Annotated in this window: 56 protein-coding genes and 1 tRNA gene; 54 read left to right on the forward strand and 3 right to left on the reverse strand. The window is 44.3% G+C overall.

The window, feature by feature from the left end:
* Positions 1 to 759: 759 nt before the first annotated feature.
* Positions 760 to 1,074: a hypothetical protein gene (locus VM640_RS02885; protein WP_325389737.1), complete on the reverse strand. Its 315-nt coding sequence runs from the start codon at positions 1,072 to 1,074 to the stop codon at positions 760 to 762.
* 136 nt (positions 1,075 to 1,210) lie between these two features.
* Here VM640_RS02885 and VM640_RS02890 point away from each other — a divergent pair, with 136 nt between their 5' ends.
* The 8 genes from VM640_RS02890 to VM640_RS02925 all read left to right on the forward strand — a co-directional run bounded on the left by VM640_RS02890 (position 1,211) and on the right by VM640_RS02925 (position 9,576).
* Positions 1,211 to 2,470 (forward strand): BaiN/RdsA family NAD(P)/FAD-dependent oxidoreductase, encoded by a 1,260-nt coding sequence (locus tag VM640_RS02890; RefSeq protein ID WP_325389739.1) that lies wholly within the window; start codon positions 1,211 to 1,213, stop codon positions 2,468 to 2,470.
* A gap of 40 nt (positions 2,471 to 2,510) precedes the next feature.
* On the forward strand, positions 2,511 to 3,005 hold the full coding sequence (locus VM640_RS02895; RefSeq protein WP_325389741.1) for a hypothetical protein: 495 nt from the start codon (positions 2,511 to 2,513) through the stop codon (positions 3,003 to 3,005).
* A 200-nt stretch (positions 3,006 to 3,205) separates the two neighbouring features.
* Complete coding sequence (locus VM640_RS02900; protein WP_325389743.1) at positions 3,206 to 3,646, forward strand: HutP family protein; 441 nt, start codon at positions 3,206 to 3,208, stop codon at positions 3,644 to 3,646.
* Positions 3,639 to 4,016: a chorismate mutase gene (aroH, locus tag VM640_RS02905; RefSeq protein ID WP_325389745.1), complete on the forward strand. Its 378-nt coding sequence runs from the start codon at positions 3,639 to 3,641 to the stop codon at positions 4,014 to 4,016. The genes VM640_RS02900 and aroH overlap by 8 nt, the downstream gene beginning before the upstream one ends.
* 52 nt (positions 4,017 to 4,068) lie before the next feature.
* Positions 4,069 to 5,100 carry a 3-deoxy-7-phosphoheptulonate synthase gene (gene aroF, locus VM640_RS02910; protein ID WP_325389747.1) on the forward strand — a complete coding sequence of 344 codons (1,032 nt, stop codon included), beginning with the start codon at positions 4,069 to 4,071 and terminating at the stop codon, positions 5,098 to 5,100.
* Positions 5,100 to 5,981, forward strand: a complete 882-nt coding sequence (locus VM640_RS02915; RefSeq protein ID WP_325389749.1) for a prephenate dehydrogenase — start codon at positions 5,100 to 5,102, stop codon at positions 5,979 to 5,981. The genes aroF and VM640_RS02915 overlap by 1 nt, the downstream gene beginning before the upstream one ends.
* Before the next feature lie 6 nt (positions 5,982 to 5,987).
* Positions 5,988 to 7,286 (forward strand): 3-phosphoshikimate 1-carboxyvinyltransferase, encoded by a 1,299-nt coding sequence (aroA, locus tag VM640_RS02920; RefSeq protein WP_325389751.1) that lies wholly within the window; start codon positions 5,988 to 5,990, stop codon positions 7,284 to 7,286.
* A 550-nt stretch (positions 7,287 to 7,836) separates the two neighbouring features.
* Positions 7,837 to 9,576: an L-lactate permease gene (locus VM640_RS02925; protein WP_325389753.1), complete on the forward strand. Its 1,740-nt coding sequence runs from the start codon at positions 7,837 to 7,839 to the stop codon at positions 9,574 to 9,576.
* Between the two features lie 458 nt (positions 9,577 to 10,034).
* Here VM640_RS02925 and VM640_RS02930 read toward each other — a convergent pair whose 3' ends face one another.
* Positions 10,035 to 10,400, reverse strand: a complete 366-nt coding sequence (locus VM640_RS02930) for a hypothetical protein (protein WP_325389755.1) — start codon at positions 10,398 to 10,400, stop codon at positions 10,035 to 10,037.
* A gap of 91 nt (positions 10,401 to 10,491) precedes the next feature.
* On the opposite strand from VM640_RS02930, the gene VM640_RS02935 reads away from it, so the two are divergent.
* The 21 genes from VM640_RS02935 to VM640_RS03035 all read left to right on the forward strand — a co-directional run bounded on the left by VM640_RS02935 (position 10,492) and on the right by VM640_RS03035 (position 31,953).
* The gene (locus tag VM640_RS02935; RefSeq protein ID WP_325389757.1) at positions 10,492 to 11,202 is read left to right on the forward strand and encodes a CPBP family intramembrane glutamic endopeptidase; all 711 of its coding nucleotides are present in this window, start codon (positions 10,492 to 10,494) and stop codon (positions 11,200 to 11,202) included.
* Between the two features lie 159 nt (positions 11,203 to 11,361).
* Complete coding sequence (locus VM640_RS02940; protein ID WP_325389758.1) at positions 11,362 to 12,444, forward strand: hydrogenase small subunit; 1,083 nt, start codon at positions 11,362 to 11,364, stop codon at positions 12,442 to 12,444.
* Positions 12,445 to 12,447: 3 nt separating this feature from the next.
* On the forward strand, positions 12,448 to 14,160 hold the full coding sequence (locus VM640_RS02945; protein ID WP_325389759.1) for a nickel-dependent hydrogenase large subunit: 1,713 nt from the start codon (positions 12,448 to 12,450) through the stop codon (positions 14,158 to 14,160).
* A 15-nt stretch (positions 14,161 to 14,175) separates the two neighbouring features.
* A complete protein-coding gene (gene cybH, locus VM640_RS02950; RefSeq protein WP_325389760.1) occupies positions 14,176 to 14,949 on the forward strand; it encodes a Ni/Fe-hydrogenase, b-type cytochrome subunit in 774 nt (257 codons plus the stop codon).
* 205 nt (positions 14,950 to 15,154) lie between these two features.
* On the forward strand, positions 15,155 to 15,829 hold the full coding sequence (gene cmk / locus VM640_RS02955) for a (d)CMP kinase (protein ID WP_325389762.1): 675 nt from the start codon (positions 15,155 to 15,157) through the stop codon (positions 15,827 to 15,829).
* Position 15,830: 1 nt separating this feature from the next.
* A complete protein-coding gene (locus VM640_RS02960; protein WP_325389764.1) occupies positions 15,831 to 16,418 on the forward strand; it encodes a lysophospholipid acyltransferase family protein in 588 nt (195 codons plus the stop codon).
* 102 nt (positions 16,419 to 16,520) lie between these two features.
* Positions 16,521 to 18,533, forward strand: a complete 2,013-nt coding sequence (locus tag VM640_RS02965; RefSeq protein ID WP_325389766.1) for a bifunctional 4-hydroxy-3-methylbut-2-enyl diphosphate reductase/30S ribosomal protein S1 — start codon at positions 16,521 to 16,523, stop codon at positions 18,531 to 18,533.
* Between the two features lie 99 nt (positions 18,534 to 18,632).
* Complete coding sequence (gene ftsW, locus VM640_RS02970) at positions 18,633 to 19,805, forward strand: putative lipid II flippase FtsW (RefSeq protein WP_325389768.1); 1,173 nt, start codon at positions 18,633 to 18,635, stop codon at positions 19,803 to 19,805.
* A 13-nt stretch (positions 19,806 to 19,818) separates the two neighbouring features.
* Positions 19,819 to 20,388 (forward strand): hypothetical protein, encoded by a 570-nt coding sequence (locus VM640_RS02975; protein ID WP_325389770.1) that lies wholly within the window; start codon positions 19,819 to 19,821, stop codon positions 20,386 to 20,388.
* Positions 20,389 to 20,489: 101 nt separating this feature from the next.
* Complete coding sequence (locus tag VM640_RS02980; RefSeq protein WP_325389772.1) at positions 20,490 to 21,827, forward strand: DUF512 domain-containing protein; 1,338 nt, start codon at positions 20,490 to 20,492, stop codon at positions 21,825 to 21,827.
* Complete coding sequence (der, locus tag VM640_RS02985; RefSeq protein ID WP_325389774.1) at positions 21,820 to 23,145, forward strand: ribosome biogenesis GTPase Der; 1,326 nt, start codon at positions 21,820 to 21,822, stop codon at positions 23,143 to 23,145. Before VM640_RS02980 ends, der begins: the two co-directional genes overlap by 8 nt.
* Before the next feature lie 8 nt (positions 23,146 to 23,153).
* Positions 23,154 to 23,741: a glycerol-3-phosphate 1-O-acyltransferase PlsY gene (gene plsY, locus VM640_RS02990; RefSeq protein ID WP_325389776.1), complete on the forward strand. Its 588-nt coding sequence runs from the start codon at positions 23,154 to 23,156 to the stop codon at positions 23,739 to 23,741.
* A gap of 15 nt (positions 23,742 to 23,756) precedes the next feature.
* Positions 23,757 to 24,779, forward strand: a complete 1,023-nt coding sequence (locus VM640_RS02995) for an NAD(P)H-dependent glycerol-3-phosphate dehydrogenase (protein ID WP_325389778.1) — start codon at positions 23,757 to 23,759, stop codon at positions 24,777 to 24,779.
* 435 nt (positions 24,780 to 25,214) lie between these two features.
* Positions 25,215 to 26,699, forward strand: coding sequence for a stage IV sporulation protein A (gene spoIVA / locus VM640_RS03000; protein WP_325389780.1), 1,485 nt, complete (start codon positions 25,215 to 25,217; stop codon positions 26,697 to 26,699).
* 162 nt (positions 26,700 to 26,861) lie between these two features.
* A complete protein-coding gene (locus VM640_RS03005; protein ID WP_325389782.1) occupies positions 26,862 to 27,308 on the forward strand; it encodes an ACT domain-containing protein in 447 nt (148 codons plus the stop codon).
* A gap of 95 nt (positions 27,309 to 27,403) precedes the next feature.
* Positions 27,404 to 27,480: transfer RNA gene (locus VM640_RS03010), tRNA-Pro, on the forward strand.
* Positions 27,481 to 27,835: 355 nt separating this feature from the next.
* Entirely contained in the window at positions 27,836 to 28,147 is a 312-nt protein-coding gene (locus tag VM640_RS03015; protein WP_325389784.1) for a transposase, read from the forward strand.
* 236 nt (positions 28,148 to 28,383) lie between these two features.
* The gene (locus tag VM640_RS03020) at positions 28,384 to 29,364 is read left to right on the forward strand and encodes a TOTE conflict system archaeo-eukaryotic primase domain-containing protein (RefSeq protein WP_325389786.1); all 981 of its coding nucleotides are present in this window, start codon (positions 28,384 to 28,386) and stop codon (positions 29,362 to 29,364) included.
* Positions 29,348 to 31,306, forward strand: coding sequence for a DEAD/DEAH box helicase family protein (locus VM640_RS03025; RefSeq protein ID WP_325389788.1), 1,959 nt, complete (start codon positions 29,348 to 29,350; stop codon positions 31,304 to 31,306). The genes VM640_RS03020 and VM640_RS03025 overlap by 17 nt, the downstream gene beginning before the upstream one ends.
* 131 nt (positions 31,307 to 31,437) lie before the next feature.
* Positions 31,438 to 31,632, forward strand: coding sequence for a DUF2281 domain-containing protein (locus VM640_RS03030; RefSeq protein WP_325389790.1), 195 nt, complete (start codon positions 31,438 to 31,440; stop codon positions 31,630 to 31,632).
* Positions 31,633 to 31,671: 39 nt separating this feature from the next.
* The gene (locus VM640_RS03035) at positions 31,672 to 31,953 is read left to right on the forward strand and encodes a type II toxin-antitoxin system PemK/MazF family toxin (protein WP_325389792.1); all 282 of its coding nucleotides are present in this window, start codon (positions 31,672 to 31,674) and stop codon (positions 31,951 to 31,953) included.
* Between the two features lie 223 nt (positions 31,954 to 32,176).
* On the opposite strand, the gene VM640_RS03040 is transcribed toward VM640_RS03035, so the two are convergent.
* Entirely contained in the window at positions 32,177 to 32,782 is a 606-nt protein-coding gene (locus VM640_RS03040) for an ion channel (protein WP_325389794.1), read from the reverse strand.
* Positions 32,783 to 32,861: 79 nt separating this feature from the next.
* On the opposite strand from VM640_RS03040, the gene VM640_RS03045 reads away from it, so the two are divergent.
* The 25 genes from VM640_RS03045 (at position 32,862) to VM640_RS03165 (ending at position 57,021) form a co-directional block, all read left to right on the forward strand.
* Positions 32,862 to 33,608 (forward strand): Fic family protein, encoded by a 747-nt coding sequence (locus tag VM640_RS03045; RefSeq protein WP_325389796.1) that lies wholly within the window; start codon positions 32,862 to 32,864, stop codon positions 33,606 to 33,608.
* 581 nt (positions 33,609 to 34,189) lie between these two features.
* Complete coding sequence (gene speD, locus VM640_RS03050; protein WP_325389798.1) at positions 34,190 to 34,567, forward strand: adenosylmethionine decarboxylase; 378 nt, start codon at positions 34,190 to 34,192, stop codon at positions 34,565 to 34,567.
* A gap of 213 nt (positions 34,568 to 34,780) precedes the next feature.
* Positions 34,781 to 35,515, forward strand: coding sequence for a polyprenyl synthetase family protein (locus VM640_RS03055; RefSeq protein ID WP_414647887.1), 735 nt, complete (start codon positions 34,781 to 34,783; stop codon positions 35,513 to 35,515).
* Positions 35,512 to 36,366 carry a UbiA-like polyprenyltransferase gene (locus VM640_RS03060; RefSeq protein ID WP_325389802.1) on the forward strand — a complete coding sequence of 285 codons (855 nt, stop codon included), beginning with the start codon at positions 35,512 to 35,514 and terminating at the stop codon, positions 36,364 to 36,366. The genes VM640_RS03055 and VM640_RS03060 overlap by 4 nt, the downstream gene beginning before the upstream one ends.
* A gap of 214 nt (positions 36,367 to 36,580) precedes the next feature.
* Positions 36,581 to 37,291, forward strand: coding sequence for an FO synthase (locus tag VM640_RS03065; protein WP_325389804.1), 711 nt, complete (start codon positions 36,581 to 36,583; stop codon positions 37,289 to 37,291).
* Positions 37,291 to 38,379: a cyclic dehypoxanthinyl futalosine synthase gene (mqnC, locus tag VM640_RS03070; protein ID WP_325389806.1), complete on the forward strand. Its 1,089-nt coding sequence runs from the start codon at positions 37,291 to 37,293 to the stop codon at positions 38,377 to 38,379. The genes VM640_RS03065 and mqnC overlap by 1 nt, the downstream gene beginning before the upstream one ends.
* 2 nt (positions 38,380 to 38,381) lie before the next feature.
* Complete coding sequence (gene tatC / locus VM640_RS03075) at positions 38,382 to 39,140, forward strand: twin-arginine translocase subunit TatC (protein ID WP_325389808.1); 759 nt, start codon at positions 38,382 to 38,384, stop codon at positions 39,138 to 39,140.
* Positions 39,141 to 39,152: 12 nt separating this feature from the next.
* Positions 39,153 to 39,575 (forward strand): Sec-independent protein translocase subunit TatA/TatB, encoded by a 423-nt coding sequence (locus VM640_RS03080; RefSeq protein ID WP_325389810.1) that lies wholly within the window; start codon positions 39,153 to 39,155, stop codon positions 39,573 to 39,575.
* A 7-nt stretch (positions 39,576 to 39,582) separates the two neighbouring features.
* Positions 39,583 to 40,551 (forward strand): polyprenyl synthetase family protein, encoded by a 969-nt coding sequence (locus VM640_RS03085; protein ID WP_325389812.1) that lies wholly within the window; start codon positions 39,583 to 39,585, stop codon positions 40,549 to 40,551.
* Positions 40,552 to 40,984: 433 nt separating this feature from the next.
* Entirely contained in the window at positions 40,985 to 41,671 is a 687-nt protein-coding gene (locus VM640_RS03090; protein ID WP_325389814.1) for a 4Fe-4S dicluster domain-containing protein, read from the forward strand.
* A 65-nt stretch (positions 41,672 to 41,736) separates the two neighbouring features.
* Positions 41,737 to 42,696: an NrfD/PsrC family molybdoenzyme membrane anchor subunit gene (nrfD, locus tag VM640_RS03095; protein WP_325389816.1), complete on the forward strand. Its 960-nt coding sequence runs from the start codon at positions 41,737 to 41,739 to the stop codon at positions 42,694 to 42,696.
* A gap of 259 nt (positions 42,697 to 42,955) precedes the next feature.
* On the forward strand, positions 42,956 to 44,272 hold the full coding sequence (resB, locus tag VM640_RS03100) for a cytochrome c biogenesis protein ResB (RefSeq protein WP_325389818.1): 1,317 nt from the start codon (positions 42,956 to 42,958) through the stop codon (positions 44,270 to 44,272).
* A gap of 34 nt (positions 44,273 to 44,306) precedes the next feature.
* Positions 44,307 to 45,164, forward strand: coding sequence for a c-type cytochrome biogenesis protein CcsB (gene ccsB, locus VM640_RS03105; protein WP_325389820.1), 858 nt, complete (start codon positions 44,307 to 44,309; stop codon positions 45,162 to 45,164).
* 92 nt (positions 45,165 to 45,256) lie between these two features.
* On the forward strand, positions 45,257 to 45,895 hold the full coding sequence (locus VM640_RS03110) for a precorrin-2 dehydrogenase/sirohydrochlorin ferrochelatase family protein (protein ID WP_325389844.1): 639 nt from the start codon (positions 45,257 to 45,259) through the stop codon (positions 45,893 to 45,895).
* Positions 45,871 to 47,214 (forward strand): glutamyl-tRNA reductase, encoded by a 1,344-nt coding sequence (gene hemA, locus VM640_RS03115; protein ID WP_325389822.1) that lies wholly within the window; start codon positions 45,871 to 45,873, stop codon positions 47,212 to 47,214. Before VM640_RS03110 ends, hemA begins: the two co-directional genes overlap by 25 nt.
* Positions 47,211 to 48,131 carry a hydroxymethylbilane synthase gene (gene hemC, locus VM640_RS03120; protein ID WP_325389824.1) on the forward strand — a complete coding sequence of 307 codons (921 nt, stop codon included), beginning with the start codon at positions 47,211 to 47,213 and terminating at the stop codon, positions 48,129 to 48,131. Before hemA ends, hemC begins: the two co-directional genes overlap by 4 nt.
* A 27-nt stretch (positions 48,132 to 48,158) precedes the next feature.
* Complete coding sequence (cobA, locus tag VM640_RS03125) at positions 48,159 to 49,664, forward strand: uroporphyrinogen-III C-methyltransferase (RefSeq protein ID WP_325389826.1); 1,506 nt, start codon at positions 48,159 to 48,161, stop codon at positions 49,662 to 49,664.
* Between the two features lie 2 nt (positions 49,665 to 49,666).
* Positions 49,667 to 50,842 (forward strand): putative heme d1 biosynthesis radical SAM protein NirJ1, encoded by a 1,176-nt coding sequence (gene nirJ1 / locus VM640_RS03130; RefSeq protein WP_325389828.1) that lies wholly within the window; start codon positions 49,667 to 49,669, stop codon positions 50,840 to 50,842.
* An 89-nt stretch (positions 50,843 to 50,931) separates the two neighbouring features.
* Positions 50,932 to 51,903, forward strand: a complete 972-nt coding sequence (gene hemB, locus VM640_RS03135) for a porphobilinogen synthase (protein WP_325389830.1) — start codon at positions 50,932 to 50,934, stop codon at positions 51,901 to 51,903.
* Positions 51,904 to 51,934: 31 nt separating this feature from the next.
* Entirely contained in the window at positions 51,935 to 52,933 is a 999-nt protein-coding gene (gene nirJ2, locus VM640_RS03140) for a putative heme d1 biosynthesis radical SAM protein NirJ2 (protein ID WP_325389832.1), read from the forward strand.
* Position 52,934: 1 nt separating this feature from the next.
* A complete protein-coding gene (ahbB, locus tag VM640_RS03145; protein ID WP_325389834.1) occupies positions 52,935 to 53,990 on the forward strand; it encodes a siroheme decarboxylase subunit beta in 1,056 nt (351 codons plus the stop codon).
* Positions 53,991 to 54,019: 29 nt separating this feature from the next.
* A complete protein-coding gene (gene hemL, locus VM640_RS03150; RefSeq protein ID WP_325389836.1) occupies positions 54,020 to 55,309 on the forward strand; it encodes a glutamate-1-semialdehyde 2,1-aminomutase in 1,290 nt (429 codons plus the stop codon).
* Positions 55,310 to 55,352: 43 nt separating this feature from the next.
* Positions 55,353 to 55,640, forward strand: a complete 288-nt coding sequence (locus VM640_RS03155) for a hypothetical protein (protein WP_325389838.1) — start codon at positions 55,353 to 55,355, stop codon at positions 55,638 to 55,640.
* 233 nt (positions 55,641 to 55,873) lie between these two features.
* Complete coding sequence (locus VM640_RS03160; RefSeq protein ID WP_325389840.1) at positions 55,874 to 56,644, forward strand: SDH family Clp fold serine proteinase; 771 nt, start codon at positions 55,874 to 55,876, stop codon at positions 56,642 to 56,644.
* A 161-nt stretch (positions 56,645 to 56,805) separates the two neighbouring features.
* Positions 56,806 to 57,021, forward strand: a complete 216-nt coding sequence (locus VM640_RS03165; RefSeq protein WP_325389842.1) for a twin-arginine translocase TatA/TatE family subunit — start codon at positions 56,806 to 56,808, stop codon at positions 57,019 to 57,021.
* Positions 57,022 to 57,359 lie beyond the last annotated feature (338 nt).

Below are 57,359 nucleotides of genomic sequence, written 5' to 3' on the forward strand. Positions count from 1 at the left end.
AAAAGAGAACCTAAAATGTTTCCGCATTGGGCTCTCGGAATGGTGCCGTAATGGTTGAATGACAAGAGCCGTATGAATCGAGAGATTCACGTACGGTTCCGTGAGAGCCTGTGGGTGAAATCCCCATGGGCTACTCGACTGGGGGTTGTGGGGGAGTAATCGCCCACTTCTACCCGGCAATTTTGGGGCAGATAGTATAAGTGCAACCAGCGGCTTTCTTTATCCTACGATGCATGTATTTATGTCCGGCAGGATAAGGCAACTAGGGCTAGCACCTTCGCTAGGGCTTGGTGCTAGCCAAGTTTTCTTTATCCTACGATGCATGTATTTATGTCCGGCAGGATAAGGCGACTAGAGCCATCGCTTTGGCGCTGGCCAAGTCTTCTTTATCCTACGATGCATGTATTTATGTCCGGCAGGATAAGGCGACTAGGGCTAGCACCTTCGCTAGGGCTTGGTGCTAGCCAAGTTTTCTTTATCCTACGATGCATGTATTTATGTCCGGCAGGATAAGGCAACTAGGGCTAGCACCTTCGCTAGGGCTTGGTGCTAGCCAAGTTTTCTTTATCGCTGAAGCTCGGCGAAAGCCGGGTTTTCTTTACTTCCCAACCCAACCTTCGAAAGAGGTAAAGTGCACCGAAAGAACTCCAGAGACCTGCGAGGCAATAAATCGGGAGGTTGAAAGCCATGTCCTGATGAGTAAGCGGCAGCCAAAGTACAATCCAGACCAAAAGAGAGTTGGTAAAATTCTAGCATAACTTAAGAGTGGTTTCCGCAGTTACAATTGGGGCCATGGACGTGGTCATTGCCATGGTCATTGCCATGGTCATGAACATGAACATGTTCTTCGGGTTTACGGATCGGTTCCCGTAGAAGTTGGTCGATTAAATGCTGAGCATGGGCAAGGGGTTGCGCCTGGACTTCTTGAGCAGTCTTCACAATTTGACGAATTTCTTCTGGGACCATTCCTAGTGCCTTAGCATCCGTAACTGAGGCGCGTAAGGCAGCTAAAGCATTGGTTGCAACAGCAGCCGAGATTTGTGCGATTAAAGTAGAACGGGCATCAAGTTCCATGTTCTTCCTCCCTATTTTAGATTAACCCTAATATACCATAAAGAAAAAAACAGGGCAAAAAGGGGAGAGGTTTTACCCCAAAGAAAGAGTATGATAGACTGATTTAAGCAAGCGCTTTGATAAGGAAGGAAATTGTATGACTGTAAAAGATGTAATTATCGTTGGTGCGGGGGCAGCTGGACTGATGGCCGCCGGACAAGCCGCAAACGAAGGGGCTAAGGTCTTGCTCCTTGAAAAGAAGGAAAAACCAGGTCGTAAAATTGCTATTTCGGGTAAAGGACGCTGTAATTTAACCAACGACGAAAATGTCTCGGATTTCATTCGTAATTACCCGGGCAACGGACGGTTTCTGAATGGAATTCTGCGAGAATTTGATAATGTAAGGTTAAGAGAGTTTTTCGCGCACTATGGTGTTGAAAGTAAAGTGGAACGGGGTGGACGTGTGTTTCCGGTTTCTGATGACGCGGAGGCAGTTGTCCAAGCGTTATTACAGTTCATCGATGATGCCGGAGTGGAGATAAGGACGAATCAGACGGTAGAAAAACTTCTCACTAAGGATGGAAAAATTGAAGGCGTCAAGCTCACGAATGGGTCCGTTGTCAAGGCTGATGCTGTTATCATATGTACGGGAGGAAGTTCCTATCCTGGGACGGGTTCGACTGGAGATGGCTATCGTTTTGCTAAAGAATTAGGACATCGGATCATTTCCCCGCGAGCTTCTTTGGTTCCCCTGCGAACTGCGGAGAAATGGATTCAAGAGGTGCAGGGGTTATCCCTTCGCAATGTTGAAGCTTCGTTATGGTATGGTGGGAAAAAACAAAGAACAGAATTTGGAGAAATGCTCTTTACCCATTTCGGAGTCTCGGGTCCGATTATTCTCACCTTAAGTCGCTGGGCCGGTGAAGCGATTAATCAAGGAGAAAAGGTCGAACTTCAAATCAATCTCAAACCAGCGCTTACATCAGAACAGCTTGATCTTAGGCTACAGCGAGATTTTCAGAAATTCAGTAATAAACAATTTAAAAACGCCTTGGATGATCTTTTACCGCAAAGTTTGATTCCGGTGATCATTCAACTTTCCCAAATTCCGCCTGAACGCGTGATTCATCAGATCACACGTGAGGAGAGAAAAAGTTTGACTCAACTTTTACAAACCTTAAAACTAACGATAATGGGGACTCTTCCTATAGCCTCGGCGATTGTTACAGCAGGTGGAGTGGATGTCAAAGAAATTGATCCGAAAACCCTAGCCTCGAAACTCATCCCTGGGCTTTATTGGGCAGGTGAAGTCGTGGATGTCGACGGAGCAACCGGAGGGTATAACCTGCAAGCGGCCTTTGCCATGGGGTATCGTGCGGGACGGGCTGCGGCAAAGTATACTTTAGCTTCGGTCTGATTCCAAGGAAAAACGCATACACTGTTTTGAGGTGATAGGTATGCGCCCTGTTAGAAGGAAAATACAACGCGTTAGAATAAATTTTGAACGGGGTTTAATCCGTTTTATGGTCTTAGCGACTGTTCTCTTGGTTGTAGCGCAAATTGGGCTCGGCCTGGCCCGGGATCCGGTTGATTTTTACCTCGCGATGGCCCAGAAAGTTGAATCTCCCCCGCTCGATGTTCAACCCACTTCGGGGATAGTGACTCCGGAATTGAGCGGGAATAAAACTATGACACCGACCTGGAAGATAACCTTGAAAGCGACACCAGCAGCACCGGTTCGTGTCCTTCAGAATGGTAAATTACTTGGGACCTTAACCCGGGGCGAGTTAGAAATTACAGCTCAGTCCGGAACTCTGCAATTCGATGGGACATCTTGCTCTCAGATCGTCCGTGTTCAGGTTACAGGGCGAGATGGCCAACTCCACGAACCACGCTTGAATCAAAGTCTCCTCGTGGAAAAGAATGTGCAAACCCTTCGCGTTTCTCCTTGAAAAAAAGAACACGAAGGGCTATAATGCTATCAACATAACCACTGGGTTATGTTCTGTAGGATGGGCAAGAAAATGGTTATTATCGGAGATTGGTTGCAAATTAATAGGAAGGATGGTGGTACGGTGGATGTGAGCATAAAAGGCGCCGCTACATGGGGTCTTTTTGTACGTTTAAGACGTTTTCGAAAGGCGGAAGTAAGATGATTGCTGAAAGTAAGAAAGTAGCTGAAGCTGCATTGCGAATGGCCATGACGGAGAGCCGTGAAGAAGAAGTACATCTCAAGGAGTTTTTTACGAAACAAGGAATTAAGACTGTCGCTGTCGATTATGGCGGAGAGTATATCAGCGCTGTTAGAAAGATCATTGAACGTGCAGTCGTGGCAGCGAAACGTGAAGGTGTGATTCTGGAAACCCATGTTGACGAGGGAGCAGTTGCGGGAGCTGCTCGTGAAGCCTTAAGTCAGATTATGCCCAAAGCGATGGGCCTAAATATCGGCGGGAAAATTGGGGTCGCTCGTCGAAGTGAACATTTAAGTGTCGCCGTATTTTTCGGTGTGGGACTATTGCATTTGGACGAAGTTGCCGTGGGGCTAGGTCATCGGGCTGCACCGAGAGAAAGCGATGAATTAAGAAATGGTTAGAGGAATTCGTGGTGCTATCACAGTCACCGAAAATTCAGTTGACCAGATTCAAAGCGCTACGAAGGAAATGCTGCAGGTTATTGTTAAGGAAAACTCCCTCTCGGCTGAAGATATTATTAGTGCTGTCTTTACCGTGACTCCGGATTTAAATGCAGCCTTTCCGGCTTCGAGTGCACGAGCGTTCGGATGGCAACAGGTCCCGCTGCTTTGTTGTACGGAAATCCCAGTGCCAGGAGCATTGACGCGTTGTATCCGCGTGTTATTACATGTCAATACGGAAAAATCACAGCAGGAAGTACATCACGTTTATTTACGTAATGCCATTCAATTGCGTGAAGACCTTAAGCAAGCCGAAGAGATGGGTAGATAGCAATTCTTAATAATTATTGATCATGTAGGATGGTAGGAAGGGGTAGTAGAAAATGATTATTGTTCTAAAGCAGGGTGCAAATGAGGTAGAAATCCAAGAAATAAAGGAGAGACTCGTCCAAGAAGGATTTAAGGTGCATTTTTCTCAAGGTGTAGAAAGAACAATTATCGGTGCAGTGGGGGATCAGAGCCGGTTGAAAGAACTCGATTTAGAAGCCTTACCTTGGGTGGAGAAAGTAGTTCCAATTCTTGCGCCCTATAAACTGGTAAGTCGTGAATTTCAACCTGCAGATACAGTCATTAAAATTGGGGAACATGAAATCGGGGGGGCCCAAATTCATGTCATGGCTGGGCCCTGTAGTGTGGAAAGCCGTTCTCAGATTCTCGAAACAGCACATGCGGTCAGAGAAGCAGGAGCTACGTTTTTGCGGGGAGGCGCTTTTAAACCGAGAACCTCGCCCTATGCGTTTCAGGGTCTAGAAGAGGAGGGGCTTAAACTCTTAGCAGAAGCCAGGGAAGAAACAGGCTTAGCTATCATCACCGAGGTTGTTGATGTCCGGGATGTTAAGCTGGTTGCCTCCTATGCCGATATTTTACAGATCGGTGCCCGGAACATGCAAAATTTCAATCTTCTTAAAGAAGTGGCGAAAATCGATAAGCCAGTTCTTCTAAAGCGAGGTCCTTCGGCTACTTTAGAAGAATGGATGATGGCTGCAGAATATATTCTGAACGGCGGAAATAATCAGGTCATGTTTTGTGAACGCGGTATTCGTACCTTTGAAAACTACACTCGGAATACGCTCGATTTAAGCATGGTTCCTGCCCTCCATGCCCTTTCTCATCTACCGGTTATTGTTGACCCGAGTCATGGAACCGGCCGCTGGCAGCTTGTCGCTCCGATGGCGAAGGCTGCAATTGCAGCGGGTGCGGATGGATTAATCGTTGAGGTCCATCCACAGCCTGATAAAGCTCTGTCCGATGGGAAACAATCCTTGACTCTTCCAAATTTCCAGGAAATGATGACAGAACTCGATCGAATTGCCAGAGCCATTGAACGTCCCATCCTTAAGGAAGGGGAAAGGTAATGGATGACGTTTTTTTTGCTCCAGGCTGGCGAGGGGAGAGAAGGCCTCAAGCTTGGGTGATCGGACTCGGTTTGATCGGGGGATCCTGGGCGGCAGCACTTTCTCACCTTGGATGGAAAGTCAGCGCTTTGGATGTCGAATCAGAAAGCCTACGTTGGGCTAAGCAAAAGAACTGGATTCAAGAAGGAAGGACGGAATGGCCGGACAAGATTGAGGCAGACCTCATCATTTTAGCCTTACCAATCCATCTTTTAACTGAGGGATTAGCTCGTACGGCTGAGAGGGTTAGTGAGGGAGCTATCATTACGGATGTGGGAAGTCTCAAAACCGAAATCTGCCAAACCGGGATTTCACGCTCTAACGTTTATTTCGTGGGTGGACACCCGATGACGGGTTCGGAGAAGTCTGGGGTTCGAGCTGCTCATCCGGAACTGTTCAGGAATTATCCGTATGTACTTGCTCCAATGGCGAGCTGTCCTAAATCTGTTGTGGAAAAGCTTACGGCACTTCTTCGCCAAGTGGGAGCTACTGTAGTTATACGTAATCCTGAGGAACATGATCTTCAAGTTGCTTTAGTGAGCCACCTTCCGCATCTCTTTTCGGTGGCGCTGGCATTATCCGTCTTAGAAGAATCTCCCTCCGGAACTTCTTCTTTAGAACTTGCAGGACGAAGCTTTCGGGATATGACGCGTATTGCCGAAAGTTCCCCGGAAATGTGGCAGGAAATCTTGATTCGTAATGCTCCAGCAGTTTTAGCCTCTTTAGATGTGTGGGAAGGTAAGTTAGCTGAACTCAGGACTTGGCTTGAAGAAAAAGATGGGGAAGCAATAGCCGAAACATTTCGCAAAGCTCATGGGGTGAGACAAAGTCTAGGAGGTTAAGTATCCATGACCGAAACACAAGGAATTTTTATTCATCCGCAACGAAAAATAAACGGCGAAATAACAGTTCCTGGCGATAAATCCATTTCTCATCGTGCAGCACTATTTGGGGGAATGGCTCAGGGAAAAACGCATATTACGAATTTTCTTCCGGGTCAGGATTGCTTAAGCACACTTAGTTGTCTAAAAGAACTCGGGGTGACTTGGGAACGTCACGAGACAGAACTCTGGATTGAGGGGCAAGGACTGGAGAACTGGACGGAGCCTCAGGATATCTTAGATGTCGGGAATTCCGGGACGTCTTTACGTCTCTTTTTGGGTATACTCGCAGGCAGCCCCTTTTCTTCAACCTTAACAGGTGACGGATCCATCCGTATGCGGCCGATGAAGAGAGTTACTGGACCGTTAGTCCAAATGGGCGCGAAGATTCTTGGCCGGCAGGAGGGAAATTTCGCTCCTTTGACGATTCGGGGCGGGGATTTAAAGGGGGGCAATTTTCAGACTCCAGTTGCTTCCGCCCAGGTTAAATCTGCGATTCTCTTAGCAGGACTTAGGGCTCGTGGGGAAACAACGGTGCTTGAACCTGCCCTTTCCAGAGATCACACCGAGCGCATGCTTCGCGGCTTCGGAGTAGAGGTTTTGAGTGAAGGGACCCAAGTTAAAATCAATGGGGGTGGAAGATTAAACGGTCAGGACGTGTCCGTGCCTGGAGATATCTCTTCGGCCGCTTTTTTCCTCGTCCTTGGCAGCCTGATGCCAAAAGGAGAATTGCTCCTTCGAAATGTCGGGGTCAATCCGACGCGTACGGGCATTTTGGATGTCTTGCTCAAGATGGGGGCAGATATCCAACTTGAGAATTACGCTGAGGTCTGTGGGGAACCAAGAGCTGATTTACGGGTGAGACCGGCAGAACTTCATGGAATTGAAATCCGAGGAGAGATTATTCCCCGCCTGATTGACGAAGTTCCTGTTTTAGCTGTTGCCGCCAGTCTTGCCAAGGGCGAAACCGTGATCCGGGATGCAGCAGAATTACGGGTCAAGGAGAGTGACAGGATCAAAACAGTGGCCGAAGGGTTGAAATCTCTGGGTGCAGATATTGAAGAACTCCTAGACGGAATGAGGATTTCAGGTAAGCCCAGACTTCTCGGAGGTCAGGCACAAAGTCATAACGACCACCGTTTGGCTATGGCCTGGACAATTGCAGGGCTTCTTTCCGAAAATGGGGTAAGTCTTGAGGGAATTGAAGCTGCACACGTCTCTTTCCCTGAGTTTTTACCATCGATTAGAAAATTAACGCGTGCTTAAAATGACCGATTGAACTTAAGATTGTGGATATAAAAATCTCTTGAAAAGCCTTCGCCTGAATTAAGCGAGGGCTTTTCTTACACCCCTGGGTTTCTAATTATAAATAAAACAGAAAAGTCACAGCATAGATAATATTAAAAATATTAGGAAAATTATACAGGAATTTAGAAGTACATGTCGAATAATTTCTCCTATATCACTTTGAGTTCTAGACTTGAAAAGGAATGACTAAAATAATTAGAAGATGATGAAACCAAATATTTAAAATAATTTAATAATTCTAAATCAGAAAAGAAGGAATTATTTATTGTATGTAGAAATTAGAATATACGTTCAAAACACAATTTTCTGTAAAAGTATAACTTCATGGCCTAACCAGCAGATAGGGCACATGTCTGTTGCTGTAATAGCTGGCAAAGCAAAATTGAGAAGGAAAGGAGTATAAGACGGGGAGAATTTAGGCAATAAGAGTTCGTTCATGCATTTATAACTATTTTTATGAGCTTTGTCCAAGTACAATTCAGAAGGGGATTTTGGAAGGAGATTTTTTATGGAGAAGTATTATCAAAACTATAACCCCACAGGGAGTGTTGTCTTATCGACGATTCTCGCCGCGCTGCCGATTGTTGTCTTGCTTTATTTATTAGCTCTGCATCCACACAAGGATAAGCAAGGTCGCCGTCAGTTGGGTATTTTCGCTCCTTATGCTGCCATTGCGGCTGCACTCGTAGGTATCTTAGTTGCTGTTTTCATGATGCATATGCCCGTTCCCACTGCTATAGCTGCCTTTACTTACGGTGCCGCAAATGGGCTTTTCCCAATTGGCTGGATTGTCTTTGGTGCAATTTTTCTATATACGATGACGGTCGTTACCGGTCAATTTGAAGTTGTTAAAAACACAGTAGCGTCAATTTCTCCGGACCGCCGGCTGCAAGCGTTACTGATTGCGTTTAGTTTCGGGGCGTTCATGGAAGGAGCTTCCGGTTTTGGTACACCGGTAGCGGTTGCCGGTGCATTAATGGTGGGAGTTGGCTTCCAACCGATGACGGCAGCGGTCATTTGTTTGATCGCGAATACTGCTCCAGTGGCTTGGGGATCAATTGGTACACCAATTCTTACCCTGGGCCAGGTCTCAGGAATTGATCCTAGCCTACTCAGCATGCAGGCCGGACGCCAGTTACCCTTCTTTTCATTAATCGTTCCTTTTTGGTTGGTCGCGACCTTGGTCTACATGGACAAAGGAAAGCTCAAGGATGTCCTTGAAGTTTGGCCGGCTACCTTGGTTTCTGGTCTTTCCTTTGCGATTACTCAGTTTGCCATGTCACAAGCCGGAAACGTTGAATTGGTTGATATCGGTGCAGGTATTGTCAGTATGGTTGCCACCGCTCTGTTCTTGAAAGTTTGGCAACCCAAGCATATTATGACCCACGAAGATGCGGGTGAGAATCAAACTGCGGCGACCACAGGCGTGGCCCATAAGAAATTAGTAATTCGTAAGTACACAACTTCTCAACTTGTAAAAGCATGGTCTCCGTGGGTGTTAATGGCGATTGCAGTATTTACATGGGGTCAAACTTCCTTTAAAGTTTTTTTCAATGGAATTTTTGCTCCTAAAATCCCTGTTCCCTTTCTGCAAGGACTTGTTTACCGGACTGCGCCGGTATCCCCTAAACCAACAATAGAATCTGCTTTTTATACTTGGAATTTCCTGACGTTTGCCGGAACGGCGATGATGGTAGCCGCCTTTATTGGCGGAATCTTTGTCCTTAAAGTAACGGCCAAGCAGTGGAAAGAAATATTTAGAATCACGTTCACCCGGTTACGTGTTCCCCTAACGGTGATTTGTACGGTTCTAGGGTTAGGCTACACAACGCGTTATGCAGGTACAGATGCTATTATGGGTCTGGCCTTCACAAAAACAGGGACTGCCTATCCGTTCTTTGCTTCAATGTTAGGTTGGCTAGGCGTATTTCTTACGGGTAGTGATACTTCGTCTAATGCCATGTTTGGAAGTTTGCAGCATATCACGGCAGATCAACTTGGCTTAAACCCTGTACTCATTGTTACAGCGAATAGCACCGGTGGTGTTATGGGTAAAATGATTGATGCCCAAAGTATTGTTGTCTCGACGGTAGCTTGTTATGATACGCATGAAGAAGGAATGGCTGCAGTTGGTCCGATTTTCCGGAAGGTATTTCCGCACAGCATTGCTTTAGCCATCTTGCTGAGTGCCCTGGTCTGGGCTCAAGCCTATATCTGGCCTTGGATGCAAGTACCGTTTACTAAATAAGATCTAAATTTAGCTTTAAAAGGTTACTCTCTTCAAGGAGGGTAACCTTTTTTTGTACTAACAGAAAGTATAAATTTTTGGCAGATAGCATAAGTGCAACCAGCGGCTTTCGTTTTCCTACGATGAATGCGGTTAAGTTCGGTAGGATAAGGCGACTAAGGCCACCGCTTTGGCGCTGACCAAGTCTTCTATATCCTACGATGCAAGTGTTTACGTCCGGCAGGATAAGGCAACTAGGGCTACCACCTTCGCTAGGGCTTGGTGCTAGCCAAGTTTTCTTTATCCTACGATGCAAGTAAGTTAAGTCCGGCAGGATAAGGCGACTAAGGCCATCGCTTTGGCGCTGGCCAAGTTTTCTTTATCCTACGATGCAAGTAAGTTAAGTCCGGCAGGATAAGGCGACTAAGGCCATCGCTTTGGCGCTGGCCAAGTCTTCTTTATCCTACGATGCAAGTAAGTTAAGTCCGGCAGGATAAGGCGACTAAGGCCATCGCTTTGGCGCTGGCCAAGTCTTCTTTATCGCAAAGCTCGGCGAAAGCCGGGTTTTCTTTATTCCTTTTAGTCTGTAACAGGGTAACGAACTGATGCATCGAAGAGCAGAAAATCCCAGCTTGCTCTTGACGGACCATCCCGATAATTCCGGGATCTCCGAGTTCTTGCAAATAGTGATGAATAAATTGTTGATAAGCTCGCTCATCCCAAGGATCTGTGAATTCTTCAACTGCGGTCAGATAGGATTTAATGGGAACTCTTAGCTGCCGATGAAAAACTTGCAGAGTCGTTGAAGAAGAATTCTCCTCCTCGACGGAATCGTGAATGTTCATGCTATTGCCTCCTTAGACTTCAATTCTATGTTAGTATATACTCAGAGTGGATCTGGCACTCCTGAGACTTGGATTTGGAAAGGTGAGAAGTATGGCGGATAAAGAGCGAGAAGATCAAAATATTCAGCGACGTTTGGGCTGGATCGATCTCGTAATTGCATTTGCTGGCATAATTGGTCTTTTTATAATCTTAGGTATCGGGACTGCCTGGATCGCGAGCTGGTGGCCGCATGAAAGAATCCTGCTATACATTAACGGATTTCTCACCCAATTGATGTTCTTTCTCTTGCTTTGGGTTTTGAGCCGCGTCCGCAACTGGAGATGGCCGGATTATGGGTGGAATAAAATAGAGCTGAGCAAATTTTGGGGAAGTGTTTTGAAAATTTATGCCCTTACCTGGATCTTGAATATTTTTTATGGTGCGTTTCTCGTCCAAAAAGGGATAACACCGCCGAATACAGATGTTTATACCAAGCTTTTGGGGCATGCTACTCCACTGACCTTTATTCTTAATCTCCTCCTTGCAGGAATCCTAGCCCCGATCTTTGAAGAAACTCTTTTCCGAGGCGTGATTTTTCGGGGGCTACAATCCTATTTGGGAAAATGGACTTCGGCTATTTTAAGCGCCATCGTTTTCTCGGCGTTACATTTCCAAGCGTATGGGTTTTTTCCCCGTTTTGTCTTGGGGTTAGCATTAGCTTATTTATATGATAAACATAAATCACTTTATCCCTCGATGGCTATGCATTCTCTGAATAACGTTGTTGCTTTGATGTTAGTGGCTATATCAGGTGGGTTATAAGAATGATTGAAAGATTAACCGGTAGACGTGAGGGTCTGCCGGTTTCTTTTTTTAGAGATTGATAAACTTACTTGGGAATTATCGACTATTACGCATAAATTATCCTCAAGAGCTAAAAACTAATAAAACTATTGCAATTGCTTCAAGGAGGGAAGATTCGTGGCTAAAGCTAACAGCTATTATAACTGGGCTCGTAGTCGGGGAGTTTCACGACGAAGTTTTTTAAAGTTTTGCGCACTCATGGGAGCTATGCTTGGCTTGGATGCGAGTGAGGTACCGAAGATTGTCCAAGCTTTAGAAAATAAGCCACGTTTACCCGTAATTTATCTTAATCTTCAGGAATGTACCTGTTGTGGAGAATCCTTTATTCGTTCTGCTCATCCTTTGATTGCGGATTTGATTTTTAACATGATTTCCTTGGATTATATGGAGCTATTACAGGCTGCCGCTGGGGCACAAGCTGAGGCTGTGCGAGTTAAAACCATGAAAGACTTTCAGGGCAAGTACTTGCTTGTGGTTGAGGGAAGCGCAACACTCGGCGATGGGGGAGTATACTGCACACTTGGGGGAAGAACCACGGAAGACATCCTGAAAGAGACGGCCGAGGGAGCCATTGCGGTCATTGCTTATGGATCCTGTGCTACTAACGCTTGTATCCAAGGTGCCTATCCCAATCCTACTCAAGCTGTACCAGTGCGCCGGGTGGTCAAAAATCGGCCCGTCATTGATGTGCCAGGTTGTCCGCCCATCTCAGAGGTTATTATCGGAACCATCGTACATTATCTTACCTTCGGGGAGATTCCTGAGCTGACGAATCAAGGTCGTCCGAAGGCGTTTTATCAGCACCGGATTCATGACAATTGCAACCGACGCGCATTTTTTGATGCAGGACAGTTCGTCGAGGCCTTTGATGATGCTGGAGCGAAACAAGGCTGGTGTCTCTATAAAATGGGGTGCAAGGGTCCTACTACCTATAATGCCTGTGCCATAACGCAGTGGAATGATGGAGTTAGTTATCCGATAAAATCAGGTCATCCTTGTATCGGCTGTTCAGAAAATAATTTCTATGATAATACACCCTTTTACACACATCTGGCCGAGATTCCGAATGATGCTATCGGTAAAGATCCGGATAAGATCGGAAAAGCCGTCTTGGCTGTAGCCGGCCTTGGTGTGGCCGTTCACGGAACGGCCACCGCACTCGTAAAGTCCAAAGAAAAGTCCGAGAAGAGGAAGGAGTAGCTCATGGCAACACGAATTGTGGTCGATCCAGTGACTCGGATTGAAGGACATCTTCGGGTCGAGGCTGTGGTGGAAGGGACGAAGATTATCGATGCAGTTAGTTCCGGTACAGTATTCCGAGGGATCGAAAAAATTGTGGAGAACCGCGACCCACGCGATGTTTGGGCTTTTGTGCAGCGAATTTGCGGGGTGTGTACTCATATCCATGCCATCGCCTCTGTTCGGGCGGTGGAGGATGCCCTTGCTATTCGGATTCCTAAAAATGCCAATCTCATTAGGAATATTATGACCCTATCCCAATTTATCCAGGATCATGTCGTCCATTTTTACCATTTGCATGGGTTTGATTGGATTGATGTCGTGAGTGCGTTGAAAGCGGATCCGTCTCAAGCCAGCGCGCTTGCCCGGTCCATTTCCAACTGGCCCACCAATTCGGAAGGCTATTTCAAAGAGGTTCAGGCTAAAGTTAAAACCTTGGTTGATAGTGGGCAACTGGGGATTTTTGCGAATGCGTATTGGGGACATCCTGCGTATCGATTACCGCCCGAAGTAAACCTTGTGGGTGTTGCGCATTACTTGGAAGCTCTTCAGTGGCAAAAAGAAATTGTTAAAATTCATACTGTCTTTGGTGGAAAGAACCCACATCCCAATTACCTCGTGGGCGGGATGGCTTGTACCATCAACTTAAATGACAATGATGTCATTAATATGGAACGACTCAATTTGGTTAAAGCCAAGATTGATGAAGCGGTAACTTTTGTCAATCAAGTGTATCTCCCAGATGTTATGGCCATTGCTTCCTTTTATAAGAAAGATCTATGGGGTGGAGGGGTTGCGAATTATCTCGCCTATGGGGGAGTTCCCTTAATAGATGTCCGAGAAAAGGACAGTTACCTTTTTCCCGATGGGGTCGTTTTAAATCGGGATTTAACAAAGGTATATGATGTCGATCTTAAGGACCCTGCGCAGATTCAGGAATTCGTTACGCATTCTTGGTATAAATATGACGATCTGCAAGCAGGTTTACATCCTTGGCAGGGCCGAACAGATCCTCAATATGATGGTCCGAAGCCGCCTTATCAAAATCTTGATGAGAACAAACGTTATAGTTGGATTAAAACGCCGCGTTGGAAGGGTCAAGCCGTTGAGGTCGGACCGTTGGCACGGATGGTGATCGGTTATGCTCGAGGAAATCCAGGAATGAAGAGTCTCATGAACGACGCTTTAGGACGTTTGGATCTCCCTTTGAATGCTTTGTTCTCGACCCTAGGACGAACCTTAGCGCGTGCTCTGGAAACGAAATACTGCGCTGATCAGCTCTCAGGACTCTATGCCGATCTGATTGCTAATATTAAAGCAGGGGATAGCCAGACCTTTAATGGGGAAAAGTGGGATCCATCGAAATGGCCCAAAGAAGCTCAAGGGATTGGATTCTGTGAAGCTCCTCGTGGAGCCTTAGGTCATTGGGTTAAAATACGGGATGGCAAGGTCAGCTCTTATCAAGCGGTAGTGCCGACGACCTGGAATGCCTCTCCCCGCGACAAAGATGGGCAAAAGGGTGCTTACGAATCTTCCTTACTGGACACGCCGATGGCAGTACCGGATCAACCCTTAGAAATTCTCCGTACGATCCATTCTTTTGACCCGTGCTTAGCTTGTTCTATTCACTTAATTGATCCTGCTGAGGAAAAGATCAATCAATTTAGAGTGCTCTAGCAAGGGGGAATGAAGATGGCTGGATCCACACTTCACAGGGAAGTGCAGGGCATATGTCGGCAACAGGTTTATGTCTGGGAACTGCCTGTTCGTTTATTTCATTGGATTAATGCGATTTCGATAACTGTACTTTTTGTGACGGGGTTTTACATTGGGGATCCTTTTAATTGGGGCCTGGGAGAAGCCACTCGAAACTTTCTCATGGGAACCATGAGGTACTGGCATGGACTTTTCGCCTTTATCTTTACGGCTAATCTCTTGGTCAGGCTTTATTGGTTTTGGCCAGGCAATGAATATTCAAAAATGAAGCTCTGGCGTAGGAGTTTCTGGAAAGATGCTCTGGCTACGTTTAAGTATTATTCGTTCATAACCCGTGAACATACCGTCTATCTGGGGCATAATGCTCTTGCCCAGCTCATGTATTTTTTCTTTGTCTGGGTTGCAGGAGGGTTCATGATTTTAACCGGATTCGCCATGCGAGGAGGAAGTAACCCTGAAGGAATCTGGCAAAAACTTTTGGGTTGGCTAGCTCCAGCCTTTCGCGGAGAGTATCAAATCCGAAACCTTCATCATCTTTTCGCCTGGGGCTTCGCCGTTTTCTTGCTAGGGCATCTCTATATGGTCCTTCGTCAGGATTTACTCGATGATGATGGAACCGTCTCCTCGATAATCAATGGTTATAAGTTTGAACTTGTGGTAGCAGAGTCTCCGTCTCTTCAAGAGCAACCTGAGGAGTCTACGCAAGGGTCCACTCAGGAGTCTCCAGAAAATCACTTAACAAAGGAGTAGATCCAAAGGAGGGCTTATCTCAGGAAAATTGCTTTAGATCTTGTTTCAATTAAGAATTCGGGTAAGAATTTGGGATTTAGCATTGGGCTAGATCCCTTTCTTATAGGAGGTCTAATATGGAGCCGAAAATTGGAGCCATTGATTGTTTAGGGTTGGGACATTATGGTATAATGAAATATCTATGATTTTTACTGAGGTAGGAAACGTGAAGAAACAAATAAAAGTAGCAATTGATGGGCCAGCAGGAGCAGGTAAAAGCACTATCGCCAAGGCAGTAGCTAAGCGTTTGGGAATTTTCTATGTTGATACGGGTGCAATGTACCGCGCAATTGCGTTAAAAAGCCTGCGCTCGAATATCCCAATCGATCAAGAAGAAGAAGTAGGACAGATGGTCCAGAAGACTGAGATCATTTTGGAACATTCGGAGGCACGCCGGGTTTTTTGCGATGGAGAAGAGGTGACTGAAGCCATCCGCAGTCCTGAGGTTTCCCGAGCGGTATCGAAGATCGCCGCTTATCCCGTAGTCCGTGATCGCCTGGTCCAGCTTCAACGTCAGGAAGCGGAACGTGGTGCGGTCATTATGGATGGACGAGATATAGGAACCATTGTTTTACCTGAGGCGGATCTTAAGATCTTTTTAACCGCTTCACCGGAGGAAAGAGCACATCGACGCTGGTTGGAACTCTGCAACTCTGGCAGAGAGGTCTCTTTAATCGAGGTGCAACAGGATATGGAAAAGCGGGATAGACAGGATTCAGAACGTGAAGTTTCCCCACTTGTGCCCGCTAATGATGCGCTTATTCTCGATACGACAGGATTATCCATCCAAGAAATAGTGGAGCAGATTATCGCTTTAACCCTCGTCTTTAAGGAGGGTTAAGATGAGTCTATATCAATTTGCCAGAGGGTTGTTTCGGCTTCAGTTTAAATTGATGGGGTGGAAAATAAAAGGAATCGAAAATCTACCTGCTGAGGGGTCAGTTATTCTGGCGATTAATCATGTCAGCTTATGGGATCCGGTTGTAGCTGCCTGTAGCGTCCCACGTCAGGTTTCTTATATGGCCAAAGAGGAATTGTTCGCGGTGCCTTTCTTGGGTCCAATTCTCCGCGGCTGTGGTGCTTTCCCCGTAAAAAGGGGGCAGGTAGATACAAGTGCGATTCGGCAATCCTTAAAAGTACTTAAAGAACAAAGAGTTTTGGGGTTATTTCCCGAAGGCACGCGTTCTCAAACAGGCGAACTTCAAAAGGGTTTAACCGGCGTGGCGTTTCTGATGGATAAAGGGAAAGCGGCTGTAGTACCGGTTAAAGTTTCTGGAACAAAGCATCTCTTAACTAAGGGCTGGGGCAAACTTAAAGTTGTGATTGGTTCTCCGCTAACTCAGGAAAAGATGGAGATTCCTGTAGGAGTTGAGAATCGTAGAGAGTGGGTTACTGAGCAAATTATGAAAGCTTTAGATTCCCTTACTTAACGGTATGATTTTTCTCGGAGAGGGTAATTTATACTGTATATGAAGGATTTTCATCGAAGGCGGCGAAAGTATTCGTCATGCGAAACTTAAGGAGGGTCAAAGTTGAAGGTTATCCAGGCAGAAAAGGCCGGGTTTTGCTTCGGTGTAAAACGTGCACTGGAAATGGCAGAACGTACAGTTCAGAATTCTGCGACTGTCTCGCTTGGACCCTTAATCCATAACCAACAGGTGGTGGATCGTTTAGAAAAACAAGGTGTGCGAGTCATTGCTGCCGTCGAAGAAGCGCGACCGAGCGAAACGATGATTATTCGGTCACATGGAGTTCCTCCGGAAATTTATCAAACCGCACAAGAAAGCAAAATTCAAGTCGAGGATGCGACTTGCCCTTTTGTTCAGAAGGCGCAAAGGCTTGCAGCCGCAGCTTCGCATAGAGGACAAGTTGTTGTTATAGGGGACAAGAATCATCCAGAAGTTCAAGGAATTTTGGGTTGGGCCGGTGGTGATGCTTTAGCGATAGAAACTTTGCAAGAAGCGCAAGAGCTTCCGTTCTATCAGCATTTGTCCGTCCTCGCTCAGACTACACAACCGCACTCGAATTTTCAGAGAATTGTTAATGAGTTGCAAAAGCATACTCAAGAGTTAAGTGTTTACAACACGATTTGTAACGCTACCGAAGAGCGACAAACTGTAGCTAGAGAACTGGCTGGAAAAGTTGAAGTTATGATCGTTGTCGGCGGAAAGAATAGCGCCAATACGCGAAAATTAGCATCAATTTGCTCAGAACAAACAGAAACCCATCATATTGAAACAGTAGCTGAATTGAATGAGAACTGGTTTAAAGGAATCCACACAGCGGGTTTAACCGCTGGAGCCTCGACACCAGATTGGATAATTGAGGAGGTAAAAAAGAAGATGTCGGAAATCGATGAAAAAGATAATTTAACGACTCAAGATGAGAAAGAAATGGATACAGATGTAAATATGGAGAATTGGGCAGATAATATGCAAAAGCTGCATCGAGGCGCTGTCGTAACCGGGACAGTTGTTAAGCTGACGCATGACGAAATTTATGTTGATCTCGGCTGGAAGTCGGAAGGAATTGTTTCTCTAAAAGAGCTTTCAGTAGCACCCGTTTCTGATCCGAGTGAAGTTGTTTCAGTGGGAGATGAGATTAAAGTCGTCGTACTGCGCGTGGAAAATGAAGAAGGAAATCCAGTGCTATCAAAACGCAGAGCAGATGAAGAAATGGCGACTGAACACCTTGAACAGTTAGCAGAATCAAGACAAGAGCTTCAGGCCAAGGTCACGGAAGTGGTTAAAGGCGGGTTATTGGTGGATGTAGGGATGCGTGGTTTCGTACCTGCTTCGCAGATTCAATTGGGGTATGTTGAGGATCTGAATCAGTTCTTGGGACAAACCCTGCGTTTACGGGTGATTGAATTTGATCCTTCAAAACGGAAGGTCGTCCTTTCGCAGAAGGCTATTCTTGCTGAGGAACAAGTGAGCAAACGGGCTGCACTTTTCGAAACTCTTCAAGAGGGTGACGTTGTCAATGGCGTCGTCCGGCGGCTGGCTGATTTTGGAGCGTTTGTAGACATCGGCGGAGTAGATGGACTTCTCCATGTATCAGAAATGTCGTATTCGCGAGTCAAACACCCTTCCGAAATTGTCAAGGTCGGGGACGAAGTTGAAGTTCAAGTACTAAAGGTGGATAAAGAACGTTCCAGAGTCTCGTTAGGATTAAAACAACTAAAACCCAGTCCTTGGGAAACTGTTGCTGAAAAATATGCGCTCGGTTCCCTCATCACAGGTAAGGTCGTTCGAATTGCTCCTTTTGGCGCGTTTGTCCAATTAGAAGACGGAGTCGATGCCCTGATTCATATTTCTCAGCTGTCAGAGAAAAGGGTGGCTAAGGTTGAGGAAGTGGTTAAGGTGGGAGATATGGTCCAGGCCAAGGTCATCGAGTGCAAGCCTGAAGAAAAACGAATCAGCCTAAGTATCCGTGAAGCTGTTGCCGAGGCGCATGCGGTTCAGGATGCAGAAGTTCTTGCAGCACAACAGGATATCCCTGCAGTCACGATCGGGGATGTATTGAAAAAGAATTCTGAGCAATAATCCAAGCAAAAATTTAAACAAAAATAAAGAGATCATGACTTCTTGCAGCACGCAGGAAGTCGTTTCTTGTGCATATCTCTTAAAAGTGAGTGATAGGCGGTGCCAAAACGTCGAAAGAGAGTTAGGAGAAAATATTCCCCTCCCAAACACGGAATCGATTTCCCTCTCATCATTGGAACCTTAGCCATCTTGGCTTTTGGTTTAGTGATGGTACTAACCGCGGGATCTGTTCGTGGTTTTAATACGACCCAAAACTCCTTTTTCTATGTAATCCAGCAACTGAAATGGGCTATCTTTGGTGGAGCAGTCGCTTTTCTGATGGCCAATTTGCCCTACAAAATTTGGCGTCGCTTTTCGGGAATTGGGATTGGCCTCAGTGTTCTGTTATTAGTCACCGTCCTTTATAGTAGTGCAGGGATTGTCGCTATGGGCTCGGCGAGGTGGCTTAAAATAGGGCCGGTCAATGTCCAGCCATCAGAAATAGCGAAACTGGCGCTCATCCTCTTTTTAGCCCATGTCTTAGATCGTTATCCCGTAAAAAAATTACGTGATCTCGCGATACCGGGTGTAATCGTGGTCGTAATTCTGGGTCTGGTTTATAAGCAACCAGATTTAGGGACGACCGTGGTTCTTATTATCACGGCGGCAGCGATGCTTTGGCAAACTGAACTGCCAACGCACTGGTTTCTGATCGCGATCCCCAGTGTTTCTGTTCCACTTTATTATTTAATTCATAGAACTGAATATCAATGGCATCGGATTCTTGCTTGGATGGATCCCTGGAAATATGCGAATGACTTTGGGTATCAAATTACGAATGCTCAGATTGCTTTTGGTTCCGGTGGCATCTTCGGGGTAGGTTTGGGGCATAGTCTTCAAAAATATGGTTTCCTTCCGGAAACCTATACCGATATGATCTTTGCGGTGATTGGAGAAGAACTCGGCTTCGTTGGGACTCTGTTTTTACTGGGATTGTTTGTGTTCTTCTATGCGCGCGGCTTTTATATCGCTCGAAAATGCCAGGACCGGTTTGGACGTTTAATGGCTTTTGGGATTACGACCTCACTTGCTGTCCAAACGGGCATGAACTTAGCTGTGGTGACTGGAATTATGCCAGTTACCGGTGTAACTTTACCCTTGGTTTCCTATGGGGGAAGTTCTTTAGTGATTACCTTAGCCGAAATCGGAATTTTAATGAATATTTCACGTTACGCGCATCTCAATACAGATTCGGGGGGCATAATAGGGGAAGTCAAGTCGATAAATCAATAGGGGGTGAGAAGACTTGATTTTCCCTATCGGTGAGTATGTGATCTTTAGCCTAGGGCTATTCGCCTTAGTGCAAGGGCTTAAGCAGCACTCTACTCGATTCTGGGGAGAGTTGTGCCTTGTCTGGCTGGTCGGACGCCTTGTGGAAACTATCTTGCCCTGGAACATCTCTTGGCATTGGCATTTATCACGCCTGTTTGTTATCGCTTTCTTTGCTGGGCTAGCCTGGCAAAGAACCGAAGGACGAAAAGTCTTGCCTTCCTTAATGACAGCCTTAGCTTTAGCAGGACAAAATTTGTTCGCTGTGAACGAGCCGGGCATATTTAGAGGAGATCAATGGTTTTTGGGTGGAATTGTTTTGCTCGTAGCCATTTTAGCAACCCGAGATTTATGGGGGATGGGGCTTGCTTTAGCAGGGGGAGTCCTACTTGACTTAGGAATATCGGTTTTCTTGTTTCAAGGCATTGTACGACATTATGATTTGCCTGATCCCTTCTTCTGGAATTTGGGTGTGGCCTTTTTAGCCAGCGTTGGCGGAGTGCGCACTTTTGGAAAGTTATGGCACGTACGTGCTAAAAACTCTTGAGCTTAGAAGTTACCTTTTACCTAAGGAAGAGGAGGAACGTCGGAAAGACCTGAAATAGGATTAAGAAAAGAAATGGTAATAACCGAAATGAGAGGGAAGAAATGAAAACAGTGCCTAAAGGTTTAGTCGTGGCAGAAGTTCAACCGGGAAGTATTGCCGAGGAAATGGAGATTGTTCCGGGTGATCGGGTCTTAGCGGTCAACGAACAAGAACTTAAAGATATTATCGACTTTCAGTATCTTACGGCCGAAGAACAATTTACGCTTTGGGTCGAGAAAGAAGAAGGTGAAGTCTGGGAACTCGAGATTGAACGGGACTTGGGAGAGGATCTAGGTCTTGAAGTACAAGCAATTAGTAGTGAAGGGCTGAAGTTTTGCAAAAACAATTGCCTTTTTTGCTTTGTTGCTCAATTGCCAAAGGGAATGAGAGCAAGCTTATATGATAAGGATGATGATTACCGACTCTCCTTGACGCAAGGAAGTTTTATTACCCTTTCCAATCTAAGTGATGAGGAATTTGAACGGATTGTGCGCTTGCATTTAAGCCCGCTTTATATCTCAGTACATGCTTGGAATCCTGAGGAACGGGTTCGTTTGATGAAAAACCCGAAGGCGGGGGACCTGGCTTCGCAATTCGAGAAATTAGCCGCTGCGGGGATTACGATTCATGCCCAAATTGTCCTCGTTCCGGGTTATAATGATGGTATAGTCCTTAAGGAAACGGTGAGCGAGTTGGTGAAGCTTTATCCTGCAGTTCAGTCTATTGCTGTTGTACCGGTCGGGCTAACAAGATATCGGGAAGGACTCCCGGATTTGAGGAGCTTTACTCCGGAAGAGTCTCAACAAATTCTCGGACAAGGGGAACGCTGGCAGGCGGAGTATCTTAAAAAGACAGGTCGTCGGCTGGTCTATTTTTCGGATGAATTTTATGCTCAAGCGGGGTGGGGCTTTCCGGGTCTCGAAGTCTATGACGATTTTCCCCAATTGGAAAACGGCGTAGGAATGGCGAGTAGGTTTCGCGCGGAGGTTGAAGATGCACTCTGCAACTTGTCCCAGGATTTACCTCAACGAAAGGTGCATATTTTGACCGGGATTTCAGCCACTCCGTTCTTCCAAAGAATCCTTCATAAGTTCGATGAATTCGCGGGCTTACACCCGATTCTTCATACGCTTGAAAATCGCTTTTTTGGATCGACAGTAACGGTTGCAGGGTTGTTGACAGCTCAAGATATTGCCGATCAGCTTCCAGACCTAAACGGAGAGATTTTCTTGATTCCCAGCGTGATGCTTAAATCTGATGAAAATATTTTCTTAGATAATCATAGTGTAGCTTGGCTGGCTGAACAGGTCCATGGTGTACCCCTGATCGTGGAAAACCATGGCGCCTCTTTTATCGAAGCAGTATGCGGCTTAGCTCTGGAGGGAGAAACCATTGAGTAAACCAGTTGTAGCAATTGTAGGTCGGCCGAATGTAGGAAAATCGACTTTGTTTAACCGGTTAGCCGGGGGATTAGTGGCTATTGTCGACGACCGTCCGGGAGTCACTCGGGATCGATTGTACCGAGATTCTGAATGGCTGGGCCGGAAGTTTACAATTATTGATACCGGCGGAATTGAATTTAAAAATGAACAAACTTCGATCGCTAGCCAGATGAAGAAACAGGCAGAGATTGCCATTGAAGAGGCAGATGTCATCATTTACGTTGCCGATGCACAGTTACCGCTTACAACCGATGATGAAATGATCGCTCAAATTTTGCGCCGTTCTGGTAAACCTATAGTCGTGGCGGCAAATAAGGTCGAGAATTTCTCAAAAACGGAGCTTTATGAATTCTATAATTTGGGCTTTGGCGAACCTATTCCGATTTCCGCTGTTCATGGGATGAATATTGGAGATTTACTCGATAAAGTAATTTCCCATTTTCCTTCGAAAGAGGAAGAAGATGATGATCCAGACATTATCAAGATTGCGGCAATCGGCCGTCCAAATGTGGGTAAATCCTCTTTAGTCAATTCCTTGCTGGGGGAAGAACGGGTCATTGTCAGCGATATTCCGGGAACGACCCGGGATGCTATCGACACCGCTTTTGAACATGAAGGTAAGCATTATATTCTTATTGATACAGCGGGCATGCGGCGCAAAGGAAGAATTGATGAATTAACAGAACGCTATAGTGTATCACGTTCATTACGGGCAGTAGATCGATCTGATGTGGTCTTGATGTTGATTGATGCCGTCGAAGGGGTCACAGAGCAGGATAAGAAAATTGCGGGCTACGCTCATGAGTCGGGTAAAGGAATTATCCTCGTCGTTAACAAATGGGATCTCGTTGAAAAAGACGATAAGACCATGAACCGTTTTGAAAAAGATATCCGTGAAGAGTTAAGTTTTATGCGATATGTGCCAACGCTTTTTATCTCAGCGAAGACGGGTCAGCGTGTTAATCGTTTGCTTGAACTGGTGGATTTCGTCGCCGAGCAAAACTCGACCCGGATTAAGACGGCTACGATCAATACCCTAATCCGTGAATGGGTTCATCTTAATCCTCCGGCCTCAGATAAAGGACGACGCCTTAAAATCCTTTATATGACCCAGGTTGGGGTTAAACCACCGACGTTTGTTTGTTTTGTGAATGATCCAGAATTGATGCATTTCTCTTATAAACGCTATCTTGAAAACCAACTTCGTAAAAGTTTTGGTTTTGAGGGCTCACCGATTCACCTTGTGATCCGCCAGAAAGATGAAGAGAAGGAGTAAGATCAGGTATGGAACGATATGGGGTTTTTATCATCACCTATATCTTAGGTGCCATTCCTTTTGCCTATTTTGCAGGACGCTATAAAAATATTGATGTGCGTAAGCATGGAAGCGGGAATATTGGAACAACGAATGCTTTCCGTTTACTGGGTGTAAAATTAGGAATTGCTGTTCTGCTTGGGGATGCTTTCAAGGGGGCCTTAGCCGCATGGCTAGGGGCTAGCGTTTGGGGTCCCTGGGGCGGTATTTTTGGCGGATTACTGGCGATGGCTGGGCATAGTTGGAATCCCTTTTTCGGTTTTAAACCGAGTGGTAAGGGAGTCGCCTCAGGTTTCGGTATTATTCTTGTTTTAATGCCAAAGATTACCCTCTTGGCGGTCACTCTTTTTCTACTCGTTGTTTTCTTTACTCGTTATGTTTCAATGGGCTCCGTGGTAGGAGCTTTGACCTTACTCGTATGCGTTTTTATTTTTCAAGAGCCACTCGCTTATCGCGTTTTTGGTGTAATCGCGGCAAGTGTTGTGGTTATTCGTCACCGGACAAACTTTCAACGCGTTCTGAAGGGGACAGAAAATAGGTTTGGTGAAAAGAAATAGAAAGGGTGGGGTAGGATGACGCAGATAGCTGTTTATGGGGCCGGAAGTTGGGGAACAGCCTTGGCAGTCTTGATGGCTAAGGCTGGAAATGCTGTCGCTTTGATTGGGCGCAACGAAGAAGAAATTCGGGAGATGCAAGAACGTCGTGAAAATCTTCGTTATTTACCTGGCGTTGTTTTGCCCAGATCGCTTGATCCAACAACGGATTTGAGTCGGCTCAATGCCGATTTGCTTATCTTGAGTGTACCTTCCCATGCTGTGCGCAGTACAGCCCAGCTTCTCAGACAGCATTTGCGCCCAGAAGCCCTAATCGTTAATACCGCCAAAGGTTTAGAAGAAGAGACTCATGAACGTCTGTCTCAAGTCCTAAAGGAAGAATTGCCAGGTCATCCGATTACAGTGCTTTCTGGTCCCAGTCATGCTGAGGAAGTGGGACGGGATATGCCAACGACCGTAGTTGTGGCTGCGGATAACCGCGAAGCGGGAGAAAGAGTTCAAGAGCTCATGATGACTCCGAAATTTCGGGTGTATACTAATCCTGATCTGATTGGCGTTGAGCTCGGAGGAGCCTTGAAAAACGTAATTGCTTTATGTACCGGAATTGCGGAAGGCCTTGGTTTTGGAGATAACACTAAGGCGGCTTTAATGACCCGCGGACTGGCCGAAATTGCCCGTTTAGGTGTAGCGATGGGGGGGAATCCCCTGACATTTGCGGGATTATCTGGAGTCGGGGATTTAATTGTAACCTGTACAAGCTTACATAGTCGTAATCGTCGGGCCGGAGTTGCGTTGGGGCAGGGAAAACCCTTAAACCAGGTTCTCCAAGAAGTAGGTATGGTTGTTGAAGGCGTCAGAACGGCCAAGGTTGCTTTTGAACTGAGTCAGGAATGGGGAATCAGTATGCCTATTATTGAAGAGGCTTACCGTGTGCTTTTTGAGGGCTATGATCCGAAAGTTGCAGTTTCGAATTTGATGATGCGCGGTAAAAAGCACGAGCTTGAGCAAGTAGCCCAGATTGCCTTTGATCAAAGAATCTAAAAAGGTCAATGCAAAGATTAATCCGTTGAATTTATAAACTGATTTCTAACCGTAGGATAAACCTACGGTTTTTCTTTGTGCTACTAACAGAAAGTATAAATTTTTGGCAGATAGCATAAGTGCAACCAGCGGTTTTCGCTTTCCTACGATGAATGCGGTTAAGTTCGACAGGATAAGGCGACTAAGGCCACCGCTTTGGCGCTGACCAAGTCTTCTATATCGCAAAGCTCGGCGAAAGCCGGGTTTTCTTTATAAAATATTATTTCTATTTATTGATCGCTGACATATTTGCCGAATGAAGTCAATATACTTATACTGCGTAACGTGCTAGTCCAGTTATCCGGAACCAGATCTTGCCACAAGGAGGTGGAAGGGAGATAAGGTGGGGGCCCTTCCCCGGTTTTGGGATAGCACTCAATAAGGGAGGGAATTTTAGTGGAAAAAGTGGACATTTTTAAAGATATTGCCGAGCGTACAGGGGGCGATATCTACCTTGGAGTCGTTGGACCAGTCCGCACTGGGAAGTCCACCTTCATCAAACGTTTCATGGATCTTCTGGTCCTGCCCAATATCACAGATGTGTTTGAACGGGAACGGGCTAATGATGAACTGCCTCAAAGTGGTTCAGGTAGACAGATTACGACGACGGAACCCAAGTTTATTCCATCCGATGCGGTCGAAATCTTAGTCCGAGATAACATCCAATTGAAAGTTCGGTTAGTGGACTGTGTAGGTTATGCGGTAGAAGGTGCAATTGGCTATGAGTCCGAAGATGGGGAAGAGCCTCGGTTAGTCCGGACCTCCTGGAGCGAAGAACCGATTCCCTTCCAAGAAGCTGCAGAGATCGGAACGCGCAAAGTCATTACAGATCATTCAAGCCTTGGGATTGTCGTAACGACAGATGGGTCTATTACGGAGATCCCGAGAGACAATTATCTCGATGCTGAAGAGCGTGTGATCCTTGAATTAGGTCAGTTGGGAAAACCCTTTGTGATCGTTTTGAATACGACAAGACCTTATGCTGAACATACGATGGAGCTGAGTCGTTCCTTAGAAGAAAAATATAGTGTGCCTGTAATCCCCGTCGATTGCCTGGAAATGACCATCGAGGATATCACGCAAATCTTAGAAGAGGTCCTCTATGAATTCCCGGTGGCCGAAGTGAATATCGAAATTCCGAAGTGGGTTGAAGAGCTCGATTCGAGCCATCCTGTTCGCGCGAGTTTTGAAGAGGCTGTTCACCAATCTATCGAAGGAATTCGCCGCGTTAGGGACATTGATCAGGCCCTTGATAAACTGACAGAATGCCCGCAGGCCCAGGATGTTCTCCTGAAACAGATGAATCTTGGAACGGGAGTCGCTGATATTGAAATGACCGCAATTGAGGGGCTCTTCAAGGATGTTCTCGAAGAGATAACAGGCGTAAGCGTTGAGGGAGACCATACATTGCTGCGTTTAGTCATGGATTATAGCAAGGCGAAGAAGGAATGGGATAAATTGGCTCCAGCCATTGAAGAAGTGATGAACAGTGGCTATGGGGTCATTACTCCCTTACTTGAAGAAATGTTTCTTGAAGAGCCTGAACTCGTTAAATCAGGCGGACATTATGGAATCAAACTCAAAGCCAGCGCTCCGTCCCTGCATATCATTCGGGCGGATGTAACCACTGAAATCACTCCGCTCATAGGCACGGAAAAACAAGCGGAAGAACTCGTACGTTATATTCTCGATGAATTCGAATCTGATCCGAAGAAAGTATGGGAATCGAATATCTTTGGTAAATCCCTTCATGATTTAGTCCGTGAAGGAGTGCAGAACAAACTCTATCGGATGCCCGAGAATGCTCAACATAAACTTCAGGATACTTTACAACGGATCGTTAATGATGGCAGTGGTGGGCTCATTTGCATCATTATATAAATGAAGCTTTAAGTTAAATTAAGTATCCCAAACCTCGTATAACGATGATGCAATCATGCGTCATTAGAGATACGAGGTTTTTATTTTCGGGAGTGTGTTGCCTATTTAGAGGCATTTGCTTATAATTGTTCTAGATTTAGAGGGGAATGGGAGAGGAAAAACGTGGCTACTCGAAACAAAGATTTTTTGATGGTAAGTAAGGATATATTACCCGATGCCATCGTGAAAACGGCTCAGGCCAAAGAATTATTAGCTAAAGGGGACTGCAATACCGTTAATGATGCAGTCGAAAGGGTTAGAATTAGCCGCAGTGCGTTTTATAAGTACAAGGATGGGGTTTTTCCTTTTTATGAGGCGAGCAAAGAAAAAATCATAACGATCTCTCTGATCCTTGAAAATATAGCCGGGGTTCTATCCAACACCTTAAATTTTATCGCGAGCTTTCAGGTTAATGTGTTAACGATTAACCAGGGCATCCCGTTGCAAGGCGTGGCCAATGTTTCAATATCGTTTGAGACAGCAGAAATGGTTGATACACCTGAGAGTCTATTAGCTGGTTTAAGCGAGATTGAAGGGGTGCGTAAGATCGAGGTTATCGGGCAGAATTAAGCTGTGAAAGGGGTAGAGATAAAGTTTCACTTGCATTTTCTTTTTGGGTGTGTTAATTTATATAAGTCCCACAATTGAGGGATAGTTAATATTTTCGGGGCGTGGCTCAGCTTGGTAGAGCGCTACCTTGGGGTGGTAGAGGTCGCACGTTCAAATCGTGTCGCTCCGACCAAAAACAAAATTTACCAGTAGGATAAAATAGACTCAGAACCTTGGTATAAAGATAGATATGGAAAATATCGGGGGTTGGACAATTTACCGATAAATATTTAATAAATATCTATTAGTTTAGCTAGGTTCACCTAAGAATTACGTCAAGATTCCGTCAAAGGTTGTCGGACATTTAGGTTTAAATATTGAGAAATGCCTATTCATTTGAGTGGGTGTTTCTTTATGTTTAAGCCTTTTTTTTCAATTTATAAATAAAATTTTAATGCAAACCTTTTTACTGGAGTAGTATCATTTTAGTATAGTCAGAAAACTCATAATTATGGTAATAATATCCATTAAGAAAGTAGGTAATCCAGATGCGAGGCTATGACAAAGAGTTCAAAGAAGAGGCCATCAAATTGTCTTATGAATTAGGGATTAGAGCAGCTGCAGAACAACTGGGGGTCCCAGGAACTACGTTATACACATGGAGAAACCGAACCAAACAGTATGGATCCATCGCTTTTGTAGGGAGTGCAAATAAACGAATCGATCCAAAAACCGCAGAAGTCAGAGCCATGGAGAAGAAAATAAAAGAACTTGAAATCAAAGAGAAAATTAGGGTGCTAGATATTATCATACACAAACCTTCCAATACTTGCCTTTTCTATTTTGACACAATAGAATAAAGAGAAAAGTGTATCGAAGTAATAGGATATTTGTTCTGCTGAATTAGCTATAAGAAATCTTATAGAAATCTAACCAGATATTGGTTGGTGGCGATAAAACCAAACAGAATCAGAGTTCTAGTTGACAGTAAAACTGTTGAGCATTATGAGAACTCAAGGACCATATTACCTGAGTAGGGATGATGAATTTTGACAGGAAAGCGTCTGACTGATGTAACCTTTACGAGGGCAACACTATGAATTTTGTAGAACTGTTCCAGAAATACAATTCTTTGTTAAGGGAAAACCAAAAACTTCAGAATGAAATTAGTAGGCTGAAAGAGCAGTTGAACAAAATAAAGCAACCCGATGATACTAATTTGAATGTTGATGTTGCAGACTCTAAAATTGGTCAACTATCCTTCTTAAGCAATTTAGAAACAGCCATTGAGGAAAAACTGCAGCCTATCAATGTGAACAAATACTCAGACTCAATGGAAAAGGTACAACTTTTTAGATCATTGTTTAGAGGCAGAGAGGATGTCTTTGCCAAGCGGTGGCAAAACCAAAAGGGCTATTCAGGATACTCGCCGGTTTGCAGTAATGAATGGCAGAAGGGGCTTTGTCCTAAACCAAAGGGAAAGTGCTCCGAATGTATTCATAAAGCATACGTTCCATTGAGTGACACTTTGGTTGATGAGCATTTGAGGGGTAAAATTATCGCCGGGATTTTTCCATTGTTGCTAGATGAAAATTGCTGGTTTGTTGCAGCTGATTTTGATGATGAAGAGTGGCAAAAAGATATCAGCGCCGTCCGTGAGGTTTGTGAGGAGTTCGATATACCGATTGCAGTTGAACGCTCACGCTCGGGAAACGGTGCCCATGTTTGGATATTCTTTGAGCAAGCGATAGGAGCTTCTTTAGCCAGAAAGCTTGGTTCGGCAATCATAACTTTCACCATGAGCAAAAGACATGAAATGAATTTTAAATCCTACGACCGTCTCTTCCCTAATCAAGATACCATGCCAAAGGGTAATCTTGGAAATCTCATTGCCCTGCCTCTTCAGAGAGTGGCGAGAGAGAAAAGCAATAGTGTTTTCATTAATGAGAATTTCCAAGCCTACGAAGACCAGTGGGATTTTCTTTCATCGCTTAGAAAACTTTCTGAGGAAGAAGTCGAAAACTACATTGGCAGGTTAATGCCACGGTCAAGAACTCGGTGTGCTGCAAAAAGATGAAGATGATACGCCTAAACCTTGGGAAACAGTCAAAGTCCATTTGTCGAAAGAGGATTACCCCCCGGACACTGAGATAGTCAGAGGCAGCATGCTCTATATATCGAAGTCAGGTTTTAGCGAAAGGGCCCTTAACCAGATTAAAAGGCTGGCTGCGTTTAAAAATCCCGAGTTCTACAAAGCTCAGGCTATGCGGATGCCTACCTATGATAAACCGAGAGTTATTTCCTGTTCAGAAGAGATTGCCGAATATATCTGTTTACCAAGGGGTTGTGAAGAAGTACTAGATAAGATGCTAAAGGACGCTGAAGTTTCGATCAACTGGATTGATAAAACCAATCAGGGAAGAATCATTAACGTAGAGTTTAATGGATGTCTTAGAGAAGAGCAGCAGATTGCCGCGCGGGAAATGCTAAGACATACGAATGGGGTACTCTCGGGTACGACGGCTTTTGGCAAGACTGTTGTAGCAATCAATCTAATTGCTGAGCGACAAACTAACACGTTGATCCTGGTAGACAAAGTCAGCCTTGCTTTGCAGTGGAAAGAGCGGCTTGAGGAGTTCCTCATTATCAATGAGGTCATAACAGAAGGAGATACGAAAAAGCGCAAGCGGAAAGATCAGCTAAGCATCATTGGTCAGCTTGGAGGGGGAAAAGACAGTTTAGCTGGGATCGTAGACATTGCGGTCATGCAGTCTCTGTATAGACAAGGTGAAGTAAAAGAGTGTGTGAAAAATTACGGCATGGTTATTGTGGATGAATGCCATCATGTGTCTGCTGTTAGTTTTGAGCAGGTTTTGAAACAGATATCAGCCAAATATGTTTACGGTTTAACAGCAACGCCGATTCGTAAGGACGGACATCATCCGATTATTTTCATGCAGTGCGGCCCCATCCGGTATCGTGATGATGCCTTGAAGCAAGCCGCAAAACGGCCATTTGAACATTATATCGTTCCTCGTTTTACTTCCTTCAGAGTACCTTTGGATAAATTAGAAAAGGAAATTACTATCCAAGAATTGTATTCGGAGATCGTTGTCAATGAAATGCGAAATCAACAGATTATCGAAGATGTTATCAAATGCCATGAAAACGGCCGGAACTGTTTAGTTTTAACCGAACGAACTGCCCATGTAGAGTGGATTGCCAAGGAATTAAGTAAAACCTTTCCGGACGTCATTTCGCTAACTGGGGGTATGGGAGCAAAAGCAGCGAAAGAAATGAGGGAAAGGATTGCAAACCAGGTAGATAACCCCTTAATTTTAGTGGCGACAGGGAAGTATATCGGGGAAGGTTTTGATGAACCGCGGCTTGATACGCTGTTCTTGGCTATGCCTATATCTTGGAAAGGTACTCTGCAGCAGTATGCCGGTAGGCTTCACCGTTTGTGTGAAGGCAAAAGTGAAGTACAGATTTATGATTACGTAGATTTCAATGTCAGGATGCTGGATAAGATGTACCACAAACGCCTGTCAGGTTACGTTTCAATCGGATATAAGGCAAAAGGAGAAACCCTTGGGCCTGATGCCATTGACATAATTTTTAATAAGCAGAGCTTCATGCCTGTATACAGCAACGACCTTATTAGCGCAGAAAGGGAAATAATCATTGTTAGCCCTTTCATAACCAAGAAGGGGGTCCTGCATATGATGGAATATTTGCGGGCTGCACTTGAGAAAAAGGTAAAGGTTGTTGTTGTCACCAGACCTAAGGAAGATTTCAAGGGTAAGAATCCCGCGGGTTTAGTAGAAGCACTTGAACTATTAAAGGAAGAAAAGATAAGCCTTGTTTTACGCTCCAATATCCATCAAAAGTTTGCGGTTATGGACCAAAAGCTGGTATGGTACGGCAGCATTAATCTGTTGAGCTTTGGCAGTTCTGAAGAGAGCATAATGCGGCTTGAAAGTCCAAATGTCGCGCATGAGCTCATAAAAAGTATATGAGTTCGCCTAACGCTCGTACGTTTCATGAATAAAGGCGGGAAGTGCGGTTACGTGCTAAGACCATTCACTTTGTGATATACTCTTAATAAATTGAAATAACAGATTCAATAATTTAGGCAGGGGTGAAAATAATGGAAAACCGTGAGGTTTTATTAAAAGAACTGGAACAGATCCCCGATCCCATTCTTGTTGAGATACTAAATTATGTACGCTTTTTAAAGGCTAAGGCAGCTCAAGAAAAGTTTTCGTCAGCCCATATGAGCGAAAACATATTAGCAAAAGATTGGCTGCTCCCGGAGGAAGATGACGCATGGAACGATTTGTAAAAAGGGGATGTTGTTGTTGTCCCTTTTCCGTTTTCTGATTTGACGCAAGCCCAAAGACGACCTGCCTTGGTTGTTTTGTCACTCAAGGGCGATGATCTTATCCTTTGCCAGATTACCAGCCAAAATGTAAGGGATGATTACGCTGTAACTTTTGATGAACAGGATATGAACGATGGCAAACTAGACAAGACCAGCAATATCAGGCCTAACCGGATATTTACTGCTGATCATCACATCGTTCTCTATCGTATTGGTAGTTTAGTTCCAGCGAAAATGGAAAAAGTGATTGAGCGTCTAATTGATATTATTGCAAACGAATGATTTGAATTGGACCAACGTAATTATGGTTTGGGCACAGATGAAAAGAAGTTGGTTGTCTGTTGTTTTTAGACGTGATGAGAAGAATTTCAGGCTCAAGCAAATTTAAGCTTAAAGACTAAGAAGTACCCACTCTTTTTACGGAGAATGGGTACTTCTTAGTCTTTAAATAGGTTGTTACAGATAAACTTAATGGCGAATACCCCTTTTACTCAATTGAGCTTTATCAAATCGATTTGGGTCTATTGAAAACCTTTTTGTCTATAGTTTGACTCTGTATTGGTAGAATTGTACCGATAAAAACTACAAGGTATATAATGCTAGCAATAATAATCCCCATAGTTACTATTCTGCCAAATTTGTCGGTAGGAACGATGTCACTTCCAACTGTCGAAAATGTTGCTATAACGAAATAAACCAGTCGCTGAACATTAATAGCTCCTTCAGACCCAAAGAAGTTAAAGTCAATTTTCCAAACGAGTAAGACCTCAGTATAAAGGATTTGGACTATTGTAATAAACCAGACCAACATACCAATGTATTTAGCGTACCATTTATAACCTTGTTTATTATTTGATTTTGGAAAGAGTAAACGTGGGTTGCTGCTTACCAGTAACAAACCTCTGATGGATATTATATGGCTGAGAATGAGTCCTAAAGCAATTGGGAACTTAAAAAAACGGACGCTTTCAAGATCTAAAGTCAAAAGGTAAAATAAAAGGATTAACGGAACTATAAAGGAATAACTTAATGCTGGCCATGAATTATTGCCTTGATCATCCAGAAAGATTCCACGGAAACATATATTGTATGGAACATCAAAATCAATCAATCGGCAATGGAAGAACATGGTAGAAAACGGATCTTCGTGGTATAATTAAAGGATAATATAGAATGAAAAAGGTGAATCAATGGATATTTACTTATTACTTGATTTATACAAAGCAATCATAGACGAGCGCAGGCCCTTCGAGGGAGAACTGCTGAAACAACTTCAAGATTACTATCGCATTGGCCTTACTTGGTCTTCGAATGCTCTTGAAGGGAATACCCTTACAGAAAGTGAAACCAAAGTGCTGCTTGAGGATGGATTAACAATTGGGGGCAAACCTTTACGTTATACTTTTGAGGCAATTGGTCATGCCAAAGCCTACGATTTCATGTTCACGCTGCTTAAAAATCGAACTATAACGGAAAATGATATTCTCACCATGCATCAGATGTTTTATGAGAGTATTGAAAGTGAGTACGCAGGAAAATACCGTGATCTCGATGTGTTTATTTCCGGTTCCAAATATCCTGTGGCAGAACCGAAACGTATCCAGACAGAAATGGATGAACTGTTTAAATGGATCGAAGCTGAAAGAGAAAAGCTTCATCCGGTCGTTTTCGCAGCACAGCTCCATAAACGTTTCGTTTTTATCCATCCGTTTAAAGATGGAAATGGAAGAATCGCTCGGCTAATCATGAATACAGCACTGATCCAGGATGGATACATGTTAGCTGTGATTCCTCCGATTCTTAGACATGAGTACATTCAGCTTCTTGAAAAAGCGCATAGAGATGACAAACCCTTTGAAGAGTTTATTGCAGAGAGGGTCATTGAATCACAGAAAGAAATTATGCGCCTTTTGCACATACCAATACCTAAGCTTTAAAGGGTATGTGACTCTAATACCAAAGGGTTTTCAACAAGCTAATGTTATAAACAATAATGAATTCAAGCCCTTAGTATCTCATCAGAAAGAACAATTTAAGCCGCTCGTAGAGTGGCTTTTTTACATGAAGTTGATGAATGAGTTCCTCTAGGTCCAGGCCAATACGAGGCTGGAAATATCAAAGTTGTCTGCCCTCATTGTTATTTAGCTCCGACCACTAAATTAAGTCTTTAAGGGCTTTTTTGTTGCCTTTTTTGAAGCATCAAGGCGTTTTTATCTAAGAGTGATTCGAAAAAGATGTGTCTGAATGGCGTTAATATAGAAGCTAATCATTAACCATAGAGGATTGAGATCATAAAATATAATGTATGAACGAGGAATCTAGAGCAATACCCTTTAATGAAGAGAAGTTTTCAGGTATTTCGCATATGGTATTAGGAAATGAGGGGAATCCTATTTTTTTATTGACAACCTGCTACTTTATGCTAAAATTGTTCTCGATGGGAATTTGGGTCACCGGATAATTGTTCGGCTCGGATTCCTTCCTATTTTGTAAAAGAAAAGGGGGCAACGATGACAAAATGAGCAATTCTCTGGGACGTCATGTGTTGGCTGAGATCTATGGTTGTAGTTTCGATATTCTTAATGACCGAGAAAAGGTCGAAACGATCATGGTCAACGCAGCCCTGGAAGCAGGAGCAGAAGTACGTGAGGTTGTATTTCACAAGTTCAGTCCACAGGGAGTCAGCGGCGTTGTTGTTATTTCAGAATCCCATTTAGCCATTCATACGTGGCCAGAACTTGGATATGCAGCGGTAGACGTCTTCACGTGTGGGGATCGTGTCAATCCCTGGGATGCCTGCAATTATGTTACCGAACAATTTAAGGCAGGTCATATGACTGCGACCGAAATGAAACGCGGAATTGTAGAGGATCCAAATGAAGCGGTAAATCTTTAGGAGGGATATTTATTTTATTCCAGACTAAGATGTCGGCTGACTAATAGGCCTTGTGACATGTTTGTTACAAGGTCTATTAATTTTCAGGATATAAGTCCATAGACTTGCAAAAGATAAAATCATAACCTCCGGCGACAATTCACTTGGCAGGAATTTAAGGTTTTTTATAGAATAATGTTTAGATTAGGCTCAAAAAGTTAAGGAGAGATGGTCTTGTTCCCACTCAAAGAAAGCTTTATGAGAGAACTCAAAGAGATTAATGATACATTGGCTCGTGAAATACGATTTAAAGCGACAGAATTCGAAGATCTCGTCGATTTATCTGCAGACGACCTAGATGAAAATGCATGTCCTTTAATTGTGTTAGCGATAAATCGTTCTTTCAGGGGAAATGTCCGTCCGGCAGTTGCGCTGGCTATGATCGTTCAATATATTTTTTTGGCGGATCAAGTTCATCACCTCATGAAAGATACTCCTGATTTAGAAGAAGAGAAACGACAGTTTCCGGTATTGGTTGGGGATTTCCTCTATGGGAAATTCTTTTTAGGGTTATGCAAAAACAAACTTTTAAACTTATTGGCCCCTTTGGCCCGGGTCATTGCAGTTATGAATGAGGGCGCTATTTCTCGTTGGCTCATAAATGGAAAAGGTAGCGAAAGTGAGCAGCTTAAAATACTGGAAATGGAGCGTGCGAACTTAACAGGCGTAGCTGCACGGCTAAGCGCTGAACTGGCAGGCTGCTCTGAGAAGATCCAAAACCGATGTGAAGCTCTGGGGTGGGAATTAGGGCTTGCCTGGGCGGCTTGGCGCGATCATATGGAACGGCGAGTTGTTCAACAATCCTTGTTCCGGGCAAAAGAGATTCTTCAGGAAATACCTGAGGCAGAGGCCAAACCTCTTCACGAGCTTTATCAATATATGGAAAGGAGCTTGGGAGAAGCCGTATGAGTAAAGTTAGAGTTTTTTTAGAAATGATTAAATTTGAGCATACTTTATTTGCGCTACCGTTTGCCTATTTAGGTGCTTTCTTAGCCTCGAACGGTTTTCCAACCTTGGAAAAGTTTATTTGGATTACTTTAGCCATGGTTGGAGCACGTACAGCGGCTATGTCCCTCAATCGATTAATAGACCGTTATATAGACGCTCGCAATGCCAGAACAAGTGAACGAGCGATCCCGTCGGGAAAATTAAACAAAAAGGAAGTTTATCTCTATACGGTTTTATCTTTTCTATTGCTGGGAGTTTCCGCGTATCAGCTGAATTGGCTTTCTTTTAAATTGATGCCGATTGCCGTTTTTTTTCTTGTCCTTTACTCCTATACAAAACGATTTACGTGGATGTGCCATCTCGTGATGGGAATATCTCTTGGCTTAGCTCCAGCTGGGGCTTGGATTGGGGTGACAGGACATTGGGCATTGCCCCCAATTCTTCTGGGCTTGGGAGTCATGTTTTGGTCGGCAGGTTTTGATATTGTCTACGCCTGCCAGGATGTTGATTTTGACCGTAAAGAAGGGTTATTTTCAATTCCAGCCGTTTTTGGGATAACTCGCGGGTTAGAGGTTTCAATCGGTTTCCATGTTATTGCCCCGTTATTATTTATCACGATGGGTATTGTTGCTGGTTTGCACTGGTTATATTTCACGGGAGTTGCGATTGCCATTATTCTCCTTTTCCGGCAGCATCAGATTGTCTCAGCCAGCGATCTCTCCCAAGTAGGAGTGGCTTTCTTTAATATGAATGGTTATCTGAGCGTTCTTCTTTTTATCTGCGGAGTTTTGGATATCGTTTTATTAAAGTAAATAACAAGGTTTGTGTGAGTCTATCCGCTGATTTAGCGCCACTAAAACTCCTAATTCTTAAGTGGAAGATAACTAGAAAATCAGTGGTGAGCCTTAGTTGCCTTATACTCTCCTGGGATAAGATGAAACTTACTTCAGTTGGAGTTATAACACCAATTGAAGTAAGTTTCCTTTATCGCTTGACGCAAGCTAAATTTTCGTTAGGGGGAACAACATGTTATCGCTTTTTGCCCAGAGTGAGCTGAAAGACCTTATTGAGAAGGTGGAAAAAGAGGAGCGACTCGATTACAAGGCGGGTGTCCGATTAATGAAAAGCAAGGACATCTTGGCTCTTGGATATCTGGCTAATTCTCTGCGCGAACGGAAAAATGGGGATCAAACATATTTTCTTGGTAATCGTCAAGGATTTGAAAATCAAGACGCTACTCATCGCCTAGACATAAAAACGAATGCCCCGATGCAGTATGGACAGGGCGAGACAGTGGAAGAGAGAATTGATCATTTGCTCCAACTGCGTGAACTTCAAGATAAAACAGGTGGCTTTTTATCGTTTACTCCCTTCGCCGGCGACCCCAAAAACACAAAAATCAAAGAGAACATGGGGGTAGAGAGCACAACGGGATTTGAAGATCTACGAATGCTCGCGGTCTCAAGGATTCTTTTAGATAATTTCGATCATATTAAAGCCTTTTGGAGGGTACTCGGACCGAAGCTGGCCCAAGTTTCTTTGGAGTTCGGGGTAGATGACTTAGATGGTACAGTTGTCGAGGATAAAAACACCCCTGCGGCCGGGGCAGATACGGAACAGGTTATGTACAAGAAAGCTCTTATTAAGATGATTCATAAGGCCGGACGGCATGCGATTGAGCGGGATACCCTCTACCAGGTCATTAAGGATTATGGGCGTGCAGGAGGGCAAGACTAATGAGAGATCAAACGAAGACGCTTCAAATTCTTGAAAAACGTTTAACTGGCGAGCGTTTAAAGGTGGACGATGGAGTTTATTTACTGGAGAATGCTGAGCTCTTGTTACTCGGTGAGGCGGCAGATCAGGTTCGTAATCAAATGCATCCAGAAAAGATTGTTACCTTCGTCATCGATCGTAATATTAACTATACAAATGTTTGCACAAGCAAGTGCAAATTCTGTGCTTTCTACCGTAAGCCCGGGGACCCTGAAGGATATGTTTTGTCACGGGAAGAATTACATGCTAAAATTGAAGAGACAGTAGCTCAGGGGGGAACCCAACTTTTAATTCAAGGCGGATTGAATCCGGATCTTGGACTTGAATATTTTGAGAATATGCTCAGGGATATCAAAGCGAATTTCCCAATTCATATTCATTCCTTTAGCCCGCCGGAAATCTGGGATTTAGCCGAAAAAAGTGGGTTGAGCATCCGTGAAGTGATCAGTCGGTTAAAAGCAGCGGGACTCGATTCCATCCCAGGTGGTGGTGCAGAAATCCTCGATGATCGTGTCAGGGGACTCATTAGTCCAAATAAAGTGAAGTGGCGGCCTTGGATGGAAGTGATGACCACAGCTCAATCCTTAGGCATGACAACCACCGCCACAATGATGTTTGGACATGTTGAGACGATGGAAGAACGAATTCTTCATATGGTTCGTGTTCGGGAAGCGCAGGAAATGTACGGCGGATTTACCGCTTTTATTCCCTGGAGTTATGCTCCTCGTCATACTGAACTCGGCGGGGAAGGTTCGACTGGGGTTGAATACTTAAGAACTTTAGCCGTATCGCGGCTCATCCTCGATAATGTCCCGAACATTCAGGCATCATGGGTAACGCAGGGGGCTAAAATGGCCCAAGTGGCGTTGCGTTTTGGAGCTAATGACTTTGGCAGTACAATGCTTGAGGAGAATGTCGTACGCGCTGCAGGAGTATCCACTCGTGTTCCCCTTCAAGAGATAATTCATTGTATCGAAGATGCAGGATATACAGCAGTTCAGCGTAATACGCATTATGAACAGTTAAAGGTTTATGGGAAGGATGTGTAGAAATGCGCAGGCGGAAACGTGAAGACGTCAACATGCCACTTATGGAGCATATCCAAGATTTACGGAAAGTTCTAGTTGTCTCTGCCTATGCCATTGCTTTAGGATCAGTACTGGGGTGGGTCTTTAGTGGTAAGGTTTTTGCATATTTGGCAAGCCCTATTCTTGCTCTAACTGGCGTGTCTTTTATTACAACCACTCCCATGGAACCCATGATGGTCAAGCTTAAAGTTTCTATAGTTACTGGGGTTGTTTTAGCTTTACCAGTTCTTTTGTGGCAGATTTGGTCCTTTGTCTTACCCGCTCTAAAGCAGACAGAGCGCAAGTATTTGTATATGATTATGCCGAGCTCCTTAATCCTCTTTGCTCTTGGAGCCGCCTTTAGCTTTTTCTTTGTAATCCCAATCGGGACTAAATTTTTATTGCTATCGGTTGGTGGGGCTGTTCAATCGACCCCTTTGGTAACGCAAAGCTCATATCTCAGCTTTTTAATCACGTTTATCTTGACCTTTGGATTGGTATTTCAGCTTCCAGTTGTTCTCTTACTTTTAATACGCATAGGAGTCCTTTCTCCGAACACACTCGCGAAAAAGCGGAAATGGGCATTCTTCATAATCATTGCGCTAACCATGCTTATCGCACCGACCCCGGATATGCTTACTCAAGCTTTAATGGCTGGCTCGATGTATTTACTCTATGAAATCAGTATTTGGTTAGGTTATCTTGTTGTCAGAAAACGGGAAAAAGCGTTAAATGCATCATAGGAGGGGAATATTATGGGAATCTCACTTTCTGAACTCCTCATTCTGATGGTGATCGGTCTGATTTTGTTTGGACCTGAAGATTTACCGGATGTTGCACGAGCTGCAGGAAAGATCGTTTATGAGATAAAAAAAATGATGAGTGAAGCAACCAAGGATTTCAAAGATGTCGTGAATACTCCTATGAATGTCATAACTAAGACTTTTGAGGAATCAGTTAAACCTGCTTTTGAAGAGAAAAGTACGAACTCGAAAACGCAAACGGTTACGGTACAAGAAAGCACTGAACCGAAGGAAGAGCTTCTTACCTATGATGAAGTGGAGAATTCTTCTTCGAAACCCCAGAACGAAGAGCAGGATAATGTTGACGATCCTCTAGCCGAGCTGCCGGCAGCTATGGTATCATATAAAGTTGAAAAAAAGGGTGCAAGCAGGTGAACCGGTTTTGAAACAATTATGGTTGTTTAATCAGATTAACTCGGATCTTCAACGTGTAGAGAAAGAACTCCATCGGTTCGTTGAAACGGATTTCCCGGTTCTCCAGGATTCAGCAGTTCATTTATTGGATGCTGGAGGTAAGCGTTTACGTCCCGCATTTGTGCTCTTAGCGGGAAAATTTTATGGCTATCCCATTGCGAAGTTACAGCCGGTGGCTATGGCTTTAGAACTCATCCATATGGCAACACTTGTTCATGATGATGTGGTTGACGATTCTCAAACTCGACGGGGAAGACCTACGGTCAAAGCCAAGTGGGGTAATGTCGTTTCCGTTGCGACAGGAGATTATCTACTGGCTCGATCCCTTGAACTCATAGCTCAGATCAATCATCCAGAAGTTTCACGAATTCTAGCCGAGGTTAGTGTTGAAATGAGCCAAGGCGAAATTCAGCAAATCAAGGGCTCCTTTGATGTTAGGCAGAATCTAAAGCAATACTATTATCGGATTAAGCGAAAAACCGCAATGCTTATTGAAGCCAGTTGTAAACTGGGTGCCATTGTTTCTGATGCGCCCAAACGGCAAGTATGGGTACTTGGGGCTTATGGGCATGCCATAGGAATGGCTTTTCAAATTGTTGATGATGTTTTGGATGTCACTGCTGAAGCGTCTCAGTTGGGGAAACCAGTCGGAGGAGATTTACAGCAAGGAATCATGACTTTGCCTATGATTATTGCCTTAGATCGTTCCTCCCAGAAAGAGCACTTATTATATTTATTGGGGAAACAAGATAAATCCGAGCAGGAGGTTCAAGAGACGATTCAGCTTATCAAAGATTCAGGCGCGATTGATGAATCCATGCGTTGCGTAGACCTATACATTAGTAAAGCAAAAAGTTATCTTCAAGAATTACCTAATGTTCCGACGCGGAAAGCGTTAGAAGATTTGGCACAGTTTATTCGAGATCGAAATTTTTAGTCTCAACCTGCAAAGCCCCACCTTAGAGAATGAAAAGAGCTCAGTTCATCTTCTAAGGTGGGGCTTTTGCAGAGAAGTCGAGTTAATAGCAGGGTTGAAAACATACCGTGGGCTGAGTCTAGTGCAAATCGTTATTATGGGAAATGGATATGTAATCGTACGAATAAGTACAAATGAATCGCCTAGTGGAAGCTATGACAATATTTAGAAAGCATAGTTATCAAAGAAGTGTGTATTATAGGAAAATCCGGCAAAAAACCGGATTGAACCGAGGTAATGGTAAATATACTGAGATATAGCCTAAATGGTCACCAAATCTAGATTTCAATTTATTTTTTTAATATGTTAGAATCTAATTGTATTGGTTTAGACATAATTTGTCATTCTTATTGTGAAAGTGTAGACAAACTTAAAGAAAGGGGTTTGATCCATTGTGTTAAAGCATCATTCTAAAATTACCTTAACTCGACGAACCGCTTTAAAGATTGGAGTATTAACTACAGCATCCCTTGTCATAGGAGTTTCACCGCTTCAGAAATTTCAGGCAACTAGTGTTCAGGCTGCCGGAAACACTGAAAGCAGCCCCAAACAACTCGGCTTCTCCCATAACCAGAACACTTGTATCGGTTGTCGAAGCTGCGAGTATGCTTGCAAGAAACTATATAAGTGGGAAGAAGGAGTCAAGTGGCGAACAGTTTATACTCAAACGACGGAAGATAAGCCTAAGCCTTTCTTTCTATCGATGAGTTGTAATCATTGTGCAGATCCGGCCTGCCTTAAAGTCTGCCCTGTAGGTGCCTATACAAAACGGGAGAAAGACGGGATTGTTGTTCATGACTCTTCAAGATGCGTAGGATGTGGTTATTGCTTATATGCCTGCCCTTATCATGCCCCGCAATTTGGTAAAACGAGTGGCGCTGTTTCCAAATGTAGTTTCTGCTATCAAAGACAAGACAATGGGGAAAACCCTGCTTGTGTTGATGCGTGCCCTACCAAAGCCCTTAAATTTGGGGACGTGGAGGAACTTAAAAAACAGGAAGGGGCTGTGTTTCAAATTTCAGGTATGCCTACACCTAAAATAACCAATCCTTCCTTGGTGATTATCCCTAAAAAAGGATAATAAGTGAAATCAAAATGAGAAGTGCGTAATCGAGAAAAGTAGATAAAGATTTGGAGGTATCGCTCATGGAATTACATTGGGGATGGTTCATCGTTATTTATCTTTTTTTAGGTGGTTTAGGTGCGGGAGCTTATCTTACTTCCTTTGCCGCAGGGAAAGGCTGGCTCGGAAATTCCCCAGCTCTTCAGCGTGTCGGTTATTATATTTCGGCACCGGTAGTAGCATTTGGAACTTTACTTTTGGTTTTTGATCTAGGTCAAGGATTGAAAAAACCATGGCTATTGATCGGCTTACTTGCTAACCCACGTTCGGTGATGACTTGGGGTGTCTACATCTTGGCATGCTTTATCTCAGTTGGGTTAGTCGTTGCCTATTTTTCATTAAGGAAAAGAGAAGTTCCAAAAGGACTCTTATACTTTGGTGCAATTCTTGCTTTAGCAACGGGTACATATACAGGATTACTCTTAGCTGTTACTAAAGCAGTGCCTATTTGGAATACATATCTGATGCCCGTTTTGTTTGTAGTCTCCGCCCTTTCAACGGGGCTGTCGTCGTCCTCCTTACTCAGTTATTTGATTGAAAAAGGAAAGAAAACGGATGAACGGAAAGTTTGTAAGATACATTTTGGGTTAGTTGGAGCCGAAATCATTCTTCTCGTAATTTTCTTTGGAACTATGCTTTCTGGTCTTCATGGAGCGGTTGGGGTTCAATCTGCCAAGATGATCCTTTCAGGCTCAATTGCCGTGACCTTTTGGATTTTGCTTGTTGGTGGAGGGCTAGTTATTCCACTTATAGTTTTTGTTAATAATTATAAAAAGTTGATGCAATATAAAATAAGAGGACAAGTTAAACTCGATCTTGTCCCTGATATGAGCCAAGCAGAAGAAACCGCGGTAGCTTCTGAAGAACCTGATTGTACACGTTCGATGTTAACTGTTGATACTGGGGTCATTATTGGAGGTTTCATCTTACGCTATGTCATGATTTTTGCGGCTCTTCCCCTATGGAATGGTATACTTCAATAATAATAGAGGATAAAAGTTAATACGAGCAAAGCTTAGGCCTAATATAAGGGCAGCAAGAAAAGCTTTGCTTTTTTTTTATTTTTGAAAAAAATTGAACAAGCCCCCAAAATTAATCGGTTAAAGCTGAAAAAGCACTTATGCAAAAGAAAGATATCAGAAAAGAGTCTGATGTTACTGTAGGAGAATTGAAATATATATAGTAAAATGACAACAAGATAGTTCTTTAATGTATAAGATAAAAAGCGAGTGGAGGTATTTCATGAATGATCAATCTGAAGGTGTAATGGAAAAAGTCTGGAATATTTTCAGTTCAATGAAGACTGGAGTATTTCTCCTAGGTGTTGTAGCTGTCGTCTCCGGTATCGGAACTTTGATTCCTCAGGAAGCACTCGATCCTAAGGGAGCTCAGTCGGTAAGTGCGATTTGGAAGACGCTCGGGTTTACGCATTTGTATGCAACAATCTGGTTTCGGCTGGTACTCGGGCTACTCTGTGTTAATCTAATCGTATGCAGCGTACAACGGTTTAGCGGGATTTATCGTAAAACGTTTAAACCCAATCCTCCGCAATCGTCCAAAGCTATTCCTCAAAAGATTCAAGCTAAAATCTCTGGCCCTGAAAGTGAATTACGTGCGGCAGTGATGAAAGTACTCACTGGTAAAGGATATCGACTAACCACGAGCGAACAAGAGGGGCGCTGGAGTTTTATTGCGCAAAAGCGTCGATGGGGAAATTGGGGGTCTTTGCTTACCCATCTTGCCTTCGTAGTTCTTATTCTCGGCGCTCTTGTTGGATCGATGATCGGTTTCAAGGGATACTTTATGGCAGGTGTAGGAGATACGCTCCCGATCAAACAGATCGAAGTGAGCAAAGGAAATGTCAATGAAAATTTTAGTATGAAGATCAACTCAGCCGAGGATCGGAAGCTGGCCAACGGCGAACGAGATAACTGGTATACGGATATGAGTATTATCGAGTCGGGGAAAGAGGTCGCACGACAAACACTATCGGTTAATCACCCGTTTACTTATCAAGGTGTAACTTTTTATCAAGCTAACTTTGCCCAAGGCGGTAAATTTACAGTGGATTTGAAGGGACAGAAGATTCCTGTTGTCCTTCAGGATCAAGGCGGAAACTACTTCCAAGTGCCCGGAACAGATCTTTACTTATTTCTCTCTGCTATGAAAGCCGATCCAAAGGCGCCGGTTGTCCTTTATCAAGTCTACCAAGGAAACTCACCCATAAAAATGGGGCAAATGAGTTTGGGACAAGCTGATAACATAGACAACACTTTTACGTTAACTTTTGACGGTATGGCAGGCTATACAGGCCTGCAAGTAAAAAAAGACCCAGGTGTAAATGTGGTTTGGTTGGGATGTGCACTTTTAATGCTGGGACTAATCCTCTCCTTCTATTGGAGACCGCATACACTAAGCGGTATCATCGAGACGAAAAAGGAATCCAGCTTACTTTTGGGGGCAGTCCGTGGTAGACTTGCAGTGGGGACACAAGAGGAGTTTAATCAGGCTGTGACTGATGTAGAGGGGCTAATTACGGCTGGTTCGGCTGGAAGTTGAAGATGAAAGTCATTAAAAAGAGGGAGAGTGTAACATGAACGAAACCCTAAATAACATCGAAGTTGCGATGTTTTACCTCATGATTATTGCCTATTTATTGAGCACAGTTATGTATTGGCTGACACTCGTCTCAAAAAAGGTATGGCTTGAACATTTGGCTACGGGAATCACCATCCTTGGCTTAGCAGGGAATACAGTTGCACTCATTGTGCGAACAATCATTGCGCAGAGACCCCCCTTATCGAATGGGTACGAATTTATTCTTACGTTTTGTTGGGGCATTGTTGCCGTCTATCTGTTTGCGGAATTTAGGTATAAGATAAAAGCCTTAGGTAGTTTTGTCATGCCTCTTCCGTTTCTTCTTTTGACGTTCATCATTATGAAAATGGGTCCAGAAGAGCGTGTTGCCTCAGCCATCCCACCCGCTCTGAAAAGCCAGTGGTTGACGTTTCACGTAATAACGGCCATGCTCGCGTATGGAGCTTTCGCTATTTCTTTTGGCTTAGGGGTAATGTATTTACTTAAATCTCGCTCCGATGATGAAAATGGGAAGTCTAACGCCAAAGGATGGATTTCACGTTTTCCTGCGTCTCAAATATTAGATGAGCTCGCATATAAGATCATTGGATTTGCATTCCCATTGCTGACCCTTTGTATTATAACGGGTGCTATCTGGGCGAACTATGCTTGGGGCACTTATTGGTCCTGGGATCCGAAGGAAACCTGGTCCTTAATTACTTGGATTATCTATGCTGCTTATCTCCATGTGCGTTTGATGTATGGCTGGAAAGGAAAAAAAGCGGCCTGGATGGAGGTTTTTGGTTTTCTTGCGGTTTTGTTCACCTTCTTTGGTGTAAATTATCTCCTGCCTGGACTTCATTCTTACGCTTAAGGAAAAATAATTTAAAAAGGGGGAATTCTTAGTTCTAAAGTCGAATTATTTAGAATTATTTAATGAGCTATTTTGAAGAAGGTGCTGAATACGTGGCTGATTATTATCCAATTTTTGTGGACCTAAAACACAAATCAGTATTGGTGGTCGGTGGGGGAAATATTGCCTACCGTAAGGTCCAGACCTTATTGGAGCATGGAGCGGTTGTTCATATCGTTTCGCCAAGCTTATTACCAGAGTTAAAGGATTTAGTCGATTCCCAGCGCTGTTTCTGGGTAGAAAAGGAATATGGTGCAGAAGATATTAAAGATGATTTGCTCATCTTCTCCTGTACAGAAAAAGATGAGGTCAATGACGCCGTTTCTCTTGATGCCCAAAAGAACTACCGATTGATTAACGTTGTTGATGATCCGGATAAGTGTTCATTTATCGTACCTTCCATTATGGAGCGGGGAGATTTGAAGATTGCCGTTTCCACGAGTGGAAGCAGCCCGATTGTGGCGCGACAGATCAGGGAGCAGCTCCAAGCGCAATACGGCCAGGAGTTTGAGCAATATCTCGCTTTATTAAAGGAATGGCGGATTAAAGTTAAATCAGATTTACCTTCAGAACAGAAACGAAAATTTTGGGTAAAAGCGACCGACGGTGAAATTCTAGGACTGATTAAAAACGGCCAGCTTAGAGAGGCGAAAGGAGTGATCGAGAGTTGTTTCCGGTCACTGTTGGATTAAATCATCGTACAGCCCCAGTCGAAATCCGGGAGAAGGTGAGCTTTCCGCATTATAAAATAGAAAATGCTCTCCTTGAGCTTAAGTCTTATCCGGCATTAGAAGGCGTGGTCATAATCAATACTTGTAACCGCCTGGAAATTTATGCTGCGACAACTGATGTCGAGATTGGAATTAACTCCATTAAAAAATTTCTGGCTCATCATGCTCAATTAGAGGAGCATGAAATTTTTCAGTACTTATATGTTCATACATTATACGAAGCAGTCCGTCATCTCTTTCGGGTGGTTGCTGGTTTAGATTCCATGATATTGGGAGAAACCCAAATCCTTGGACAGGTTGCTCATGCTTATGAAAAGGCTGTAAATGCCGGGGTTACTAATAAAGTGATTAATGTTTTTTTCCAGAATGCTTTAACTGTAGGGAAGAGGGTCAGGGCGGAAACACAAATTGACCAGCACCCGACTTCTATTTCGTATATTGCGGTGGAGCTTGCGAAACAAGCTTTGGGAGAGCTTGAGGGACGAAGTATCCTTATTTTAGGCGCAGGTGAGATGAGTGCTTTAACAGCAAAGCATCTCGTTGCGAATGGCGCGAGTACAGTGATGGTCTCCAATCGCTCCCATGCCCGTGCCCAGACTTTAGCCGCTAAGTTCAACGGAATAGCTGTTCAATTTGAAAAGCTTGGGGAATGTCTGCAGGAAGTAGATATTGTGATTTCGGCGACTGCAGCCGCAAATTTTGTGGTACTGCCTGAACAGATTCAAGAAGTTATGAAGCAGAGAAATCGGCGACCGCTTTTACTTGTGGATATTGCTGTACCTCGGGATATTCACCCCAACGTTGGGTCAATTCCTGGGGTAACGTTATACGATATTGATGATTTACGCGGAGTTATTGATGCCCATCAAAACGCACGAGAAATCGCGGGACAAAAAGCAGAACTCATTATTGAAGAAGAGATGGGCCAGTTCATGAAATGGCATAATTCTCTATTTGTGATTCCGACGATTGTTGCGTTGCAGCATCGGGGCGAGGAAATCAAGAACGAACAACTTGAGCATGCGCTTAACAAATTAGGAGGACTCACTGCTAAACAGGAGAAAGTTGTCCGCTCAATGGCGAATGGGATTGTCAATCAATTGCTTCATACCCCCATTACCAACCTCAAGGAAGTTGCGACGACTCGCCATGGACATCTTTATACTGAAATCTTGCAGAACTTATTTAACCTAGACGTAGATGAGGAATCTATGCGCTCGCTACGGAACGTAGCTCAGTCTCTAGGCCAGGTTAAAACCAAGGAGGGCACGGCTAAATGAGTACAATACGCATCGGGACACGGGATAGCTTACTCGCCCTGTGGCAGGCTGAGTGGGTAAAAACACAGCTAAATTCGATTTATCCCGAGCATGAATTTACTCTCGTTTCGATGAAGACGAAAGGGGATAAAATTCTTGATGTTCCTTTGGCCAAAATAGGGGATAAAGGTCTATTTACGAAAGAGCTTGAAAATGGCTTATTGCGCGGCGAGATTGATCTCGCCGTGCATAGTCTCAAAGATTTACCAACAATCTTACCTGAGGGTTTGATTATCGGCGCGGTCTGTGAACGTGAGGAACCACGAGATGTCTTTTTGAGTAAAGACGGAACCCATCTCGAAGACCTATCGGCAGGCGCAGTGATAGGGACAAGCAGTCTTCGACGCAAAGCGCAATTGCAACATTACCGAGCGGATTTAAACTTCGCGGATTTGCGGGGTAACTTGCAGACCCGTTGGCATAAACTCGAAGAATCCGACATGGCAGGGATTGTCTTAGCGTATGCGGGTGTAAAGCGCTTAGGTTGGGAAGAACGGATTACGCAGCTTATTCCGGAAACGATCATGCTCTCAGCCGTTGGCCAAGGGTCGATTGCGATTGAGATCAGCGCTGAGCGTCAGGAGATTCAAGACCTATTGAAATCTCTTCATCATGAGGAAACAAGTTTGGCAATTCGCGCTGAACGAGCGCTTATGCGTCGCTTAGAAGGGGGCTGCCAGGTCCCCATTGGGGCTTTAGGACTTGTCCATGAAGGAAGGGTCCAACTGAGGGGAATGGTCGCCTCACTGGATGGTCAACACTTGCTTAGAGCATCCGCAGAAGGGCAGAATCCCGAGGAAATTGGCTATGATGTTGCAGGACAACTCCTCGCTCAAGGGGCAAAGGCCATTCTTGATCAGATCAGAGTTTTAAGCTAATTTTGAGTTGAAACGGAGTGTGGAAATTTGGACACGGGATATGTTTATTTAGTCGGAGCAGGCCCGGGAGACCCGAAGCTCATCACAGTCAAAGGTGCTGAGTGTATTGCGAAAGCAGAGGTTCTCGTCTATGATCGCTTAGCCTCTCGGCGCTTACTTACTTTGGCCAATCCAAAATGTGAAATGATTTATGTCGGAAAATCTCCAGATCGTCATACCCTCCATCAGGAACAAATCAATGAGGTCTTGGTTAAAAAGGGACTTGAAGGAAAAATTGTAACCCGCTTAAAGGGCGGAGACCCATTCGTTTTCGGCCGAGGAGGAGAAGAAGCTGAATCTTTGCTTAATGCTGGAATACCCTATGAAGTTGTTCCAGGGGTGACTTCAGCTATTGCTGTTCCTGCTTATGCTGGGATTCCGGTTACCCATCGAGATTTAACCTCTTCCTTTGCGGTGATTACGGGGCATGAAGATCCTAGTAAAAATAGCTCAGCGATTGCCTGGGAACATATTGCAAACTCTCATGGGACCTTAATTTTCTTAATGGGTATGGAAAATCTAGCGCTTATCGCCAATAAACTCGTGGCAAACGGACGCGCGAATACCACCCCAGTCGCCCTCATTCAATGGGGAACCCGCCCGGAACAGAGAACGTTAGTTGGTGAATTGCGCAATATCGCTGATCGTGCTGAGCAAGAAGAATTTACTAATCCGTCGATTATTATCGTTGGTGAAGTGGTTAGTCTCCGCGAAAAACTCCAGTGGTTTGAAAAGAAAGCGCTTTTTGGGCAACGTATTGTGGTTACGCGAGCACGTCATCAAGCTAGCGTGTTGTCGGAAGCGATTGAAGATTTAGGCGGGGAGCCTTGGGAATTTCCGGCTATTGAACTTGCCCCTCCCAGTGACTCGCAAAAACTGATTAAAGCCCTAGAGCAGATCAAACGTTTTAATTGGTTAGTTTTCACAAGTGTCAATGGAGTAGAAGAATTCTTTAAAGAGCTCAAAAACCAAGGTAAAGATGTTCGAGATTTAGCGGGAATTGAGCTCGTAGCGATTGGGCCGGCAACGCAAGCGGCTTTAGAGAATCGGGGCTTGCGTGTTTCCTTTGTGCCGGAAGAGTATCGGGCCGAGAAAATTATCGAAGGGCTCACTAGCCGAGTTCTCCCCGGTCAAAGTGTGCTCCTCGCTCGCGCTGAAGAGGCGAGGGATATCTTACCCGAGTCCTTAAAAGCTTTGGGGGCTGATGTCTGGGATGTCCCGGCTTATCGGACGATAGTTGGACAGGCGAATAAAGAAGAATTGAAAGCCATGTTACGCGATCATCTCATCCAGGCTGTAACGTTTACGAGCTCATCGACGGTGCGCAACTTTTTGCAACTTCTTGATGGTGACCGCTCCTTACTTGAAGGCGTTAAACTCTTTTCGATCGGGCCGATCACCAGTGCAACGGCACGTGAGCTGGGCTTAATCATTCATCGCGAAGCCAAAAAATATACGATTAAAGGGCTAGTTCAAGCCTTAGTGGAGGGTTAAGAATGATTAGTGTGACAAAGTTACTCTTTAATACAGAATATTTCGGAGACTCCTTACGCTACAGTGCTGATTCGAAAGGTGCAAAAAACGGGACTACGACAGGTAGTGGCCCCGTTGTTGTTTGGAACTCAACCCGCACCTGTAACTTAAGATGTAAACATTGTTATATGGAGTCTGATGCTCAAAAATATCAGGGTGAGCTGACCACCGAAGAAGCGAAGCGCTTCATTGATGATCTTGCTGACTTTAAAGTACCCGTCTTGCTCTTTTCTGGCGGAGAACCTTTGATTCGCCCAGACTTTTTTGAATTGGCTGCCTATACTATGTCCAAGGGAATCCGTCCGACCCTATCAACTAATGGCACGTTGATTACTCGGGAAGTCGCTCAAAGGATTAAAGATATCGGTGTTGGTTATGTCGGGATTTCCCTTGATGGCTTGCGTGAAGTTAATGATGAATTTCGGGGCAAAGAAGGAGCCTTTCAGAAAGCCATGGAGGGAATCCAAAATTGTGTTGCCGTTGATCAGAGAGTCGGCCTTCGCTTCACTATTAACAGTCATAATCTTAAAGAATTGGATAAAATCTTTGATTTTATTGAAGAAGAAAATATTAATCGAGTTTGTTTTTACCACCTTGTCTATTCCGGCCGGGGCAGTCAAATGATCGCTCAAGATGTGAAACCGGAAGAATCTCGTCAAGCGATTGAGACCATTGTTCGCCGAACCCTGGATTTTGAGAATCGCGGTCTGAAAAAAGAAATTCTGACCGTCGATAATCATTGTGATGGTGTATATCTTTACCTCCGGACCTTGAAAGAGGATCCGAAGAAAGCAGCTGAGATCAAACGCTTAATCGGGCTTAATGGTGGGAACCGTTCGGGAATTGCCTTTTCTGAAGTTGATCCGATGGGTAATGTCCACCCCGACCAATTTACGCAACATATTACTTTCGGCAATGTTCGGGAGAGAAAGTTCGGGGATATTTGGACGGATCTAGCTAATCCCATCCTTGCAGGCATGAAAGATCGCCAGCCTTTGCTTAAAGGTCGCTGCTCGAAATGCCAATACCTTGATATCTGTAATGGAAATTTCCGGACTCGTGCTGAAGCGGTGACGGGAGACTTCTGGGAATCTGATCCGGCGTGCTATCTTACGGATGAAGAGATTGGGCTTAAATAAAGCTCGGGTTAATTTCGCTTAACAAGACCGTCATAAAGCTTTTTCAGAATATAGGAATTGCTATAGTACAGCTATTGGAGGTACGTATTATGGAACTTTTACATCGTCCCCGTCGGTTACGGGCGAATGAAACTATCCGAAGTATGGTTCGGGAGAACCATGTGCGGGTTGATGAATTGATTTACCCTATGTTTGTCATCTATGGGAAGAATACCAAAAACGAAATCCCTTCAATGCCGGGAATTTATCAGTACTCGTTAGATCTCTTTGTGAAGGCTTTGCAAGAGGTTGTCGACTTGGGAATTCCAGCAATTTTGCTTTTTGGCATTCCAGAGTCAAAAGATGCAGTGGGTACCGGTGCTTATCATGAACACGGCATCGTTCAAGAAGCGGTTCGCGTTGCTAAAAGGAATTTCCCCGATCTTTATGTGATTACGGACGTTTGCCTGTGTGAATATACTGATCATGGGCATTGTGGTGTCATCAAAGACGGACAAATCCTTAATGATCCAACGTTGGACCTTCTGACACAAACGGCGATATCGCATGCGCGTGCGGGAGCAGATATGGTGGCTCCTTCGGATATGATGGATGGTCGTGTCGCGGCGATTCGTCGAGGGCTCGATCAAGCGGGCTTTACGGATATACCAGTAATGTCTTATGCAGCAAAATTCGCTTCAGGTTTCTACGGACCTTTCCGGGAAGCAGCGGGTTCTACTCCGCAGTTCGGTGATCGTCGTACCTATCAAATGGACCCACCGAATGGGAATGAGGCCATGCGGGAAACTGCATTAGATATCGAAGAGGGGGCAGATCTCATTATTGTGAAACCGGCCTTGGCTTACGGAGACATTACTTACAGGACTAAACAACGCTTTGGTGTTCCGGTCGTCTGCTATAATGTCAGTGGCGAATATTCAATGGTAAAAGCCGCAGCAGCACAGGGCTGGATTGATGAAGAACGGATCGTGCTGGAAGCGTTAGTAAGTATGAAACGCGCGGGAGCGGATATGATCATTACGTATCATGCTTTGGATGTGGCGCGTTGGTTACAAAAATAAGATAGTCAAAAAAAAGAAAGGGGAAAATCGGATGATCGTTTCCTGGAATACAACCAATGCTTGCAATATGTATTGTGATCATTGTTATCGAGATGCTGGCTGTAAGGCTGAGGACGAACTCAATACCGCAGAAGCTAAAACATTATTAGAGCAAATTGCCAAGGCAGGTTTTAAGATAATGATTTTTAGCGGTGGTGAACCGCTGATTCGACCAGACATTGTGGAGCTGGTTGCCTATGCTACTTCTTTAGGTTTAAGACCGGTTTTTGGCACAAATGGTACACTTATTACCTTAGATATGGCTCGCCGTCTTAAAGAAGCGGGTGCCATGGGGATGGGAATTTCTCTCGACTCGATGGACAAAGAAAAGCATGATCAATTTCGAAAATACCCTGGAGCATGGGAAGGAGCCGTTCGTGGCATGCGTAACTGCCGTGAAGTCGGGCTACCATTCCAGATCCATACAACGGTCATGGATTGGAACCAGGATGAAATTGAAAACATTACCGATTTCGCCGTCCGCGAAGGTGCTGTCGCTCACCATTTCTTCTTCTTGGTCCCAACAGGACGCGCCGTTTCCATCGAGGAAGAATCACTGCGTGCCGAAGCGTATGAAGATGTATTGACCCGAATTATGAAAAAACAGCAAACCGTCGATATTGAACTTAAACCCACCTGTGCTCCGCAATTTATGAGAATTGCCAAACAGATGGGAATGAATCTACGGTTTGGACGAGGCTGCTTAGCGGGTACTTCCTACTGTATCATTAGTCCTAAGGGACAGGTTCAACCGTGTGCCTATTTAAATATTCCCCTTGGGGATGTACGGGAAACTCCTTTTGATGAGATTTGGAAGAATAACCCTGTCCTGCAAGAGTTAAGAACGCTTGATTACAAGGGAGGGTGCGGAGTCTGCGATTATAAAAAGATTTGTGGCGGTTGCCGAGCCCGGGCTGCGTTCTATGAAAATGGAGATTATATGGCAGAAGAACCCTGGTGCCTCTATCATGGACGGAAGGGGGTTAAGTAACTTGGATGCTGTCGAACGGATATTATTAAATACCGTCCAGACTGATTTTCCGGTCACTTCTCACCCTTATCAAAGATTAGGCGTGCTTGCTGGCGTATCTGAAGAAGAGGCTTGGCAAAGGTTATCCCAGCTCCGGCACGATGGAATCATTCGGCGTCTTGGTGGCGTCTTTGATTCTCATCGTTTAGGGTATCAGAGTACATTATGCGCGGCTAAAGTTCCTCAAGAAAAAATTTCGCTAGTGGCAGAATTTCTTAACGGAATACCTGGTGTAACGCATAACTATTTGCGCGAACATCAGTATAATATGTGGTTTACCCTAATAGCATCGACAGAGGCTGAAGTCGAAAAGATATTAAACAGTGTGCGCCACGTTTTGGGATCGGGTGAGGTCTATTCGCTACCGGCAATTCGCCTTTTCAAGATTAGCGTTGATTTTGACTTCAGTAAGACGGATTCGGAAAAAGATTCAAATTTAGGGGATTTAGAGGATCTAGATTTTGAAATAGATAATGCTCATGATAAAAATTTCAGTAAGCTACCTGGAGCATGGGAAACTAGTCAGCCTGTACCGATTTCACTTACTTATCGCGATAAAGCGCTTATACGAGTGCTTCAAGGAAATTTGCCTAATTCTTTAACTCCTTTTGCAGAACTCGCTCAGACTTTGCAATGGACGGAGAAGGAAGTCCTGGAGCAAACCCTGAGCTTGCTTGAAAGAAACCTAATTCGTCGCTTTGGGGCAGTATTGCGGCATCAAAAAGTTGGTTTTACAGCAAATGCTATGGGAGTTTGGCCGGTACCCGAAGATAGAGCTCAGGAGATTGGCGAAAAAATGGCGACATTTCGTGAAGTCAGCCACTGTTATCAGCGGCCTACTCTCCCGGACTGGCCATATACTCTCTTTACCATGATCCATGGTCGTTCGGCGGAGGATTGTCAGGATGTTATGGAGCGCATTGCTCAGGCCACAGGAGTTGAAGGATATCGGATGCTTTTTAGTCAAGCTGAGTTAAAGAAGAGTAGTATGCAATATTTTACGGAAGAAATTGATTAATAGCTGACAAGGGTTGGGAGGTCTTTCGTTTGAGTTTTCAAGATGCGCGGAGTTGTCAAGCATTTGAACAAGCCAAAATAGTTATTCCGGGTGGGGTTAATTCTCCTGTCCGGGCTTATCGTTCTGTGGGGAGAGATCCCGTTTTTATTGATAGGGGCGAAGGAGCGCATCTTTGGGATATTGATGGGAATACCTATATTGATTATGTAGGTTCCTGGGGACCCTTGATTTTGGGACATGCTCATCCAGAAGTCGTTGAAGTGATTAAGCGTACAGCGGAACGGGGAACAAGTTATGGTGCTCCGACCGAGCTTGAGACTGAACTGGCAGAAGAAGTGCTCAAAGCTTACCCTTCAATAGATAAAGTCCGGATGGTGAACTCGGGTACTGAAGCAACCATGAGCGCTTTGCGTTTAGCACGTGGTGTTACTGGACGAGATAAAATTGTTAAATTCGAAGGCTGTTATCACGGACATGCCGATTCGTTACTCATTAAGGCAGGAAGTGGAGCCTTAACTTTCGGAGTTCCGACTTCACCAGGGGTTCCTGCAGCGACTGCCGCGAGCACAATCGTTGCGCGTTATAACGATTTAGAAGGAATCAAAGTCATTTTCAGTGAAGTGGGTGAAGAGATTGCAGGGGTTATTGTCGAGCCTGTAGCGGGGAACATGGGAGTGGTCCTACCAGAACCTGGTTTCTTGGAAGGTCTTCGCGAAATAACTCGTCAATATGGAGCTTTACTAATTTTCGATGAAGTGATGACTGGTTTTCGCGTCAGTTATGGTGGAGCGCAAGGACGATTTGGCATTGATCCAGATCTGACTTGCCTGGGCAAGATTATTGGGGGCGGTCTCCCGGTTGGGGCTTTTGGTGGAAAGAAAAAGTACATGGATCAGATTTCGCCAAGTGGTCCCATTTACCAGGCAGGAACTCTATCGGGAAATCCGCTGGCGATGGCTGCAGGGTTAACGACGTTACGACTTTTGCAAAAACCGGGTGTTTATGCTGAGCTCGAACGGAAAACGTCTTACCTAGCAGAAGGACTAGAGAAGATCGCGGAGGAATGTAGTCTGCCAGTATGGGTCAATTCAATTGGCGCGATGTTCTCCATTTTCTTCACAGACCAACCGGTCAAGGATTTCGCCAGTGCCTGCACCTCCGACGTTGAGCGGTTCGCAACCTATTTCCGTGGTATGCTTGAACATGGCGTTTATCTTGCTCCTAGCCAATATGAGGCTGTTTTCCTTTCCTTAGCTCACACAGATGATGATCTTAACTATACCCTAGGACAAGCTCGGGCAGTTTTGAAGTCACTCTAGTCAGTTGCTTCTGCCGGGGTGAAGTATTTTAGGAGGTTTTTGCATGGAACGGAGAAAAATCGTCCGAAGCTTAATCACGGTTGGTCTTTTAGCCGCTTTAGTTGCGGTAATTATCCTTTCCCAAAATCATGACCCATCGAATCCCCATTCAACAATACCGAGAGATACTTGGATCAATGGACCGCAAGGGCATGGTTACGCTGTAAATAACAATCAGGCACCTGCGGAACGCTGCTATCCTTGTCACCAGAAGAAGGGTTTAGGTGGTCAGTCCTATTGCCAATCTTGTCATGATCAATCCGGGGTGAAAGTCAGCTTGCCGCAATCTTAGAGATATACTGAAGATATAAAGAAAACTTGGCTTGCGCCAAGCCTCTAGCGTAGGCGGAAGCCTTAGTTGCACTTATGCTATCTGCCCAAAACTTATACTTTCTGTTAGTATAAAGTCTATACAGGTGGAGTTTTTAACTCCACCTGTATTTTATGAGATCCCCCAAATAATACACATAGTGGATAAAGATGGAATATAATGCACTATATTATGACTGAATTGGGGGAGAGACGGTGGATGCAGAAGACCGTTTTCAATACTTGGAACGTTTGGAGAAACTCAGAGGTTCTAAAGTTCTGGTCTATTTTTCGTATACGCCTTTAGATGACACTATCTTAGTACCTCTCTATAAGCAATTGAAGGCCATTGGGCACACCCCAAAAATTGACTTGATTTTGCATAGCTATGGTGGCGCAGTGGACACACCTTATAAGCTCGTTATGCTCATCCGAGAATTCTGTGAAGAATTTGGAGTGATTGTTCCACTTGCGGCTAAGTCGGCTGCGTCGATGGTTGTCTTAGGGGCAGATGAAGTAGTTATGGGACCAATTTCTGAGCTGGGGCCGATTGATCCTCTCGTTAAACATCCCGTTTATAAGGATTTGTGGGTCCCTGTACAGGCAATCCGGCACTGTCTAGAGTATTTGCAACGTACAATTACTAATAGTCCTGATCCGGAATTAGCGACGTTTATAATAAATCCTGTACTGAATAAACTCGATCCCTGGCTGATTGGCGACTACGAAAAATCCCTTAAGGCCTCTCATCAGTATGCTGAGGCTCTGCTTTCACGTTACATGCTGAAGGAGTCACCAGTTCAGGTTTCAGGGGTTACGCATGCACTGACCGAAGGGTACTTTTCACATGGTTATCCAATCGGTCGCCGTGAAGCGAAAGAGCTCGGCTTAAAGGTCACGGATGCCGATGGAGAACTCTGGGATGTGATCTGGAGCCTATATCTAGGCTATGAAGAATTGATGTCCCAGAAAGAGGATGAGGATTAAAATCGTCACAAAAATTACTGTTGCTTCTTTTATGAATCTAGTTTAGGATATGTAATGTGATGATTGTATGAATCTTCACATTACATATCCTAAACTAGATTCATTTGTACTTTTATGGTATAGTATTTTTATATCATAGTAACATATGGAGGTGTGTAATCATGTTTGTAACTTTTGGTTTTATTACGCCAGTGACTGCTGGTATTGCCTTAGTTATTGCTTTAGTGATTTTTGGACCTGGTAAACTCCCTGAGCTTGGAAAAGCTTTAGGAAAGGGTATTAATGAGTTCAAATCAGCAACAGATGGTGAAGTGAAAAAAGAGGAAGAGAAAAAGGAAGTTAAAGAAGAAGTTAAAGAAGCTAGCAAGACTGAATAAATCTCGCTTTAAGTTTATATTTTTTTATACTAACAGAAACTTCCATGAACCTGCCGATTCACAGGGAGGTATGAAAATGTAGTCCATTTTCGTAAGAAAGTATAAATTTCCGGCAGATAGCATAAGTGCAACTAAGGCTTCCGCCTACGCCAGAGGCTTGGCGCAAGCCAAGTTTTCTTTATACTAACAGAAAGTACAAATTTTGGGGCAGATAGTATAAGTGCAACCAGCGGCTTTCATTCTCCTACGATGCATGTATTTATGTCCGGCAGGATAAGGCAACTAGGGCTAGCACCTTCGCTAGGGCTTGGTACTAGCCAAGTTTTCTTTATCGCTGA

The organism is Desulfitobacterium sp. (assembly GCF_035539115.1).
In the GTDB taxonomy this organism is placed as follows: domain Bacteria; phylum Bacillota; class Desulfitobacteriia; order Desulfitobacteriales; family Desulfitobacteriaceae; genus Desulfitobacterium_A.

Coding starts and splice junctions, on each gene's coding strand:
- aroA (WP_325389751.1), top strand. CDS start 5,988: ATGACCGAAACACAAGGAATTTTTATTCATCCGCAACGAAAAATAAAC.
- VM640_RS02885 (WP_325389737.1), bottom strand. CDS start 1,074: ATGGAACTTGATGCCCGTTCTACTTTAATCGCACAAATCTCGGCTGCT.
- VM640_RS02935 (WP_325389757.1), top strand. CDS start 10,492: ATGGCGGATAAAGAGCGAGAAGATCAAAATATTCAGCGACGTTTGGGC.
- VM640_RS02980 (WP_325389772.1), top strand. CDS start 20,490: ATGAAAACAGTGCCTAAAGGTTTAGTCGTGGCAGAAGTTCAACCGGGA.
- hemC (WP_325389824.1), top strand. CDS start 47,211: ATGAGTACAATACGCATCGGGACACGGGATAGCTTACTCGCCCTGTGG.
- ccsB (WP_325389820.1), top strand. CDS start 44,307: ATGAACGAAACCCTAAATAACATCGAAGTTGCGATGTTTTACCTCATG.
- VM640_RS03020 (WP_325389786.1), top strand. CDS start 28,384: ATGAATTTTGTAGAACTGTTCCAGAAATACAATTCTTTGTTAAGGGAA.
- VM640_RS02960 (WP_325389764.1), top strand. CDS start 15,831: ATGAGTCTATATCAATTTGCCAGAGGGTTGTTTCGGCTTCAGTTTAAA.
- VM640_RS02930 (WP_325389755.1), bottom strand. CDS start 10,400: ATGAACATTCACGATTCCGTCGAGGAGGAGAATTCTTCTTCAACGACT.
- mqnC (WP_325389806.1), top strand. CDS start 37,291: ATGAGAGATCAAACGAAGACGCTTCAAATTCTTGAAAAACGTTTAACT.
- VM640_RS03065 (WP_325389804.1), top strand. CDS start 36,581: ATGTTATCGCTTTTTGCCCAGAGTGAGCTGAAAGACCTTATTGAGAAG.
- VM640_RS03030 (WP_325389790.1), top strand. CDS start 31,438: ATGGAAAACCGTGAGGTTTTATTAAAAGAACTGGAACAGATCCCCGAT.
- VM640_RS03080 (WP_325389810.1), top strand. CDS start 39,153: ATGGGAATCTCACTTTCTGAACTCCTCATTCTGATGGTGATCGGTCTG.
- resB (WP_325389818.1), top strand. CDS start 42,956: ATGAATGATCAATCTGAAGGTGTAATGGAAAAAGTCTGGAATATTTTC.
- VM640_RS02995 (WP_325389778.1), top strand. CDS start 23,757: ATGACGCAGATAGCTGTTTATGGGGCCGGAAGTTGGGGAACAGCCTTG.
- plsY (WP_325389776.1), top strand. CDS start 23,154: ATGGAACGATATGGGGTTTTTATCATCACCTATATCTTAGGTGCCATT.
- nirJ2 (WP_325389832.1), top strand. CDS start 51,935: ATGATCGTTTCCTGGAATACAACCAATGCTTGCAATATGTATTGTGAT.
- VM640_RS03155 (WP_325389838.1), top strand. CDS start 55,353: ATGGAACGGAGAAAAATCGTCCGAAGCTTAATCACGGTTGGTCTTTTA.
- VM640_RS03165 (WP_325389842.1), top strand. CDS start 56,806: ATGTTTGTAACTTTTGGTTTTATTACGCCAGTGACTGCTGGTATTGCC.
- VM640_RS03015 (WP_325389784.1), top strand. CDS start 27,836: ATGCGAGGCTATGACAAAGAGTTCAAAGAAGAGGCCATCAAATTGTCT.
- aroH (WP_325389745.1), top strand. CDS start 3,639: ATGGTTAGAGGAATTCGTGGTGCTATCACAGTCACCGAAAATTCAGTT.
- nrfD (WP_325389816.1), top strand. CDS start 41,737: ATGGAATTACATTGGGGATGGTTCATCGTTATTTATCTTTTTTTAGGT.
- aroF (WP_325389747.1), top strand. CDS start 4,069: ATGATTATTGTTCTAAAGCAGGGTGCAAATGAGGTAGAAATCCAAGAA.
- hemB (WP_325389830.1), top strand. CDS start 50,932: ATGGAACTTTTACATCGTCCCCGTCGGTTACGGGCGAATGAAACTATC.
- VM640_RS03060 (WP_325389802.1), top strand. CDS start 35,512: ATGAGTAAAGTTAGAGTTTTTTTAGAAATGATTAAATTTGAGCATACT.
- VM640_RS02900 (WP_325389743.1), top strand. CDS start 3,206: ATGATTGCTGAAAGTAAGAAAGTAGCTGAAGCTGCATTGCGAATGGCC.
- VM640_RS03045 (WP_325389796.1), top strand. CDS start 32,862: ATGGATATTTACTTATTACTTGATTTATACAAAGCAATCATAGACGAG.
- VM640_RS02895 (WP_325389741.1), top strand. CDS start 2,511: ATGCGCCCTGTTAGAAGGAAAATACAACGCGTTAGAATAAATTTTGAA.
- VM640_RS02925 (WP_325389753.1), top strand. CDS start 7,837: ATGGAGAAGTATTATCAAAACTATAACCCCACAGGGAGTGTTGTCTTA.
- VM640_RS02890 (WP_325389739.1), top strand. CDS start 1,211: ATGACTGTAAAAGATGTAATTATCGTTGGTGCGGGGGCAGCTGGACTG.
- VM640_RS02945 (WP_325389759.1), top strand. CDS start 12,448: ATGGCAACACGAATTGTGGTCGATCCAGTGACTCGGATTGAAGGACAT.
- speD (WP_325389798.1), top strand. CDS start 34,190: ATGAGCAATTCTCTGGGACGTCATGTGTTGGCTGAGATCTATGGTTGT.
- cybH (WP_325389760.1), top strand. CDS start 14,176: ATGGCTGGATCCACACTTCACAGGGAAGTGCAGGGCATATGTCGGCAA.
- tatC (WP_325389808.1), top strand. CDS start 38,382: ATGCGCAGGCGGAAACGTGAAGACGTCAACATGCCACTTATGGAGCAT.
- VM640_RS02915 (WP_325389749.1), top strand. CDS start 5,100: ATGGATGACGTTTTTTTTGCTCCAGGCTGGCGAGGGGAGAGAAGGCCT.
- nirJ1 (WP_325389828.1), top strand. CDS start 49,667: ATGATTAGTGTGACAAAGTTACTCTTTAATACAGAATATTTCGGAGAC.